Source organism: Neobacillus drentensis, from assembly GCF_036965425.1.
In the GTDB taxonomy this organism is placed as follows: domain Bacteria; phylum Bacillota; class Bacilli; order Bacillales; family Cytobacillaceae; genus Neobacillus; species Neobacillus drentensis_F.
Map to the genome: position 1 here is coordinate 1 of NZ_JBALPP010000015.1, position 47,849 is coordinate 47,849.

Here is a 47,849-nt window from a genome sequence, read left to right on the forward strand (position 1 = left end):
GACACTCATTTTTTTGTGGTTGAATCGTTTATTCAATCAAGATTTCCTTTTAATATTTCTTTGGCAATGGTATATCCAATTAGGAAGGCTGAAGCAGATGTGTTGCCATCCACAGTAAAGGGAATAGTTTGGGCATCTGCAACAATTAAATTATTGACTCCATGTACTCGACCCAAACGATCTACTACTCCGCCCATATTAATTGGTGCCATTCTTAGTGAGCTTTGTTGATGGTGATTATGACCGAAATTTTCTTTAATGAAGTTTTCAAGTTGTTCATCATCGTTAATGGTTTCCGGTGTTGGATTTATTAGTTGGTATGTTGAATCAATTTTCGAAAGGTTTTCGGCAATATTTTTTATATAAGTCCTATAAATCGCTTTGATCGCATTTAGATCATCTTCGTTTTCAAGGAATCCTTCATCTGCAAGGACAATTTTCAAAGGATCATTATTCTGTATTTTAATGGAACCGTGGCTTTTTGGCTTCAGAAATAGAATTGCAATATTTAATTGCCCCTCTGCCACAATTCCAATTAATTGGACACCCCTGCTGCGTTTGTTCCTTGAAAGTGGGGAAGGCAAAAAGGCTCCGCCTGTATAGAGGGCAAACGGATCATTTTGAATCTCAGGAAGATCCTTTTGATTCATGGAAAAAGTAGCTGTGTTTAACGTATGATTCGTTAAAAATTGACCTACATTGGGATTTTCAAAAACAATTGGTATGCCGGCCTGTTTTAATTGATTGGAAGGGCCGATTCCCGATAGCATTAGAAGCTGAGCACTGTTGATCCCTGCAGAGATTATCACTTGTTTGCGGGCAAATGCTTGTACCTTTTGCCCCTCTTTGAGAAATTCAATTCCAACTGCCTTTTTTCCTTCGAACAGAATACGGAGGGCAGTTGATTTATAATAAACCCTTAATTTTCGGCCATTTACTCCAATTCCATCTGGAGTCATAATATCTGAAGATAAGAATGCTGTGGATGCACTTTCACGCTCACCATTCGGTTTTTGATATAATTGCCAGCGAAAAAACGGACCAATTGGGGTTCGGGGATCATTATAATCAAGAATTTTAGGAAAGCCTGTGACGTCTTCTATTGCTGAAACCAATTTTTTTGTCACGCTTGGCGGTTTTGCAGGGGCTTGCCTGATATTTAAACGGCCATTAAAGCCATGAATTTCAGGGTTTTTCGTTTTCCCATGATAATCTTCCAGCTGTTTAAAGCTTTGGATAGCTTGTTCTGGTGACCATAATGAACCTAAAAGCTTTTCCCATTTTCTTAAAACGAAAGAAGTAGGTCTGACATACTGTTCTCCATTGATAGATGATCCTCCGCCAGAAAGCCGGCCGGTTGTCCATTCAAAAGTTCTATCATCCACGCCTTCTTGTGGTACTCCTTCGCCTTGCCAAAAATACTGCGGGGAAAATTCCTCTTCTAGTACAGGAGCAAACCTGGAATCTCTAATGGGTTTATCCCTATCATTATTTTCTCCTGCGTCTATTATTAAAACGGAAGTTTTTTTATCATCCGAAAGTGTCTTAGCAATCACTGCACCAGCAGGCCCAGTACCGACAACAACATAATCAAAAGTTAATTTTGATTGATTCGAAGCCATATTTTATTCTCCTTTTTTCGTTTATTTATCTTATGAATAATTGATGGGGAAGAAGTAGGTGAAGATAATCTCTTTAGTCAAAATATTTAAATATATATTACGAGTCTATTTAACAGTGAAGCCTATAAATGATTAGGTCATTCTAATTGAATTTCATCACCTTAGATTGTTTTCTAATAGAAAACTTTATTTCGTATTAATAAAAAATACATTGACATTCCATGTACATGTTTGGTATTTTATAAAAGAACAAAGGTTCATATAGGAAAACTAAATGTAGAAACATTTTTTTATCTATTTATCTCGAATTGATAATAATCAAATTTGAGATTTGATTTATAATAAATTCATAAATGAGGAGGGAAATAAGTAAAACTTAGGAAATTCTATTATTGGACCAAACTATCTTGAATTCAAAATTCATAAATTTTAACCAAATAATTAAAATTCAAAAACAATATCAGGGAGGACTTACACAATGTTGTTAAAAAACGAAGTAGGAGCACTTATTTTACGAGTAACATTAGGCGCAATATTTTTAATTCATGGGATTGTGAAGTTTCAGGGGGGAATTGAAAACATTGTAGGTTGGTTCAGTAGTATTGGATTGCCAGGATTTATGGCATATGCTGTTGCATTGATTGAAATTATTGGGGGCATCGCTTTAATTATTGGATTGGGAACAAGAATTGTTTCTGCCTTATTTTCTTTATTAATGATTGGGGCAATACTAAAGGTAAAACTTTCAGTTGGATTATTAGGAAATGGTCAAATGGCAGGATATGAATTAGATCTAGGATTTTTAGCAATGGCAGTTTTTCTAGTAATCAGTGGCAGTAAATTAATATCAATCGATCAATTATTTTCTAAAAAGGATTCAAATGAAATAAAAAAAGCTGCATAAGAAAAAAATTTAAAGCCATTTGTGATTTTTTTATTTTCACAAATGGCTTCCGCTTAGAACAGACCTGCTTCTCTTGCAGCAGCAATGCTATTTCTAGCAAAATCTTCTGCAGACATGCCAACATTCTCCCAATGAATATACATTAAACGTGGATTTTCAAACAGCCAATGGTTATGAAAGGCTGTTACGATAAGACCTCTTTTCCGTAATGCTGCAATAAATCGATTAAGTTCTCTTTGGAGAACAACCGATTCACCAAGATTTAGACCATTATTTTCAAAGGATAACATAAACGGAAGTGCAAGCGGAGAACGCGTGCGGCGACCTAAAATCGTTGCTTTAATATCTCGCAGGCGCATTACAGTACACACAGGTGCTGCTGAAATAACCTCGCCGCCGATAATATCAGCCAATCGTTGGCATGTTGAAGCAGTTATCTCCCTAACATTACCACGAGAAGTACTTCTCATTCGTTTGCTCGATTGATGCCCCGTAAGATTTGAACTGGATTCAAATTCCATATCCATCTGATTACTGACTCTTCTAGTTGAATGATGCCCAGTTGTTCTGGAGCTGGATTCTAGTTCTCTGTCCATCTGATTTCTATCAGAAGAGCTTTCATCGAAATCGCGATTAATAAATCCGAACCAATTTTCAAACATGTCTCTTCTTTCCATTAAAACCACCTCCTTGTCCTATTCTAAAAAGCCATTATTTTAGAAAAAACCTGCCTCTTTTGCAGCTTCAAAACTATTTATAGCGAACTCAAACGGATCTCCAACGTTCTCCCAATGCATATACATTAACCGTGGTTCTTCAAAAAGCCAGTGGTTATGGAAAGCAGTTACGATAAGGCCTCTTCTTTGTAATGCATCCATCAAAGCATTAGCTTCTCTTTGAAAGAGTACAGTTTCCCCGAGGTTAAGGGTTCTTCCTCTTACATTGTTTTCAAAAGAAAGTGCAAATGGAAGGGCTAATGGGGATTGAGTGCGGCGGCCTAAAATTGTAGCATTTATATTACGAAGGCGCTGAACCACACATGCTGGCGTTGATGCGATGACCATACCTCCAATAATATCGGCTAATTGTTGGCATGTTGAAGTACTGATGCCTGCAACAGAATTACGGTTACTATTTCTTTGTGCAGGACGCCATACTGAACTTGATCCCATTTCATTATTGGAATTTATTCCCAACTTTATCACCTCCTTGTCCAACCAATCTCACTTAACAGTTTATTCAGGGATTTTGGACAAGAATGGACTAGTGACAGGGGACAAATATATTTTAAGAATATTTTTGAGTAAATGCTTTTTTGTGGTGTATTTGCATTGTTTAGTGGATTCAGCTTTAGTAGGCATAAAATCAGATTGATAAAAAATAAATTTTACACTACAATTTGTAATGGAAGGGTGGTCGTAAAATGACAATTAATAATTTCCGTTTTGACCAAGAAGGACTAAATCGCTTTTTCGGTCCACTCGAGGCCAAGATCATGAACATTCTTTGGAACGGCAATGAGATGAGTATAAAAGAAGTCCAGCATCAATTAGAAAACGAGAAACCTTTAAATTTTAATACAGTTATGACGGTAATGAATCGTCTTGTTGATAAAAAAATCCTTACGAAAAGATTGGAGGGAAGAACGTCTCTCTTTAAACCTTTAAAATCTAAAGAAGATTTTATTAACCGCCAATCTAAGAAACTAACGGAAAATCTATTGGATGAATTTGGGGGACTAGTTGTCAATCATATGCTGGATTCCTTAAAAGATGTTGATGATCATTTATTGCAAAAACTCGAGTATAAACTGGAACAATTAAAAAAGGACAGAAAATGAAATGGCCTGGAAACATAAATCAACTGCAGTATTAGGATTAGCCCTTTTCTTTGCCATTATTTTGTTTGTCCAAATGGTTATGTACATGATAAATATCCTATTTGGACCTATAGAGTTGTTTAATATTTTTAATTTTTGCGTAAGTTTATTTGAAAGAGGAACGATTGCCTATTATGCGATCTTGCTAATGGTAAACTTTTATATTTTTTATTCCATATTCCTTATTGGTAAAAAGGTTGTTACTCAAATTTTCCTTTTTAGTTCATTTCGAAAAAAATTGCGCCATCATATTCATATTGATAAATCACAGGAATTGAATCAAATTTTTAATAGAAAATATGAAGATATTGTTGTTGTTGATAATAAGGAGTTACTGGCATTTACTTTTGGATTTTGGAAACCAATAATAGTGCTTTCTACTACCTTAATTGAAATATTGGATTCGAAGGAATTAGAAGCTGTAATATACCACGAAACTTCACACCAGAAATGTTTTGATGGTATTAAAGTATTTATTTTACAAATAATTTCTGAAGTAATGTGGTATATCCCTCTTACAAAATGGTCGTATCAAAATTATAGAATTTTGATTGAACTGGCTGCAGATGAATTTGCGATTAATCACATGGGATCTGAAATTGGTTTAGGAAGTGCGCTATTAAAGTTAATCAAGAAGCAATTGAATGTTAATTCAAATCATACTTCATCACTTGTCCATTTTGCTGATGAAACAGTCGATTACAGGCTTCAACAACTGATTGATCCTCAACAAACCATCCCTGTTAAAGTTGACTCAGGTTCGATTATCATTTCGTTTAATGTTTTTATATTAATCTTATTTATCTTAGTTCTTGCATGAGAAAGGGTTGGAGCCAAATCCCATCCCTTTCTTAATTTAATGGGTTATAATCTAGCTATTAAGGATTCATAATTCTTGACCATTAATCACCGTTTGCACTACAATGAGTAGTGTGTCAAGGGAGTTATTTTCTTGGATTAGAAAGTAACTGTCGGCAAAAACACTACATAATGTAGTGCTTGTTAAGTTTCTACCAAAAAAGATGTATAGGAAAGGAGCAACAAAATTGAAAAAAACAGAAGTTGGGGTATTTATATTGAGAGTATTTTTAGGATTATCATTCTTTATCCATGGTGTTTCAAAGTTTCAAAGTGGTATAAGCAATACGGCCGGCTGGTTTGACAGTATTGGAATACCAGGCTTTATGGCATATGCAGTAGCGATTATTGAATTAATTGGCGGACTGTTGTTAATAATCGGATTTGGTATTCGATACATAGCAGCACTCTTTTTATTTATCATGATTGGAGCCATTTTAAAAGTAAAATTAGCAGCAGGTTTTATGGGAAATGGACAAGGTGCGGGTTATGAATTAGATCTTGCTTTTGCAGTTATGGCAGTCTTTTTATTCCTGAATTCTAATTCAACTTTTTCTCTAGATTCAAAATTGTTTGCTAAAAATCAACAATAAAATGTTGAATTCATTGAGTGATTACAATACTAAGAAAGAGGGAAAATAGATGGCTTCAGTTAACAAAAAAACAATACAATCGAAAAAACAATCAAAATTTATTTTCTGGGTGATTGGTTTAATAGCTGTATGTCTCTTCGGTTTAATATTTTTATCAAATACAGCAAAACAAGAAGCAATGGACTACGAAGGACAGCCAGTTTTAGGGGAAAAGTCTGCTCCTGTTAAGATAGTTGAATTTGGTGATTACAAATGTCCCTATTGTAAAAATTTTAATGATTCGCTTCTTCCGAATATCGAAAAGGATTTTATCGATACTGGGAAGGCTTCGTTATATTTTATGAATTATTCGTTTATCAATGTTGATTCTACTCGGTCTGCAAAATTTGCGGAAGCAGTATTTAAAGAGTTAGGAAACGAAAAGTTTTGGCAGTTCCATGAGCTATTATATAAAAAACAACCAGATGATTCTAAAGCGGAGCAAATGGACATATATACAGAATCTTTCCTAAAGGAAATATTAAGAGAAATTACCTCTAACGCAGAAGTGAAAAAAGTGGTTACTTCATATAAAAATGATCAAACAAAAGCGGCATGGGAAAAAGATATGAACGCTGCAAATAAGTTAAGTATTACTAGTACGCCTACCATTTTTATTAATGGTGTGAAATTTGAAGGAAATACCTACGATGATTTCAAGGAAAGGGTAAACGAAGCAGCAAAAGAATAATGTAATTTGGAATCACAGCAAAAACCTTACCGACATTTTGTGTAAGGTTTTTTTGTTGTAAAAATCATTAGGTAATGATCGTACTCCGTAAGTTGTTTATTTGGATAGAAAAATCCCATATATCAATAAAAATAAGGTACTTTTAATTTTGGAGGGAAAATTCTATGAAAAAATTATTGTTGATGGGATTTATTTTTTTATTTCCTTTAAACATGGTTGCTGGAGCAGACCATGCCTTCGCTAAACCGCAGGGAAAATGCATTAGCCAATCTGAAGTAAAGTTCGAAAATAAATTCAGGAGGCTTTGGATTGATCATGTATTGTGGACAAGTAATTATATTACAAGTGCAACAACAGCTGGATCGGAGGATCAAAAACAGGTTCTGACCAGGCTTCTGAAAAATCAGGAGGATATTGGAAATGCTGTAAAGCCAGTATACGGAGTGAAAGCTGGGAACAAACTTACGGATTTGCTTAAGGAGCATATTGTTATTGCGGGAAAGATTGTAGATGCCGCTAAAAGCGGAAATAAAGCCTTGGTGAATCAGTTGAACAAAGAATGGTATAGAAATGCTGATGATATTGCCGCTTTCCTTAGTGGTGCAAATCCCCATTTAAAAAATGAAGATCTAAAAAAATTGTTGTATACGCATCTGAAATTTGTGACAAGCGATTTAACTGCGAGCTTAGCAAAGGATTGGAACGCAAGAATAGTTTCAATTGACGGAGGGGTCTCACATATAATCTTAATGGCAGATACGATCTCTGCGGGAGTTGTAAAGCAGTTTCCGGATAAGTTTAAAAAATAATCTTAAGAATCTTCCAGCTTTTTGTTGGAGATTCATTCATTAGGGGCATTTGCTAACGTGCTTGAAATTAGTGAATACATGCAATAACAGACGAGAGGGAACTTAATTTCATTCAAGTTCCCTCTTTTACTGTATTCGGCGGAGATTATTTTAATGTTTTCAGCCATGCTGCCATTCCTGGCGCATCCTCTTTGGACACCAAGCCAGACGGCATATTGCCTCGGCCGTGTTGTACGATGTTCTCGATTTCCTTTTCCGATAAACGGGAACCGACACCTTTTAAGGAAGGTCCGACTCCGCCTTGGTATTGATCTCCGTGACAACCTACACATGTGCTTTTATAGATGGATTCTCCGTCCACCTTGGATACTGCTCCTCCTTCTTGTTGACCTTCATTTTGAGCAGGTGGTTCTTTGGCCTCATTCTGACCAGGCGTTTCTTTGGCCTGTTCTCTTTGGTCTTGCACATTGCTTAGTACAAAAAATCCGCCAATTCCTATCACAAGGATGGCCAAGGTAATCAAAGCAGTTTTCATAAAATCGCCTCCTAATTATCTTGCTTTGGTACAAGAAATGAAAAAATAATTTGCAAACTTATTTTAACCTTACAAACAAGTAAGCCGAAATACCCTATGATATAAGTATGGGCAGTTAAAAGGAAACTACGCATGAAAGAGGAAACTTCGATTTTTTGATGGCTTTTTTGTTATAAAGTAAAAGAAGAAGGAAATTAGAGTAAAGATACCTTATGATTTAATATATAATCTCAAACAATAGGAGTGGTTTAAATTTAATGGGCATAGATAAGAAAAACCCTGATTTCCACGCCATTAAAAGTTATGATTAACAAATTACATACAAATAACTGTAAAAATCACAGACTATTTCGTAGTACATAATAATCTTATTTTAAAATTTATCTATTGACATTATACCTATAGGGGTATAATATAAAGCTTGTCAGTGCATTGTTCATTGAAGGTGGTTTATAATCACCAATAGCTATTTTAAAGGAAAATTCCTTGAATATAGAAACTATAGTAAAGGGAAGCTTTTTACTAGCAAAAAGCCAATAAAAAGGGTTGACACCCTCTTTTATTTTTACTAATATAAATACCCATAGGGGTAATGGTGAATAACTATAGGGAGGAATAAATAATGAATGTTACAAAAGTAGTTGATGCTAAAGGTTTAGCTTGCCCAATGCCAATTGTTAAAACTAAGAAGGCGATGAATGAACTTGAATCCGGTCAAGTATTGGAAATCCATACTACGGATAAAGGAGCTAAGAATGATCTTACCGCTTGGGCTAAATCTGGCGGTCATGAATTATTGAAACATGAAGAAGAAGACAAAGTATTAAAATTTTGGATTAAAAAAGGATAATTTTTTTAAATCGTATTATACCCATACCGGTATATGTTTATAAATAACTATCAGGAGGTCACAAAATGACTGAAAAGAAAAAGACAACAATCGTTTTATTTAGCGGAGATTATGACAAAGCAATGGCTGCTTATATTATCGCAAATGGCGCAGCTGCTTATGATCACGAAGTAACCATTTTTCATACGTTTTGGGGATTAAATGCCTTACGTAAAGATGAAAATATTCCGGTACAAAAAGGATTCATGGAGAAAATGTTTGGGAAAATGATGCCAAGAGGTGCTGATAAAATGGGTCTTTCCAAAATGAATTTTGCTGGGTTTGGTCCCAAAATGATTAAAGATATTATGAAAAAGCACAACGCGATGTCTTTACCTCAATTAATCGAAATGGCACAAGAGCAGGATATAAAACTTGTAGCATGTACCATGACAATGGATTTATTAGGTCTTAAACAGGAAGAGCTATTAGAAAACATTGAATATGCAGGAGTCGCTGCTTACTTAGCGGATGCAGAGGAAGGTAATGTAAACCTGTTTATTTAACGAATGTTTTAGGCGGCATTAGTGCTTGGTCTTTAAAAATAATATTAGGAGGAACGTAAAAAATGAAACAAATGACTCCAATAGAAGTAGAAACATTACTAAATGAAGGAAAGAAATTAAACATTATAGATGTGCGCGAAGTGGATGAAGTTGCTGCTGGCAAAATCCCAGGGACCGTAAACATTCCATTAGGATTAGTTGAGTATCGTATGCACGAGTTGGATAAATCCAAAGAGTATATTATAGTATGCCGTTCGGGAGCCAGAAGTGGTCGTGCTACGCAATTCCTTAAAAGCTATGGATTCAACGTGATTAATATGACTGGCGGAATGCTGGCTTGGGAAGGTAAAGTTGAATAAATTTTTTTAACAAGAATAATACCCTTATAGGTATAAAAACCGGAGGTCTATCATGATTAACATAAAAGCAAACGTAACTTTAGATGCAAAAGGATTAGCTTGTCCGATGCCGATAGTACGAACAAAAAAGGCAATGAATAACCTGGTGGCAGGACAAGTATTAGAAGTCCAGGCAACTGATAAAGGGTCCAAAGCGGATATGAAAGCATGGAGTGAAAGTTCGGGGCATCAATATTTGGGAACTATCGAGGAAGGCGAAGTATTGAAGCATTACCTTCGCAAATCTTCTATTGATGAATTCAATGAAAAAAATCACCCAAATGTTATCAATAATGAAGAACTAGAGAAGAAGCTTAATGCAAATGAAAATATCGTAGTGGTCGATGTAAGAGAAGCTGCAGAATTTGCATTTAACCATATTCCAAACGCAATCTCTATTCCATTAGGTGAACTGGAAGACAGATTAAATGAATTAAACAAGCAAGATCCTATCTTTGTAGTTTGCCGGTCAGGAAATCGCAGCGATCTTGCGGCACAAAAATTAACGGAAAATGGTTTTACTAATGTAATCAATGTTGTTCCAGGAATGTATCAATGGACTGGTGAAACTACAGGCATTAATCGATAAGTCAATTTTTTTTAATCAATACAATACCATAGGGGGTAATTTAGAAATGGCTGTCAATGTAATGACTTCAAAAGAGGTAACCAAAAAGGTTTTTAATAGAGAAGAGTTATTTATTCTTGATGTACGTAATGAAACTGATTTCAATGATTGGAAAATTGAAGGCGAAAACTTTGAGTATTTAAATATTCCATATTTTGAATTACTTGATGGTATAGAAGAAATCATTGATAAAATTCCTACTAAAAAAGAGGTATTAGTGGTTTGTGCTAAGGAAGGATCATCAGTAATGGTAGCAGAAATGCTTTCTGATGCAGGGTTAACCGTGTCATACCTTAAAGGTGGAATGAAGACATGGAGTGAACATTTAGAACCCGTTAAAGTGGGGGACCTAAATGATGGCGGCGAAATGTATCAGTTTGTTCGAATCGGTAAAGGCTGCTTATCTTACATGGTGGTTTCAAACGGTGAAGCAGCACTGATTGATGCAACACGTATGACGGATATCTACCTTGATTTTGCTGAAAGTATCAGTGCAAAAATTACTCACGTATTTGATACCCATCTTCATGCGGACCATATTTCTGGCGGGCGTACAATTGCAGAGAAAACTGGAGCAACCTATTGGCTTCCACCAAAGGATGCAACAGAAGTTTCCTTTGATTACCAACCATTAAAAGACGGTAATAACGTCAAAATCGGATCCGTGAAAATCAATATCCATGCTTTATATACACCTGGTCATACCATTGGTTCAACTTCCTTCATTGTCGATGAAAAGTTCTTACTTTCAGGTGATATTTTGTTTATTGACTCTATTGGAAGACCAGATTTAGCCGGCTTGGCACAGGATTGGGTTGGGGATTTAAGAGAGAGTCTATACAAACGTTATCGAGGTTTAGCTGAGGATTTAATCGTCTTACCCGCTCATTTTATGATTATCGATGAATTAAATGATGATGGCAGTGTTGCTGAAAAATTAGGAACTCTATTTTCCAACAATCATGGTTTAAATATTGAAGATGAAAATGAATTTAGAAAATTGGTGACTGAAAACTTACCGCCACAACCAAATGCGTATCAAGAAATTCGTGAAACGAATATGGGAAAAATCAATCCTGACATTGAGCAGCAACGAGAAATGGAAATCGGTCCAAACCGTTGTGCGGTCCGTTAATCATGAAATAAGAGGCAATATAAAGAAATGACGTTTAAAAATTCTGGATTAAAAAAAGGTTAATAATGAAGGGGAACCAATCAGGGTTCCCTTTTCTAAAGAGGAGGACATCATGGGTATTAGCTTAATGATTACAATCTTCCTAATGGGGGTTGTAGGCTCTTTTATTTCTGGGATGTTAGGGATAGGTGGAGCAATCATCAACTATCCGATGTTGTTATATATTCCAGTCATGCTTGGTGTAGGTCATTTTTCTGCTCATGAGGTTTCAGGTATTACAGCCATCCAAGTGCTTTTTGCAACATTGGGTGGTGTTTTGGCTTATCGTAAAGGTGGTTATTTAAATAAATCACTTATTGTATACATGGGTATAAGTATTTTAATTGGAAGTTTTATTGGGGGATTTGGGTCCACTCACATGCCGGAAAGAGGAATCAACATTGTATATGGTATATTAGCATTGATAGCTGTTATCATGATGTTTGTCCCAAAGAGAGGAATTGATCATATTCCGTTGGACCAAGTCAAGTTTAACAAATGGCTTGCAGCGCTGCTATCCTTCATAGTGGGGATTGGGGCCGGTATTGTAGGAGCGGGAGGAGCATTTTTGTTAGTGCCAATCATGCTTGCTGTGTTAAAGATTCCAACAAGGATGACCATTGCCTCTTCCTTAGCCATTACACTTATTTCATCGATTGGGGCTGTTTCAGGTAAAATCGCAACAGGCCAAATGCCAATTTTACCTTCAATTATCATGGTTGTTGCCAGTTTAATTGCATCACCAATAGGAGCAAACGCAGGGAAAAGAGTTAATACCAAAGTGTTGCAAGTCATTATGGGGATTTTAATTTTGGCGACTGCAGTGAAGACGTGGATAGGAATTTTATAATCTTGGGGTATTATTTATAGATATTTAATAATTAATATTTTTAAATGATCGTAATTATTTTTAATTTAATAATCTTTAAAGCACTTTCATGAAGAAAGTGCTTTTTTATTTTATCCATTATCCTTTTTGTTCCCTTAATAAAACATTAAGAATCCATTAAAATGGAAAAATCAATCTAAAACGGTGGTACATTATGGATGAAGGTGACAATAATTGTTCACATTAGTTGTTTTTTCTTTTCATAAACTATGGAGCATAGATATGTTATATTTAATAAATTTATTTGAACAACACAGTTATCTGATATTATTTTTAGGGATTTTCCTAGAGTTTATGGCCCTACCTATTTCTGGTGAATTCCTAATGAGTTATGCAGGGTACTTTGTTTATCAGGGAAAGATGAATTATATTTTGGCACTTCTGACGGTCTTTGCATCAGGGGGTGCAGGTATTACCGTAACGTATTGGATTGGTAAAGCAGGGGGATTTAAACTTATCGAAAAGTTCGGGAAATATATCCACCTTGGACCTGAAAGGTATAATATTGCTGAATACTTAGTGAAATCAGTGGGTTATATGAACTGGACGAAAGGATTTGTCGTAGTATTTCAATCCCCCATTGCACTGGACTCCATCTTAGCAATAACGATGATTCGTATTTGGAGTAAGAAAAGAAACAGGGGGTGGATATGTATTTGGCGGTGTCTGGATATTCTTTAACTTCTTCTTGTTTGAAATGTTGAGATTGGTTTTGGAAAAATATTACGAAGGGACGAGTGAGAATTGAAAACACATATCCTTGTTGTCGAGGATTATACTCAAATCGCACATGTTTTAAAGATGGTGCTTGAGTATGAAGGTTATCAAGTAACGGTAGAACAGGATTAAAACGAGACAAAAGTCCATAAAAAATATTTTTATAAGTTCAGGAGGAAAAATGTTTTTATCTTATCCTATTTTAGCTGCTATATTGGGTATGTTAATTGCCCAATTTGTAAAAATTCCAATTCATTTTTTAACATCAAGGGAAATAAAGTGGAATTTGATGTTAAGTACAGGTGGTATGCCTAGTTCTCATACTTCGACAATCATCTCTTTAACTACTGCAATTGGGTTAATTTCAGGAATTTATTCAAACGAATTTGCCATAGCTGCGGTGGTATCCTTAATCGTCATGCACGATGCTACTGGTGTAAGAAGACATGCTGGTTATCATGCTGAAGTTCTAAATAAGCTATTAGTTGATTTCAATCACCTAATCGATACTTTGAAAGATCCCAATTTAAAAAAAGCCGAGTATAGAGAAAAATTAAAAGAATTGTTAGGACATAAACCAGTTGAAGTGTTTTTTGGAGCTATTACAGGCATCATAGTAGCCGTTGCAACTTATTATTTTTATCCCTTTAAGTAACAAGGAAAAAATAAAAATGACCTAATCATTTACTGGATTAGGTCATTTAATTTCAACAATTCCCTTTCTTTTATTAAAATTAATTTTTGATTATTAAAAGGGATGAACAACTATATATGAACATTTCAAATCTTAATATATAAATTGCAATAAAGACAAGAGGATGTTTAGTATATGAGACATCTAGTAATTGGACTAATTATTTTAGATAGTTTAATCTTAATAGCCGTGATCTGTGGTGAAAATTTGGGGTAGGAAATCGTTTTGCTAGTAAGAATAAAATTTAAGTAATATCATACGTTTTTGGAAACGGATTAAATGAGAAGTGGTGAATTATGGAATCTGAGAGCGAATCTAAAAAACGATTTTTCGGGTTAAGTTCGGTGATTTTTGTCCTCGGAATGGTAAGTCTATTGATGGACCTTTCTAGTCAGATGATTGTTCCCATTCTTCTATTATATTTAACATCTGTATTACATGTACAAGTCGGGGCTGTAGGTATTATCGAAGGCATTGCTGAAACACGGCAAGTGTTTTAAAGTTTTTCTCAGGGTGGATTTCGGACCGATTTGGAAAAAGAAAATGGTTAATGGTTGGCGGTTAGGGTTTATCCAATTTGATTAAACCCTTTTTCGCATTATCATCAACATTGGGGCAAGTCCTCTTTATTCGCTTTGCAGACCGTGTTGGAAAAGGGATTCGTACTTCCCTGCGAGATGCGATCCTTGCGGATACCACTACAAAAGAAGAACGTGGAAAAGCATTTGGATTTAGAAGGTCAATGGATACACTGGGTGCTGCACTTGGACCTTTTGTCGCCTACCTAATTCTTACTTTATGGAATGGGAGTTATCAGTCGGTATTTTGGTTATCTGCAATCCCTGGATTAATTGCAACTTTGCTCCTCATTATCATCTTAAAAGATAAAAGGAATCCTACAAAAACGCAAAGCAAAGTAAAAACATTACCCAAGATTAGCTTTAAGGGGCTGGGTTCACGTTTTTTCCTGTTCACACTTATTACTTTGCTCTTCACCATAGGGAACTTCTCAGATGCATTCCTTATCTTAAGGGCGAAAGACGTTGGTATGGCTGCAGAATATATACCGTTGACTTATTTTGCATACAACATTGTTACAATTATCTTCTCAATTCCATTTGGGATGATTTCTGACCGTATCGGTCGCCGTCCAGTTTTAATAACAGGTTATGTGATTTTTGCACTCATTTACCTCGGCTTTGGTCTGGTACATACTGTCCGTGGGATTTGGATTTTATTCATTTTTTATGGGTTGTACTACGCTACTACGGAAGGTATTCAAAAGTCTTATGTGGCAGATATGGTAGCAGAAGGACAACGAGGTACGGCAATGGGAACATTTAATGTTTTACCGGGGATTGCTGCGTTGCCTGCAAGCGTATTGGCAGGGTTTTTGTGGCAATTCTTTGGAGCTTTTACAGCTTTTGGTGTAAGTAGTCTACTCGCAATTATTTCTGCATTGCTTATGTTCATTCTTCGGATATAACTGAATACTTTCATAATATTTGTTAACCCTGGAGCTTCAAAACCTTGCACATAATAAATGATGATTTTGTCGAAAGTAATAACTCTATGTTTGTTTACAAGGAGAGCCAAATTGAGGTCTGTTTATGAATTTAAAAAAAGAACTTTTCATTGCATTTCTAATAAGTTTTGTTTCACTTTTAGGCTTTTCATATTAAATCGGCAACTGTGATCCACTAATAGTTCAATTTATAATTATAACTCCATTCATAAATATTTCCTTCATAGGTGGGATAAAGAAATGGAACAGCATATAGATTATCTAATTTCACATTTTGGTTACTTTGGAATCATCATTGTTCTAATTGGGGGAATTGTTGGCCTTCCAGTACCTGACGAGGTTCTTCTAACCTATGTTGGTTATAAAGTGTTTCAAGGCACATTATCGTACATACCTTCTTTACTAAGTGCATTTGTGGGGGCAATGGGAGGAATTTCTCTCAGCTACTTTATTGGATATAAATTCGGATTACCTTTAATAAAAAAGTTTGGTCCAAAAATTCATATAACGGAAAAAAAAATCAATCGTACTCAAAAATTATTTCTCAAAATTGGACCTGTTCTAATATTGGTTGGCTATTTTATTCCTGGAATTCGCCATCTTTCTGCCTTTGTTGCTGCATTAAATAGTTTCCCGTTTAGAAAATTCGCTGCTTATGCTTATATTGGAGCCTTCCTATGGAGTTTGTCTTTTATCACTTTAGGAAGAAAACTAGGAGAAAATTGGGGTATAGTTGATTTCTATGTGTCAAAATACAGTATGTATCTTATTTTGTTTTTCCTTTTCCTTTCTTTAATGGTTTACCTTTTTTGGAGAAGAAAAAAGCAATTGGGAAAAATGTGAGTTACTCCTTGAAGTAAAGTGGAGATAAGGAATTGGAAATGCCTCTTTTAAGTTAGATAAATAAAGATTGTGAAACATAAGGAAGCCAAAGAAGAGAAGTGCCAATCATGACACTTCTCTTCCTTTTATGAAATAACAAAAACTGACATTTAAATGGGTGATTCTTATTTATTATTGAATAGCATGCTTTTTGGACTCCGTTGGCCAGAAATAGCCGATAAGTGCACCAACTACTGCTGGTAATATCCATCCAAGACCAATACTGTAAAGCGGTAAATATTCAATATACGCAGCTTTAATAGATTCCAAAAAAGAAATGGCCGCCCCCGGCATGCTTCCCACTAACGTGCTGTAACCATCAAAAAAACTTACACAAAAAGTAAGGAGCATAGAAGCTGCATATACACTTTGCTTATGATTAAAAAATGATGAACAGAGCGTCAACAAAATTAGAACAATCGCCAAAGGATATAATAACATTAATACCGGAACAGCGTATTGAATAATATTGTTTAAGCCAAAATTAGCGATGATAAATGACATAAGGCTTAGGATAAGCACGAACATTTTATAGCTTACTTTTGGAAATATACTATTGAAAAATTCACTACAAGAGGTAATGAGTCCAATGCTCGTTTTTAAACATGCCAGTACAATTATAATGGCAAGAAGGATCGCACCAAATTCTCCAAAGTAATGCTGGGCGACCTTAGCAAAGATTAATCCGCCATTATCGAACGTACCGATAATAGAAACGCTTGATGCCCCCATATAAGTAATGAGGCCATAGATCAACATCATTAGTGCCATAGCGAAAATGCCTGATTGCCATGTTGCTTTTGCAATGGTCCTCTTATCGGTAATCCCTTGTCCCTTAATAGCATTGATGACAACAATACCAAATGCTAATGAAGCAAGGGCATCCATCGTGTTATACCCCTCTTTAAAACCAGTTATAAATGCCAATTGGCTGTAATCACCTGTTGGCTTTCCGAAGTGTCCCATAGGTTTGACAATCGCGATAATAATTAAAAAGAATAAAAATACTAAAAATGCAGGTGTTAGATATTTTCCGATATAGTCAATAATTTTCGCAGGATTTAATGAGAAATAATAGACGATGGCGAAAAATACAAAGCTAAAGAGCCCAAGATATAAACTGACGTGCTCTGGATTAATAAATGGTTCAAAACCGACTACGAAAGGTACGGTTGCCGTACGTGGAATCGCGAAAAACGGTCCAATGGTTAAGTAAAGGGCCATGGCAAAGACGACTCCAAATTTCGGATGGACCCTTTCTCCTAATTCACGAAGTCCATTACTTGCAGATAGTCCGAATGCTAAGATCCCCATAAATGGCAAACCAATTGCTGTTACTAGGAAACCAATTAAAGCGGGCCAAAAGTGAGTTCCGGCGACCTGTCCCATCTGAATAGGGAAAATCAAATTTCCAGCCCCAAAGAACATACCAAACAACATCGTACCGATGACTGCGTATGTTGAGAATGATATTTTTTGATGCATACATGTTGCTCCTTCTAGATGAATTTCATATATTTTACCACCATTTAGAATTGTTGGCTATCATATAATGACTCCTTTTTTGTAAATCAGTTTAAATTTCCATATTACCCACAATAGTCAATTCAATGTTGTTAATATTTTATTAATATTTTTGTGATAAAATCATTTTTAACTGAAATTTCATCTAATTACTTAACGATCGGAAAATGAATGTTTCTAAATATGGAAAGGTGACCTCCCAAAAATGACAGTGTTTGTTTTCTTAAAGATAATAGGAATTGTCCTTATTTTGAAGGGGATTAAAGATTCATTTACAACATTTATGGAAAGTTTTAAAAAGAAGGTTCATTTTAAATTATGTATCAATTCTATTTTAAAAAGTGGCTATTACTTTTTAACAGGGTGCTTCTTAATGTACTTTCAAAACCTAGAAATGCAATTACATCAACTGTATTTATTGGGGGCAATCTATTTTGGAATGTCCACAATTTTTTGGCTTATCCTTAATCGATTAGAAAAAGAGGAATAATCGAGTATCCTTTATTACCAAAACCATAACGTTGACTGTACGGTTTGGATTGTGATATAGTTAACATATCTATAGAAAGGGGTGAGTAAGTTGGGAAGTTGTATCGGATTGGTGAAATAGCCAGTTTAATGAGCATTTCAAAAAGAACGATTGATTATTACACCCAAATAGGCTTACTGAACCCTGTTAGGTCGGATTCTAATTATCGAATGTATGGAGAAGAGTCTATTCAGATATTGGAATTGGTTGAACATTATAAAACTCTTAATATGCCGCTTGAGGAAATCAAATCTTCTATTAAATTGATCAATTCAAATAATTCCATAGATAAAGAGAAAGTAGAAAAACATTGTGAGCAGATGGCTGTTCTTATGGAGCATCTTAAAGAGGAAATAAAGGTAATGGAGCCAATTCTTCAAAAATTAAACAATGATGAAAAAGAAATGCTCGTTAATAAACTATCCTTACAGGGAGTTTCATTAGCTCAAACATTGTTATTATTATTTGGTTAAAGGCGTGAAAGTAGGGATGTTTTTCCATCCAATGAATATATTAATCTTCATTGCTTTTGGACTATACATCTGGGCGCAGTTTAAAGTAAAAGGTAATTTCAGTAAATGGTCTGAGGTCGGGACAGACTAACTTTGTTTACAAACTAGGAGGTGTATTCCTTACTTAACTATTAAGTAAGGAGGCTATTGATAATTATTAATTTAATTACAATTGCAATGTTAATTGCTTTTACGGCATTTTTCGTATCTTTTGAATTTGCCATTGTTAAAATCCGAGGTACACGAATCGATCAACTTGTTGGAGAAGGTAACAAAAATGCTATTGCAGCTAAAAAAATTATTTCAAATCTAGATGAATATTTATCCGCATGTCAGTTAGGGATTACAGTTACAGCATTAGGTTTAGGTTGGCTGGGTGAACCAACGGTGGAACATATCCTTCACCCATTGTTGGTAGGCCTTAACTTGCCTGAATCCGTTTCATCCATTGCATCATTTGTTATCGCCTTTGCTTCTGTAACATTTATTCACGTCGTAGTAGGGGAACTTGCTCCCAAAACGGCAGCAATTCAAAAAGCGGAAGCTGTGACATTAATTTTTGCACGGCCAATGATTCTATTTTATAAAATCATGTATCCTTTTATTAAAGCATTAAATGGATCTGCTCGTTCGATTTTAGGCATCTTTGGAATGAAACCAGCTTCAGAACACGAAGCTGCTCACTCGGAGGAAGAACTTCAATTGATTATTTCCGAAAGCTATAAAAGCGGAGAAATTAATCAGTCTGAGTATAAATATGTGAACAATATTTTTGAATTTAATGATCGAATTGCAAAAGAAATTATGGTGCCACGAACTGAGATTGTTGCTTTTGATAAATCACAAACGTTAGCGGAATGCCTTGAAACTGTTAAGAGTGAAAAGTATACAAGATACCCAGTTATCGATGGGGATAAAGATAATATCGTGGGTATGCTGAATTTGAAAGAAGTCTTAACGGATTATATCGTCGGCAAGAATCTAGAAACTCCAATTGAACATTATGTACGTCCTGTGATCCAGGTAATTGAATCGATCGCCATACACGATTTGTTACTTAAAATGCAAAAAGACCGTATTCATATGGCTATCCTAATGGATGAGTATGGTGGAACAGCTGGATTAGTAACAGTTGAAGATATTCTAGAGGAAATTGTGGGTGACATCCGCGATGAATTTGATGCGGATGAGGTACCTGAAATCAATAAAATAAACGATAATAAAACAATCGTCGATGGAAAAGTTCTTATAGAAGAAATAAATGATTTATTCGGAATAGATTTAGATGATGAGGATATTGATACCATTGGTGGTTGGATATTATCCAAAAAGATGGATGTCTTCGAAGGCGAGATAATTAATTATGGTGATTTTGATTTTAAAGTCCTTGAAGTTGATGGATATCACATCAAATCTTTAGAAATAGTAAAAACATTCAAGCAAGAAGCTCTTGCTTGAACAATGAATCCCTCTTGAATATAAGAGGGATTTTTTTAGCATTATCTTAACCTTTCTAATAGACAAAGATAGTACAAATACCGTTGACTTTTTATCAACGATTTCCTGGGATAAGGCAGTTTTTGTTTAAACCATAATGACTTCTGTTGATTAAATTGTTGACAAGTTGTCAACGCATATGTATATTCTAATAGTCTTTTGTTTTATTATTTTGTAGATATGGCAATGTTTCTATTTATTTTTTAATAATTATCTATAATTGTTAAAGTGAGAATACATAGAGAGGAAAGCTAAGATGTCGGATGTAAAAAAAGATAATAAACTCGGTTTGTTATTAAAGAAATTGTTAAAAGAACGTTCTATATCTATGCGTAAGCTTAGTCAGCATACCGAAATTGACACAGCCACGATTTCACGGATCATAAATGGTAAACGAAAAGCAAATCCTGACCATTTACAAAAATTTGCTGATTATTTACAAGTCCCAATTTCAGAGTTATTTATAGCTGCAGGCTTTACAATTGAAGATAAAAATACAACAACACAATCTAACATTTTAATGTCTGTTGAAAGTATTCAAAATTTACTTGAATCCTCTAATCTAATAGATAATAAGTTTAGTATTGCTAGTGTAGAACAGCAATTATCGAATTATGAACAATATGTACAAACAGAAGAGGGAAAAGAAAATATTCTTAATAGCTTTGGCGAAAAGCTTAAGAAAATAGGCAGTATAGGTCCGTTTATTAGTCAACTTAAGGAAATGTATGAGAAATTCCGCTTAAATAAGGGAACACCGCGGGAGCTTGCCATAGTTGGAAGTGCACTGATCTATTTTATTGTCTCAGTGGATGTTATTCCAGATTACATTTTTCCACTCGGTTTTATCGATGATGCTATGGCAATTCAAATTGTAGCAAATCTACTAAGATCTGAGTAGCATTTACCTTTATACCTCGAAATAGTCGTTCAAGAGCTACATTGATTATAGGCGCAATAATTCATTAAACTAAAGAAAATCGGGAAGGTGTACTATGGAAAGAATGCTTCGTAGGAAAAAGCGTGTTAGATGGAAAAGGGTAATGTTGTTTATTTTTATTTTAATGATTGGTAGTGTAAGTGCTTATGCAGCTTATCAATATAAACAAGGAGTTTCACTTGGTAAGGATGGGAAATTTAATGATGATGAGAAAGTAGCGAAAGCTTTCCAGGGAGAAGATGTGAAGTTTGGTAGAATTAATGTGCTTCTATTGGGAAGCGATTCACGTGGTGAAGAACATTCAAGAACGGATTCCATCATGATTGCCCATTACGACCAAAACACTCATCAATCTAAGTTGATTTCTATAATGAGAGATACCTATGTTAATATACCTGGTCATGGAAAGCAAAAAATAAATGCAGCATATGCATATGGTGGACCTGAGCTTCTTAGACAAACAATTAAAGAAAACTTTGATATTGATGTAAATTATTACGCTGTTGTTGATTTTGAAGGATTCTCAAAGATTGCAGATATTATTGCACCTGATGGAATTGAAGTTGATGTTCCTCATGAAATGAAGTATGGAATCGGAACGACAATAAGCCCTGGAAAACAAACCTTACATGGGGAAAAGTTATTAGGATATGTACGTTTTAGGCATGACAAATTAAGTGACTTTGGCCGAGTTCAAAGACAACAGGAAGTCATTAGCAAGTTGAAGAACCAAGCTTTGAGTATTGGAAGTATCATAAAGCTTCCTAAAATATTGGGTGTTATAGACCCATATGTTGATACCAATTTGGATACATCTACCCTATTTTCTTTAGGAAAAGATTTGCTTACTAATCAATCCAATGAATTAAATACAATGCGTATTCCCGTGGATGGGTCTTTTACTAATGAGCAATTCAAAAATGCTGGTGCAGTGTTAAGTATCAATCTTGAACAAAATAAATCTGCCCTCAATGAATTTTTATCTTCGTAATAAAGACATAAATTCGGCAGAAGGCTTAACAGATGATATTAGGGAAGAAATTAAAGAAGTCAAATCAGATAAATTTGATCTAAATAAATAAGGGCCAGAAATGCAAGATGGAATGGAAGTATCTTCATTATTTTATTGTGTTAACAAATAAAGCATGCTTGTTAAAGGAACTCAGTGAGGGGTTCCTTTTAATTTTATCTATAATGCGTATTTCGAAATAACATAAACTCGACGATTTGAATATATAAATACACATAAGAATTTTTCCTAAATACCACTGGACGAACTCACACACAGAGGAGGAATTATGCATTATTTGTCTATATTGTTTATCGGCATTGCCGCGAATCTAGATAATTTAGGCATAAGCGTATCTTATGGATTAAGGTCCACAAGGATTCCATTAGTTTCTAATTTAATTATAGCAATCGTGTCCATGATATGTGCGTATCTTTCCATTATTGCAGGGAAATTCATCTCACAGTTCATTTCTATTGGTTTGGCCAATTTTGCAGGCGGCCTGATTATTATAGGCATTGGGATTAAATGTATTGTAGATTCCTTTTCTGTTCATGAATCTCCAAGGGAAGTTAAGGCAGATTCTAATTATTCTCATGTTATTACTCATCCAGATTCAGCAGATGTAAACCATGATAAGATGATTTCTGTAAAAGAGTCGATTTTCTTAGGATTTGCGTTAGCGATCAATTGCCTTGTAATGGGATTGGGGGCTGGTATTACAGGTGTTTCGCCTGTTTTAACCACCTTGTCTATTGGATTGTTTTCCGTTGTATCCATTTGGAGTGGAATAAAACTTGGCAATAAGATTTGTGGTATGAGCATTGGCAAATACTCTAACATTGTTTCAGGAATCCTGTTAATAATAATTGGGGTTTATGAAATGATTGTGTAAAAAGGATAAAAAAAGAGAGTTGGAAAATCCAACTCTCTTTACGTTATAATCTTAATTCAATCAATGGGCGTGTGTATTTTTGAATCAAATAATTTCCTAATAATAAGCATAACCCAAGTGAAAAAATCATCAATATAAAGTAATGATCAGAAACATCTTCCAACAAATCCTCAGAGACGATGGTTTGAATCGTTTTTATGATAAATCCGTGCAGTAGATATACATACAAAGTCCTTTGGCCAATCACCGTCATTTTAAATCCATTAGTCGGAACAATGGCCAAAAAGCCATAAATAACGATTAACGTTACTAAATATTGTGAAGAACGTAACAAACCACTGCTTAGTACCTTCAAGCCCATATTAGCGTATGAAGTATCACCTAGCAGCCACGGTATACCATCCTTTGGAAAGAAAATTCCCACTAACAGCATCGTACATAAAAGAATTACAAATCCAATGACAGTTGAATATTTAACTTTTTTAACTACTTTTAAATGCTTCGGTTCCAATAAAAAACCTAAAAGAAAATAAGGGAAAAACACAAAAGTTCTTGATAACGATAGATAACTTCCGACATTATCAATATAACCAATACCTATACCGATTGTTACTGCTATAATAAACCCAATCCATTTCAATCTTGCAAAAACATAAAGGAGTAGATTCCAACTGAATAAACTTAGTAAAAACCACAATGTCCAATGCGGCTTGAGGAGATCGAAATTAAGCGTGGATTCATGCCCATTCATATAATAAAAAATAGAATAAATCACTTGGAAAATTAAATATGGTAATAAGATCTTCTTTACCGTTTTTAAGAAATAACCTTTCTTATTGAATCCTTTAGAAAAATATCCAGAAATAAGGATGAACGCGGGCATATGAAAAAGAAATATGACCGAGTATAAAGAAAATAAAAAATCGTCATTACCTTTTAATGGGCTAATCACATGACCGAATACCACTAAAAAAATTAAGATAAATTTTGCGTTGTCGAAGTAAAGACTTCTCCTAGAAGAGGAAGCCATTTGAATGAACACCCCCTGAGTTCTTATGGTAATCCATTAAATTTTGTAAAAATCCTCTTATAATATACCTCTGGTAATTCCCTTTTCAAGAGTGTTTTAAACTAGTAAATATGTACCATTCCGCCAAATAATGGGATTAAGTAGGTTACAATCTTAAACAGTAAGTCGAATTAGGACCCTCGTTGTTTACAAAAAGAATGTTACAACACGATGAATAAAACATGAAAAAAGTATATGAAATGATCAATAGTTAAAATAAACATCCCACTTGTATTAAAGGTTTGGTCTTTATACAAGTGGGATGTTTTATTTTTATACATGTATTTTGACTTTTTCAACTCTTAAAAAGTTAACAAAAAATTTGTCTTATCAATATTTCCCATTTTTATGGGGACATTATAATAACAAAGAGTGGGGGAGTTAAGCATATGAAAATTAAGCTGTTGTTTGAGTCAGTAAAAAAAGGTAACAAATCATCTGCATTAGCCATGACGGGTAATACACTTATTGCTGTTACTGAATTTATAGCTGGAAGCATTAGTGGGAGCGGAGCCATGTTTGCCGCAGCTATGCACTCTTTAGGAGATGCAGTTAACCAAGGTTTCATTTTTATAGGAAGTGTTTTATCTCAAAAAAAACCGTCAAAACGGTTTCCAAATGGTTTCGAACGTTTGAACCATATTTTTAGCATGATTGCTGCATTGGTTGTCTTCACTATGGCAGTTGAAACCATCCGTGAGGGATGTCATTTAATTTATCATCCTGTTGAACCAAGTACAGGTCTATTGATGAATATATTTATTTTAATTCTAAACCTGGTTATTGATGGAGCTGTTTTAATTAAAGCGATGAAAGAAATAAATCATGATTCTGGGATAACAGTAAAAGGGCTCAGAATTGTCCTTGAATCATTTAAAAATGTAGGCAGAGCCACTCCTCCAACAAGATTTGTCTTCTATGAAGATCTTGTGTCTGTCACAAGTGCGTTATTGGCCTTAATTGCAGTAGTAATAACCTCGATTACAAATTTACATCTTTTAGATGGAGTTTTCACCGTCATCATTGGATTGTTAATGCTAGGTGTTTCTATTCGATTGGCCTACGATAATATTGTAGATCTAATTGGCAGCTCGCCAATCGTGAGATTAAAGAACGGATGGCAAAAATAATATGAATAGTAGACGTAAAAATTTTTAAGTAGATTTTATTATTTAATGATAACTATGACGACATTATTTCGGCCCATGATAATAGGGAGTGATGAGACAATGTATATCCTTAAGAAAATGTGTGTCATTTTGCTTGGCAGTATTTTGTTGTCAATTGGCATTAATTTCTTTTTAGTGCCATTTGAATTACTTGATGGCGGAATAATCGGTATAGGGCTGATTATCAAGTATTTAACAGGAATTAAACCTGGACTAGCTATTATTTTTTTAAGTGTACCTATATTTGCACTAGCGTGGTTTCATAATAAAAGATATTTTTATAATAGTTTACATGGGATGTTGTTTTCTTCGTTTGTGATTGACCTATTGGCACCTTCACGATTCATTTTACCGGAATTTCAAATCCCTGCTGTCTTTAGTTCTATTTTTGGGGGAATATTCGTGGGATTAGGTATTGGGATTATGCTCCGTCATGAAACTAGTACAGGAGGAACAGATCTATTAGCTCAATTTTTATCGAAGATTTGTAAAATTAATGTAGGGATTTTGATATTCATTATCGATGCATTAGTCATTTGTCTGGGCGGTTTATTAATATCTAAAGAAACCTTTTACTTATCCTGTGTTACGATAACAGTAGTAGGTTTATTTACCAGCCTATGCACATGGAATATTAAAGGGAGTAATATAAAGACGAGTTGAAGGAAAAACCTCATTAAAACGAAAATTGGATAAAAAACCATTGACAAAAAGAAATATAAGTATTATTATTATCTCAGATTCAAGATAATTTAATTCAAGATTTTATGAGGGGGTGAAATTAATGGAGAGGAAATGCAATAATCTTCCCTTTCTGATATTAATGCAAACATCTAAGGCAATTCATGAACGAATAAAAGAAGAAATGGCCCAAAATAAGTTAAGTATTACGGAATTCTCTGTTTTAGAGGTACTTTACCAAAAAGGGAAACAAACGATTCAACAAATTGGAAATTGCATATTGATCTCAAGTGGTTCAATGACCTATGTTATAGATAAGCTGGAGCAAAGAGGGCTATTAAGCCGAAATGCCTGTTCAGATGACCGCCGAGTGATCCATGTGACATTAACGGCTGATGGAAATGAGTTAATGAATGTAATCATGCCAAAATATCATGATTTTGTTAATCAGATGTTCGAATCTTTAGATGATGATGAGGCCGAGACATTTGTGCAGCTTTTGAAAAAAGTAAGGAATATAGTTTAAATATCATTTTTTTTATAAATATATCTCGAATTCGAGATAAAAACATTTAGGAGGAATTTAAGATGATGAATATCGGATTATTAATCATTCGTTTGGTAATTGGTTTATTATTCGTGGGACATGGAGCTCAAAAATTATTTGGTTGGTTTGGCGGCTATGGATTGAAAGGAACTGGAGGATGGTTTGAATCCATTGGCATGAAACCGGGAGTAACCATGGCTCTTATTGCAGGGTTAGCAGAATTTGCTGGCGGAATATTGTTTGCATTAGGGCTTTTAACCCCAGTAGCAGGAATTTTGATCGCTGGAACTATGGCTATGGCAATCATAAAAGTTCATGCGCCGAACGGATTATGGAATACATCAAATGGATATGAATTTAACTTAACATTACTTGCAGTGGCAATTGGTGTTGCCTTAATCGGTCCTGGTAAATATGCTCTAGATGCTTTTTTATTCTAAAATATCTCAATTTAGAGATTCTAGAACTAAGATAAATAATTGAGTTGTATTTCCGTTTAAGGAACAAAATATAGTATCTCGTTTAGTTAAATACTGGATTTTAATTTATAATTTTAAATTATAAAGGAGTGTTAAAAAAATGAGTAAGAAAACAATGGGTATTCACCATATCACAGCAATCGTAGGGCATCCGCAAGAAAATGTGGATTTTTACGCAGGTGTTTTGGGATTACGTTTGGTTAAGCAAACGGTCAATTTTGATGATCCAGGCACCTATCACCTTTATTTCGGTAATGAGGGTGGAAAACCAGGAACCATTATTACATTCTTTCCATGGGCAGGAGCCCGTCAAGGAGTCATTGGAGATGGTCAAGTAGGGGTTACTTCTTATGTAGTTCCGAAAGGTGCCATGGAATTCTGGGAAAAAAGGTTAGAAAAATTTAATGTCCCTTTCACTAGAATGGAACGATTTGGAGAGCAATATTTGGAATTTGATGATCCACACGGTCTTCACTTGGAAATTGTGGAAAGAGAAGATGGAGAAATAAATACTTGGACTTTCGGTGAGGTTGCGCCTGAAGTTGCTATCAAAGGTTTTGGCGGAGCAACTCTTTTATCGACCCAGCCTAACAAAACGGCTGAATTATTAGAAAAAGTAATGGGACTTGAATTAGTAGGTAAAGAAGGAGATTTCGCACGTTATCGTTCCACTGCAGATATTGGAAATATTATCGATGTTAAATTAACTCCAATCGGACGAGGACAAATGGGTGTAGGAACGGTCCATCACATTGCATGGCGGGCTATTGATGACGAAGATCAATTAGATTGGCAAAAGTATGTGGCAGCGAATGGATATGGCGTTACTGCTGTAAAGGACAGAAACTACTTTAATGCCATTTATTTCAGAGAGCATGGAGAGATTCTATTTGAAATTGCCACTGATCCTCCAGGTTTTGCTCATGATGAATCGCAAAAAACAATGGGAGAAAAATTGATGCTGCCATCGCAATATGAGCCTCAAAGAGAAAAAATTGAAAGAGTATTATTACCGTTTGAAGTAAGAGAACTAGACTGATTTTTAAGAAAAGGGATGATTTCTTTGCTTTCAATTGATCCGGCCTCATTGTCCGAAAGAGAAAATTATAAATTTCTAATAGGCAGCATCATACCTAGACCGATTGCTTTCGTCACCACCATTTCAAAAGACGGCGTTTTAAATGGGGCACCATTCAGTTATTTTAATATCGTGTCATCCAATCCCCCAATGATTTCTTTATCAATCCAACGGTCATCGGGGAGACAAAAAGATACAGCGAGGAACATCATGGAGTCAAAAGAGTTTGTAATTCATATCGTGGATGATCTTAATGTTGAAAAAATAAATAAAACAGCTGCAAACCTTCCTCCTGACGAGAGTGAGATTGAGTTAGCTAACTTAACTCCAGTCAAAAGTGAGAGGATTTCAGTTCCTGGAGTAAAGGAAGCAAAAATTCGAATGGAATGTTCGATGGAGCATTCCTTCGAACTTGGTGGCTCAAATACTCCTGGATGTGATTTTATTATAGGAAAAGTGGTTCAATTTCATATCGAAAACGACATTTATGAAAAAGGGAGAATCGATCCAAGGGGATTAGGTGCTGTAAGTCGATTGGCTGGAAATTACTACGCCAAAATTGGTGAGATTTTTGAAATCGAAAGGCCTAAATAATTGGAAAGAGAAAAATTAGAAGAAACCTTGCCTCCAGTGGAGGTTCGTGTTTTGGAGGGAGATAAATAATGAAACATATATTCAATAAGGGCCAAGATCCAACAAAATCAACATTATTATTGCTTCATGGTACTGGTGGTAATGAATTAGACCTGCTTCCTCTTGCGGGAAGAATCGATGAAGAGGCTTCAGTCTTAAGCGTCCGAGGAAATGTATTAGAAAATGGAATGCCTAGATTCTTCCGAAGATTGGCTGAGGGAGTATTTGATATAGAAGACCTTATTTTCCGAACAAAAGAATTAAATGAGTTTTTAGATGGGGCAGCTGATAAATATGGGTTCGACCGCGATAATATTATGGCCATTGGATACTCAAATGGAGCCAATATAGCTGCAAGTTTATTATTCCACTATCAAAATGCTTTAAAGGGTGCTATTCTTCATCACCCTATGGTACCGAGAAAAGGAATTGAACTTCCCGATTTATCGGGGAAAAAAGTGTTTATTGCTGCCGGATCAAATGATCCGATTTGCTCACCAATGGAATCAGCTGAATTACAATCGTTATTAGAAAATGCTAATGCGAACGTAGAACTACATTGGGAAAATAGAGGTCATCAATTAACAATGCAAGAAGTCGAGGCTGCGGCTGACTGGTATCGCAAGGTGATGATCCAATAAACGTGCGAAACAATAAAAAGAAAAACTAATCGGGAGTACTACCGATTAGTTTTTTTGTGGATAAAAATGCCAAAGAAAGACGAAAAGGAGGGGGATGGTTCTGGTGGCACAAAAAGCCATTAGAACCGTCCCCCCGACATCTCGTAGTTCCAACACTGCATTAATTGGTGTATGCCATTTTCAATTTGGTCTAATGGAATGCCGCCGAAGCCTAATAGAAAAGTTGGATATGGATAGTCAATGGGACTTAACAGATAATCGCTTACTGGATAGATGGCCATATGGTCTTTTGCCGCCATTTGTTTTAATTGATTTTCCCCTTTTGACAGGGGGACGGATATTAATATGTGCATTCCTGCTAGGTCCCCTGTGATCATGACATCCGGATAATACGTTTCTAATATCCGGGTTAATTTTTCATGTTTTTTGCGATAAATTTTCCGCATCCTGTTTAAGTGCTTGGAAAAATAGCCATCTCTCATAAAGTCAGCTAAAATATGCTGATCGAATCTCGGTACTGTTGATGAGTAAAAACTGAATGTCTCCTTATATTTTTGCAGTAAGGTTGAAGGTAAGACACAATAAGCAACACGTAAGGAAGGCATTAATGATTTGGTAAACGTGCTCAAATAAATAACTTTTTCGTTTTGGTCTAATCCTTGTAAGGCGGGAATAGGTTTTCCAATATAACGAAACTCACTATCGTAATCGTCTTCTATGATGTAGCGTTTTTCATCTTTTGATGCCCAGTTTAATAGCTGCGTTCTTCTTGTTGCTGAAAGAACCGCACCCGTCGGGAATTGGTGTGAAGGTGTAATGTAAACAACATTAGCATTTGTTTTTTCAAGTTCATCCACTATTAAACCATCTTCATCTACCGGAATGGGGATGGCCTTATTTTGCAAGTGTATTTTTGGGATGGCTGAATAGCCGGGATTTTCAAGGGCGAATTTTGAATCATTTCCAAGTAACCTTAGAATCATTGGGAGCAGCTGTTCCGTTCCCGAACCAATGACAATTTGTTCAGGCTTACAAACAATCCCCCTCGATTGATAAAGATATTTAGAAATTTCAGCTCTTAATGCGTATTCTCCTTGAGGGTCTCCAATTTGTAACAACTCTTTTGAACTATGATCATATAAATTTTTTGCATATTTTCGCCAAAGTGAAAATGGGAATGAGTCTGAATCAATTTTTCCTGGATGAAAGTCGAATTGATATATTTTTTTCTCAACTTTTTCTACAGGCATGTTTAATAGTTCTTTTTCAATATAGGGCAATTCATCAATCTCTTCTACAAAAAAACCAATGCGGGGTTTAGATCCCACATAGCCTTCTGCGATAAGTTGGGCATAGGCAATTTCAATGGTTGTTTGACTGATATTTAAAAATTCAGCTAATTTTTTTTTGGATGGCAATTTGGTTCCAACTTCAATTTGTTTTTGGATAATGGCGTCTTTGATACCGATATAAAGCTGTTCATATAAAGGTTTTGCTGTACTTTTATCCAATTTAAACATGAGCATATCCATCTGTAATCTCCCCAACTGACCATATTGATTTTTAAAAAATTGAACCTTTTCTTAAAGTCAATTTCTATTATACTAGTAATCATCAAATGTATGGAGGTTTTTTTTATGAAACAAGTTGGAACTGAAAGAGTAAAACGTGGTATGGCAGAAATGCAAAAAGGCGGCGTGATTATGGACGTCATTAATGCCGAGCAAGCAAAAATTGCAGAGGCTGCAGGTGCAGTTGCTGTTATGGCTTTAGAACGGGTACCATCCGATATCCGAAAAGCTGGCGGCGTAGCTCGTATGGCAGATCCTCGGATTGTAGAGGAAGTATTGAACGCTGTCACCATTCCAGTTATGGCAAAAGCACGTATTGGTCATATTGTCGAAGCACGTGTATTAGAATCAATGGGCGTTGATTACATAGATGAAAGTGAAGTATTAACACCTGCTGATGAGGAATTCCATTTATTAAAAAGCGACTACACTGTACCTTTTGTATGTGGATGCCGCGATTTAGGGGAAGCTGCTCGTCGTATTGGAGAAGGAGCTTCCATGTTACGTACGAAAGGTGAACCGGGAACAGGAAATATTGTTGAAGCTGTTCGTCATATTCGTAAAGTTAATTCACAGGTAAGACGCGTTGTTGGTATGAGCACAGATGAATTAATGACAGAAGCAAAAATTTTAGGTGCACCATTTGAATTATTATTAGAAATCAAAAAATTAGGGCGCTTACCAGTTGTAAATTTTGCTGCTGGTGGGGTGGCAACACCTGCCGATGCCGCTTTAATGATGGAACTTGGAGCAGATGGTGTATTTGTTGGATCAGGTATTTTCAAATCTGATAACCCAGAAAAGTTCGCACGTGCCATTGTAGAAGCAACGACACACTATCAGGACTATAAACTAATTGCTGAAATTTCAAAAGAGCTGGGGACACCAATGAAAGGTATTGATATTGCCACTCTAAATGCAAGTGAACGTATGCAGGAACGTGGTTGGTAATATGCTGAAAATTGGGATACTTGCATTACAAGGTGCAGTCAGAGAGCATATAAGACAAATTGAAGAGCTTGGCTGTAAGGCCATTTCAGTTAAAACGGCTGAAGATCTAAAAGAATTGAATGGTCTTGTACTGCCTGGCGGAGAAAGTACAACAATGCGGAAACTGCTGGACCGATACGAGTTGCTTGAACCCATTCGTGCTTTAGCCGCCGAGGGGGTTCCGATGTTTGGAACATGTGCAGGCCTGATTTTATTGGCAAAAGAAATCGTTGGCTTTGATACGCCTCATCTGGGGGTGATGGACGTCGTGGTCGAACGGAATTCATTTGGTCGCCAAGTGGATAGTTTTGAAGTCGAGATGTCCATCAGAGGAGTAGGGAAGGACATTCCTGCTGTTTTTATCCGGGCGCCACATATCGTTGCGGCAGGCGAAAATGTTGAAATTCTCGCAAAACATGAAGAGCGAATTGTTTTAGCGCGAGATGGCCAATTTTTAGGATGCTCCTTTCATCCGGAATTAACAGAGGATATTAGAATTATGAAGTATTTTATTGAAATGGTGCGAGAGAACACAAATGTTTTAACTCATTAGGTGCCACTGTATAAAGACAAGAAAGTCCTAAATTGAAAATCCCTTTAAATCAACATTTTGGGGGTTTATTTAGGACTTTCTTGTCGTTAATAAGCAACATGAAAGTCCTATATTTCCAGCCTTTTTTCATTCACCAGCATATATATATTTCACTATTAAGCAGATTGCTTTTTGTTTCGTTTAGTGCGTTCTTCTTCATTTTTATTTGATTTTGGCACTCTAAATAATAATATCAATCCGGCATTAAACATAAGAGTCCATACAAGTCCGAATTTAGTACCACTAAAATATATTCCTAAAACAGGTATTACCATTAACGTGATGTTTTTCACATAATAATTTATTTTAGGATTGATAACCATTAAAACTGAAATAATGACAAGCACCGAAGCTATGATGTTATCTCCCAAAAAGGATTGATTCGGATAATTTACATAGCCGTAGTACCCAAATGATCCGACTATTGCAACTAGTGAGATATAAAACCTTATCATTGAATTTTTATAAAACAGGATCCAAACGGCAAGTAAATTTATTCCTGCACAAATTCCAACTACAATTAGGGTATCCGTAAAATTACTAATCGGATTTTTCATATAGTTCAGAAGGTATTTGAAGTTGAAGTAAATTGCTGCTACGATCAAAATCTTAAAGACGATTTTTAACCAAAACATCTCCAGCTTCTTTTTCTTTATTGACGAAGGGAACCTGAATTTCGGGAATACTTTTGCGAAGCCGCCATCAACGGCTTTTTTCTTGTTCCTCCCCATCGACAATTTATTATCTTCTCTTTTTTCTCGTTCCCTTTTTACGTCTTGCCTCGTCGGGTAATCTCTTTCTATATATTCTTCGTCATAAACATTTTTTAATTGTTGATCTGATTCTGAATTAAAATCCAATGCGTATTCACCTCAAGTATTTTAATTATGTAATAATATCATATTTCTTTAGATTAAGTTATTCTAAGCATTTCTATTCCATTTCGGTGTACGTGTCTGCTCCTTGAACTAGACATGACTGATTTGAAAAGCGGAATGAATATGACTGCCTCTAAAATATTTACAAATACAGATTAGTACTTTTTTCATAGCATATTTAACGAAAGTACTAACATAATTTAAACAGGGACTTATTGAGAAAATATTCCAATAGGAGTAATTATTTACATAAACTAATCTCATCGTCCCAATATTGCAATATATTAAACCATCAATTTACTTAAAATCAAGGGGGAAAACAGTATGCCAACTTTAACAGGGTTCCGTCCCAGTTCAGCCGGATTTAAATTTAGCAACAATAACTTTCCACGTGTTGCTTTAAAGACCATTACTGTTTTGGGTAAACAGATTCCGATTGGTGATGCATCTAACGGCCTATGTGGCGGGATGGTTTTTGCTGTTAGAGATTACTTTGAAGCAAAAATGCCAATTCCACCCAATGTGGCAAATCCTTCTTCTGGTCCATTGTACGATTATATTGTGAACCGGTTGATTGATAGCTTCAATTTGCCAGGAGGTCCACTTAAATATATGGATTTGATGAATCCTACACTACCCGACCATGAAACAGCAGCTAGTAAAATAGGTCTTGCCCCCCACGGAAGGGCGTGGAGAATGATCAAAGAGGAATGGCCAAGAATAAAAAGTGATCTTGACAGCGGAAAGCTTTCACCGCTTGGTTTAGTCAAAGTCAAATCCCTTGATCCATTTCAGCTTGGAAAAAATCATGTAGTCCTTGCCTACGGTTATAACTTGAATCAAAACGATCTGTCTATCAACATCTATGACCCTAATTTTCCAAACGATGATAATGTGACGATATCCTTAAATATAGGAAAGCCCGAGTCCACTACAAGTGTTGTTCATTCCAAGTCCTCTACACCTATCTATAGTTTCTTCCGAACAGATTACACATTTAAAAAGCCAGTGGATTATAATTGGATTTTAAGCGGTCCGTTTGCTGCAGGAGACGATATGCAGCCTGGCGAGAAACTGCAGATTGATCAGGCCATTCATTCTAGCAGCGGTACCTATGCGTTTGTTTTCCAAGGTGATGGAAATCTCGTACTCTATAAAAACATCCCCAATAGTACAAGAAAAGCGATATGGGCTTCTGGCACCAACGGCAAGGGGCAGGTGGGAATCTGTATCATACAGGGCGACGGGAACCTCGTCATTTACGACGCTTATCAAAAACCGATTTGGTCATCTGATACGTGGACACACCTTGGCAGCAGGCTTGTCGTTCAAAACGATGGGAACGTGGTTATATACCGGCCTGATGGAAGGGCAGTCTGGGCGACGAATACGGTTCAAAGGTAAAGGTATTCTTATTGAATTCTACCTATAAAAAATGGTGCAGCCAAATATACTTATTAAACTAGCAAAAAGATTTGTCTAATAATTTGTCACCTGCTTTTGCTGGTGTTTTTTTACGACAACGTGTACTAACTTTTTAGTTACGTTTTTATTTTTGTAAATTAGGAGCAGTGCCAATTAATTACTGTTCGTTTTTTCCTGCATTTCAAGTATAATGAACCATATTCAGATTATGCATATAAAATTTCTTTGATAGAAATCCTATAGATAAGCCGGATAATACAAAAAAACGAGGTTAATACATGAGTGAAACAAGTTTTGAAGGTTATAATTTAAGCGATGAAATAAGAAGATCATTAGAGGTATTAAAATATGAAGCTCCGACGGAGGTTCAAAGTAAAGTCATTCCATTAGCATTGGCTAATCAAGATCTTGTCGTAAAATCTCAAACAGGCAGCGGCAAGACTGCGTCCTTTGGAATTCCTATTTGCGAAATGATTGAATGGGAAGAAAAATTGCCACAAGTCTTAATCCTTACACCAACCAGAGAGCTGGCTGTTCAAGTTCGTGAAGACATTACGAATATTGGAAGGTTTAAACGGATTAAAGCAATGGCCGTTTACGGAAAAGAACCATTTACGAAACAAAAAGAAGAATTGAAACAAAAAACTCATGTAGTTGTTGGTACCCCAGGACGTGTTAAGGATCATATTGAAAGAGAAACCCTGGTTTTAGATAAAATAAAGTATCTAATTATAGATGAAGCTGATGAAATGCTTAATATGGGTTTTATCGATGAAGTAGAAGCGATTATTAATGAACTCCCATTAAACAGAGTAACAATGGTATTTTCGGCAACATTACCTAAAGATGTTGAAAATCTCTGCTTTAAGTATATGGAAGATCCTATTAATGTTGAGATTGAGGCTGGCGGGATCACGACAGATGCAATCGAACATCGTCTAATCGAAGTGAAGGAAGATGAAAAAATTTCACTCTTAAAAGACGTGACCGTCGTTGAAAATCCAGACAGCTGCCTTATTTTTTGCCGAACAAAAGAACACGTCGATACAGTCTATACCGAATTGGAAGAATCCAATTATTCTTGTGAAAGACTCCATGGAGGATTAGAACAACAAGATCGGTTTGCTGTAATGGATGGTTTCAAAATGGGAAATTTCCGATATTTAGTTGCCACCGACGTAGCTGCACGAGGAATTGATATTGATAATGTGACACTTGTTATCAACTATGATGTTCCAATGGAAAAAGAGAGTTATGTCCACCGCACAGGCCGAACCGGCCGCGCAGGAAATGAAGGAAAAGCGATTACGTTTGCAACACCTTATGAAGGAAAATTCATTAAAAATATTGAACGGTATATTGGCTTTGAAATTCCAAAAATGGATGCACCAAAGCCGCATGAAGTTGCTGATAAGAAGGCTGCTTTCGAAGAAAAAATCAGCGGCCGACGAGTCGTAAGAAATAATAAAACCGCCAGAATTAACCAAGATATCATGAAACTATATTTTAGCGGTGGAAAAAAGAAGAAGCTTCGAGCGGTAGATTTTGTTGGAACGATTGCGAAAATTCCGGGAGTAACTGCAGATGATATTGGGATTATAACGATCCAGGATCAAATGTCCTATGTTGATATTCTGAATGGAAAAGGCTCGCTCGTTTTACAAGCTATGGAGAATGCAACTATAAAAGGAAAGAAGCTAAAAGTTAGTAAAGCCCTAAAAAAATAAAACCCAGCAAGGACGATTATGCCACACATAATCGTCCTTTAAGTTATTTTGGGGATGTGTAGGTGCATGAAAACCATACATCATGTGTCTCATATGCTCGAAAATTGAAATCGTTTCCATGGAAATTAATTGTTTACCCTTGAGCAAGTTTCAGGGTATAATAACATTTATTATTTAGGATATCGAAACAAATACTTCTTTCATAGAAAGGCGATGGACATTGAATAAACCTAGTGGAAAAAAACGAATACAGCTTGCCATACTCCTTGGATCACTTGGACTGTTAGGACCTTTTACAATCGATACGTACTTACCGTCCTTTCCAACGATTGTAAACGATTTTCATACGACTGCTTCACTCGTACAAATTAGTTTAACTTCCTGTTTATTAGGATTGGGATTAGGGCAATTGTTTATTGGTCCTTTTAGTGATGTGAAAGGCCGCCGGCAACCCTTGCTCATCTTTATCACATTGTACTTACTTGCTTCTATAACATGTGCGTTGGCGCCCAATATCTATTTTCTTATTGTTGCTCGATTGGTCCAGGGCTTTGCTGCTGCCGGTGGACTTGTGATCTCTAGAGCGATTGTCCGAGATCTTTTTAGTGGAAGGGAACTGACCAAGTTTTTTACGATGATGGTGTTAGTTGGTAACCTCGGGCCGATCGTGGCACCGATTGCTGGAGGGGGCATTCTTGCTTTTTCCAATTGGCATGGGGTTTTCCTAGCTTTGGCTATTATCGGTGCGGTGTTGCTCTTTACTGTTGCTTTAAAATTAGAAGAATCGCTTCCAGAAGAAAAACGTGTCCCAAGTAATTTACCACAAATCATGAAAAACTTTGGTTCATTATTCAAAGATCGAACGTTCATGGGGTACGCACTAACGCAAGGTTTTACTACGGCTGGAATCTTTGCCTATGTATCTGGGATTCCGTTTGTCTATCAAAATATTTACGATGTCACACCGCAGCAATTTAGTTTATTATTTGGAACAAATGGATTAGCCTTAATTATTGGAAGTCAGCTGGTCGGCCGCTTGGCAGACATTATCCCGGAGCGGAATTTCTTAAAGATTGGATTAGCCATCTCTAGCATATCGGGTTTATTGTTACTCATTGCACTGTTATTAAAAGCTCCGCTTTTCGCCGTCGCAGTCCCAATTTTCTTTTTTGTAGGTTCAATCAGTATTATTGGAACCACATGTTTTGCTTTAGCGATTGAAACGCAAGGACATATTGCGGGAAGTGCCTCTGCATTACTTGGTTTATTGCCATTTGTCCTTGGCTCGTTATCGGCTCCACTTGTGGGAATAGCAGGGGCGTATACAGGCGTTCCAATGGGCTTGGTAATCTTTTGTTCCAGTTTTCTAGCTTTTCTTTCCTATTTTGTATTGGTACGAAAAGCTTCAATTCGAATACAAATTTCCAATGATCAGTGCTCAGTCAAAAAACCTAGTATTTAAACATATAAATTTAAAGGAGATCACATTTCGTTAACCCGAAAATGTGGTCTCCTTTCTTTGTCTGCTATTAATCTAAATAAGAAAATTTAGTTAGATTTTCAGAAGATAATCCATATCTTGAAGAAAAATAGGAAATAATGGAGAATATTATACAAGCCCCAATTAATTAGACAACTCAGCTAGCTGAAACTCACAATTAATAATTCAAGTCTTTGGGAGAATTCTTCGTTAGAATATTCAATTGGATATCATCCATTGAACGTAACGATAAAAAGGAGGAGAATAGTTGAAATCAATATCTATTTTAATAGCGGATGATGAACAGGAGATTGCTGATCTGATTGCCTTCCATTTAGAGAAAGAGGGTTACCAGGTTATTAAAGTATCTGATGGACTAGAAGCGCTACATGTTATCCAGTCACAATTAATTGATTTACTTATCTTAGATATTATGATGCCTAGAATGGATGGATTTGAACTAACTAGCCTTGTTCGAAAACAACATAATATGCCTATCATATTTTTAAGTGCCAAAACTTCTGATTTCGATAAGGTTCAAGGACTAGTGATTGGTGCAGATGATTATATGACTAAACCATTTACCCCAATTGAATTGGTAGCTCGTGTAAATGCTCAATTAAGACGCTTTATGAAGCTGAATCAACCCCAAAATGATCATAATTCTACACTAGAATTTGGCGGCTTGGTTATTTCACCTGAGCAGCGTACAGTTACTTTATATGGGAATAATATTGAGTTAACTCCTAAAGAGTTTGATATCTTGTATTTACTGTCCAGTCACCCTAAGAAGGTATACAGTGTAGAAAATATCTTCCAGCAAGTTTGGGGAGATAAATTTTATGAAAGTGGAAATACCGTAATGGTGCATATACGTACGTTACGTAAAAAATTGAAAGATGATGTACGAAATAATAAATGGATCAAAACTGTGTGGGGCGTCGGGTATGCATTTAATGGTTAAGGCAGTACGTAGTTTTCGGTCCATGATGGTGCTATTATTTGGCTTAAGTATGTTGCTGGCTGGAATCATCACCTATTTAATCTTTAAGGTATTCCAATATTATTATCATACATATGTCCGATTCGGTGAAACACTGTTTTTTTATCGTCAAATATTGAAACAGATTGGCGATATTAATTTCTTTTTACTGATATTTATTCCACTTTCTATCTTGTTTTTTTATTTACTTACTAAGCGTTATTCGATGTATTTCAAGGAGATTTCCACTGGTATTCATAATCTTGCTCATGGGGATTTCTCCTATCGAGTTCAAATAAAATCGAATGATGAATTTGAAAAAATTGCTCAAGATATTAATATAGCAAGTGAAAAATTGCAACGAGCCATCGAAAGAGGAGATTTCACGGAAAGTAGTAAAGATCAGCTAGTCGTAAATTTAGCTCATGATCTCCGTACACCGCTCACCTCTGTTTTAGGTTATTTAGATTTAATCCTTAAGGATGAGAATTTGACGCAAGAACAAGTTAGACATTTTTTAACGATTGCCTTTACCAAATCTCAGCGTTTAGAAAAGCTTATTGATGAATTATTTGAAATAACTAGAATGAATTATGGCATATTGCCGATTAAAAAAAATCATTTAAATTTAAGTGACCTCCTTCATCAATTAAATGAAGAATTGTATCCTGCCTTCGAGAAGAATGATTTGATCACTAGAATGAATGTGACTTCGCATTTACCTATTTTGGGTGATGGAGAGCTATTAGCACGTGTGTTTGAAAATCTTCTTACCAATTCGAATCGCTATGGTAACGATGGCAAGTTTGTGGATATTAATGGCTTTATTGATTCTGGGATAGTGGTTGTTCAGGTTGTGAATTATGGAGATCCCATTCCTCAGAATGAGCTGCCCCATCTCTTTGATATGTTTTATACCGGTGACAAATCACGAACACATCAAGGTGGCGGCACTGGGATTGGCTTGTTCATTGCCAAGAATATTGTGGAGCAGCATAATGGAACCATTACTGCCGAAAGTAGTATAATACGTACCATTTTTGAAGTTCGCTTACCGCAGGATAGTGGAAAAAAAGATCATGTTTAAAATCCGAGTAAAGAATTTAAGAAAAATTTAAAATTTACCCCACTTTTTTTTTAAATAGTTTTCCCTACACTTATAAGCACATAAGAGTAAGGAGGAAAACTGTTAAATGAAGAAGTGGGTCTTTTTATTATTATTATTGTGCTTAGGGTTAATTTTCGTGAATATGAACCCTTTTTCTGAACCAAAAGTTAAAATTCAAAACTATAATCAATCTGAAAATGAAATAGAAGGGGCTGGAAGAATTTTTGAAAATAACCAAAAAATTGAAATTTCAGAAGACCAAATCTATCAGGGAGCTCTGCTTTTGGTCAACAGTGAAAACCCTGTTCACCAAGAGAGTATTAAATCGGATATTGTCAATTTATCTGCAAACCATGAATTGGCACAAGGTTACATGTTGTTAGACAATAACATTTATTTGTCAGAGGATATTGCCCATAAATTCTCCAAGATGGTTACTGCTGCCGAAAAAGAAGGCCTTCAACATTTCGCCATCACAAGCGGCTTTCGAGATTTTGATGAGCAAAGTGTATTGTATCATGATATGGGATCTGCCTATGCCTTGCCACCTGGCTATAGCGAACACAATCTGGGCTTATCGCTTGATGTAGGATCTACTCAAATGAAGATGGCTGTTGCACCAGAAGGAAAGTGGATAAAAGAAAACGCTTGGAAATACGGGTTCATTTTACGTTATCCAAAGGACAAAACGGCAATTACAGGCATTCAGTATGAGCCTTGGCATATTCGGTATGTTGGATTGCCGCACAGTGTGATTATGGAGGAAAAGAATTTTTCTTTAGAAGAATATTTGGATTTCCTAAAAGAACAAAAGTTCATATCAACTACTATACATGGTGAAAAATATGAGATTTCATATTACCCTGTAACCAAAGATACGAACATTCATATTCCTTCCAATGGTCGTTGGGAGATATCAGGTAACAATATGGATGGTGTAATTGTGACAATGTTTCCCAATACAACAAATACTAATACCCAGGAGGGAAGGATGGCGGAATGAAAAAAACGAAATTAATAAACAGAATTATTGTACTAGCACTATTTGTCTTTTATATGTACGCATTACTTAGAGTCATTCTATTTAAGTTCCGCTGGAGAGATATGACCTTTCTCATGCATCAAATTCAGAGGAATCTTGGAAACCCTGATATTCTCATGTACCAATTGCAAAGAGGGAATTTGATCCCGTTAAAAACAATATTCATTAATATTCAGAGTCTATCGTGGTGGCATGATTTTAGTAATTTGGTTGGGAATATCGCAGCGTTCATACCATTTGGAATGTTTCTTGTATTATTGTCTAAAAATAAAGGGATGTCCTTCATTGGCGTATTAGCTCGATCTTTGAGTTTAAGTTTATGCTTGGAATGCCTGCAGGTTGTTTTTTCTCTCGGAATTTTTGATGTGGATGATCTAATATTAAACACCTCTGGAGGATTGCTCGGCTATTGTGCAATCAAGCTTTATAGTAAATTTATAGTAAATACACCAAGCATTGTCCAAGATAGAGATATTGTTGAAAAACAGGAATTTAAAAATATCGAGGAAGGTGGAATGAACAATAAAGGTTTAAAATCATAAAAATGAAAAAAGCATAGATTTCAAGAATCATAGGGAAAACCCCTCCGCATTAGGAAAGTGGGGGAGGGGCGTACCTATCAATCAATGTTAAAAGATGTTAATGTATTGGCTATGCCACCACAAGTTTAAGCGGCCACATCTCTAAGTGTAAAAATAAGCCAGGAAATCAGATTAAACACTAGGAAATAGACAGCGAGCACTACGATGGAAAAGGACAATGTCATTCCTTCTTGAAAAGGATGTCCGGCTAGGTACTGAGTGAGATCAGTATTAGCAAACAACAGATACTTGCTCCAATCGAACCGATGCAGTGCCCCCATAACAATATTGCCTGCAAACAAGGCGCCGATGGAAAACCCGATAGCCATCGCGCTGCTTCGGAAGGCGGATGAGATCATAAAGGCCATGGTTATGTACATGACCGTGGATACACCATTAAGCATATACGTTTTCCACAAATTGAGAATCATATTCTTTTCAACGATTTGCCCATCCGCATTCATGCTGACCATCGGCAGATCCATGTATCCAAAGCCGTATAAGATTCCGTTCACTAGGACGGATATGACAAACAGAGTGAGGAGCAGCAGCATACCGAACAACAGAAAAGAGATATACTTGGAGAGGAGGATCTTAACCCGGCTAGCCGGCCTGATGAGCAGCAGCTTGATGGTACAGGACGAAAATTCACCCGCTACACTGTCTCCGACAATGATGATGGTGAAAATGGTAATTAAAATCATCATATTGGCCGAACTGTTCACGCCATCCCACATCGTACCATCCGTCGAGCGAATATTCTGCTCCAAGTGATAGTCGTTGAGGGCAATTTGCTCCTGATAGAACTTTCGGTCATCATCGCCAAGATTGGGCTGCTTCAGAATTTCCCTCCATTGCTTATTCTTCAGTTGCAGTTCTTGCCGCCATCCTTCGCCTTGCGCCTTTTTTCCATCGGAGTGCCATTCAATGATGTTGACGAAAAGCACAAAAGCGGCCATAAGTCCGACCAGGATCCATGTTCGTACCCGTCGGTAAATCTTCATATTTTCATTGAGTACTAGATTAACCAATTTGTTCAACCCCCGTTATTTCTAAGAAGCGATCTTCTAAAGACTGGCAAACCATTTCGACGCCATAGATGCGAATATGGTTCTGTATCAACTCTGCCAGAATGTCCGGGATACGTTCCCGCTCAGTTGTGACCTCGACGGTTCCTTCCTTAGCGAGCTTGACCTCGTGGACGCTGTCCATATGCCTCACGGCTGCCAATGCCTGTTCCGTTGGCTGTGCTTGGATTCGATACGTTTGAACATGTTCGTTTTCCCGGGTAAAATGCTGAACCGGCATTATATTGACCAACTTGCCCCTCTGGAGGATGGCAACGCGGTCGCACATGAGTTCCATCTCGGACAACAGATGACTGGAGACGATCACCGTGATTCCTTCTGTTCGTGTCAAATGCCGCAAATAATCGCGCAGCTCACGAATCCCCGCCGGATCAAGACCGTTTGTCGGTTCATCGAGAATCAACAGGGAAGGGCGATGCAGCAGTGCCTGTGCAACTCCCAGCCTCTGTCGCATGCCGAGCGAGTACTTTTTGACTTTGTCGTGGATGCGGTTTTCCAGCTTGACTAGTGACACCACTTCGTCAATTCGTTCCTTTGTTACCCCTGGCACCATGCGGGCATAATGAACAAGGTTGTGATAACCACTCAGATATTTGTACATTTCCGGACTTTCCACGATGGCGCCGACATTGCGGATCGCTTGCTCGAATTCGGTTTTGATATTTTTCCCCTTTATCAGGATCTGTCCTTTGGTTATCGACATCAGTCCAACGATCATTCGGATTGTGGTTGTTTTACCGGCACCATTTGGACCAAGGAAACCGAAAATTTCGCCTTGGGGTACCTCAAAGGTAAGATCGTCAATGAGGGTAGTCCGGCCAATACGTTTCGTTACATGACTTAAGGTGATGATTGGTTCTTTGTTCATATTTGTTCTCCTTTAATAGTGGATTTGGAACTAAATTGTATCTAGTGTTTCTCTTAAAGAAATGATTTCAATGTCTGAACAATAAAAGTGTAAGCTATCATCCTCATAGTCTATTACTTCAAAAAACTTACCTTCCCAACCTCGATCCCTTATATCATAAATCCCGATAGACAATTGATGATAAATACCCTCGCTTTCAAAATCGATATTATTGGGGTTGTAGAAGCGAAAGCAGGCAAGATATTGTTTTTCTTTATCCTTCATAATGAAATCTATGTCGAGAAAACAATCACCTTCAAACGTCTTATTTTGAAAGTTCAATAGGAACCTATAAATGCGCTTTATGTTTTGTAATGAAAAATCGTTTATTTGATCAGTTATGAGGCTGATATTTTTTATCAATATGAATCACTCCTTGGTGAATCGTTGTTGTATTAAGTCATTAAGCTTGGGTGTCCTCATCACTACGGTATTCTAAAATATCACCAGGTTGACATTCTAAAGCCTTACAAATCGCGTCTAAAGTTGTTAAGCGAATCGCTTTTGCCTTGCCGTTTTTTAAAATAGAAAGATTAGCCATCGTGATCCCGACCCTCTCTGAAAGTTCTGTTACGCTCATTTTCCTTTTGGCCAACATCACATCAATATTAATTATCATTGCCATGGTTATCACCTCAGACGATTAAGTCATTTTCCGATTTTATATCAATTGCTTCTTGTAAAAGCCTTTGAAGAACAGCAGCGAATACTGCGATTACGATTGAAGCAAAGATAGGGACCATGCCGATGATGATGAGATCAGGGGCATCGTCTAGATCGGCTACGAGATAAACAAATGGCAAAATGACCACAAACAAACTACTGATTGTAATGGCACAGAATTTGATATTCTGTAGGGCTTTAAGAGACAATTCCGAGAAAGCTTGATTCTTGTCAATATAGTTTAAAAGTTTAAAAGCCTGATACAATGCAACGAAATACGGTATGACTGAAACATACACACCGATTAAAATGGGAATATAGCATATGGTCATAATCTGGATTGACTGGATTTTTAGCTAACCAAGGCAATCCAAATTATACCCAAAGCGAGAACCGGTATTCCCATTAAAATAACAGCCGTCTTTAAAAAGAATGTTGATCCTCGTTTCATAAATAGCACCTCACTAAATTTGAATAAATTGATTATAAGTAATTATTTATTGAATATCAATAAATTTTTTCTCTTTCTTAATATTTTATTATCGAATTATTAATCCGATCAAGTTGTTGAAAATAAAAAAAGCACTCCTCGTTTTAAAAGGAATGCTCTATGTTTCTGAAAGTAATTACGCCTAAAGAGGTATTTGACTAAAATTTAGAGTATAATCAGTGGGATGCACCTTAAGATTAATGAATCGGAGAGAAACAAATGTTTTTTCGTCTAATGTATCATATCGTCTTACCTATTTATGTCGTATTTGTTATTTTTTCCTCGATAACATTGAATAGATCCCAAAACGATTTTTTACTCATCTTATTTGGGATGCTTTTTATAGCATGTATTTATTTGGAAAGAATTTTTCCGCGCTGTTTTAAATATATATCATCTATTGAAATCATTTTGTTACTATTGTTTCATTTTACAAGCCAGATGAATTGGTGTTTTTCCATTTATATCATTTTGCTGAGTAAATTCTTATTTCACATCCGGGGAGTACTCAAGGGGATTTTTCTTGGTTTTATTATGATTGCGTTTTATACTGTTATACGAATTTCGTATACTCCTGTCAATTCCTATAATATCCTTGCGATTGGATCCGACTTTCTAACCTCGCTGGCTGTAGTGCTGATCATTCAATACATCATTGAAATGGAAAGACAAAAAAATATCCTAAAAGAAGAGAAGAAACGTGAAGAATTGCGCTCTCAAGAGGAAAAAATGAATCTTTTAGGTGAAATGGCTGCTGGACTCGCACATGAAATTAAAAACCCTTTGACAATTATTCAAGGGTTAATTCAACATTCCAAAGATAATAATTTTAATATACAACCTTGGTATGATTTAATCCTGAGTGAAGTCAAAAGGATGAATAAATTAACGGCTGAGTTTCTTCAATTTTCTAAGCCAAATGTTTCTTTATATCAATCTCATTCCATTCATGAATGTCTAACGAGAGTAATCTCCTTAACTGAATCCAGAGCCCGCAATTTAGGACATCAAATCGTTTACATGGAGTACAATCCGCATCTTTCTATACAAATGGATTTCGATAAAATGGTACAAGTGTTTTTCAATTTAATAAACAACTCCATTCAATCCATGATTGAAAGTGGCACGATTACGATTAGATTGTTAAGAGTGGACAACAATGCGGTTGTAGAGGTTATGGACACGGGTATAGGTATTAATAAGGCCGATCTGAAAAAAATCTTTCATCCATTCTATACCACGAAACCTGACGGAACAGGGCTGGGGCTTTCCATTTGTCAGAAAATCATTCAGGACCATGGTGGAACCATTGAGGCCGCTAGCACTCTGAATCATGGAACTTTGTTTACCATTTGTTTTCCTATGAATAATGCCTAAAGAAAAGTATAAATAAGGAATTCCGAGTAAAGCTGCCAGGTTTCCTATTCCTGGTAGTTTTTCATTTTTTCGGTTGAGCATGCTCATTTACTATTTGTGAGTACAATAGTAAATGAGTGAGTTGAAAGTCAGGGAAAAATCTCTGCCTTCTTTCTACTGGGAGCATGAAAACGAAAATAATCATTTTTTTACAGTAACATTTAAAAAAAGATATTGACATCAAACAAATAGTGGTGGTAAAATTAAAAATTTGATAAAAAATTGATATTGTGCTATTCTTAAGAGGGTTCAAAATTTGGAGGTGATTTCTTTGTTTCAAGTTGGTGATTACATTTTTTATCCTCTGCAGGGTGCTGGGGTTATTGAGGCTATAGAAGAAAAGGAAATCTTAGGTGAGAAACAGCAGTATTATGTAATTAAAATGCCAATCAGTAAAATGCAGGTATTGATTCCAATTGGGAAAGTAAAAAAATCACGGATTCGCTTAATATCAGATTTACTTACACTTGAAAACGTATTGCACATTTTTCATCATGGGCAAACCGATACAAATCTTTCCATGAAAGAAAGGTTCAAAATTAACACTGAAAAATTGAAAACGGGTAATATCAAAGAAGGAGCTGAAGTTGTACGTGATTTAATGCGCATTAACAAAAATAAAGCACTAAATTCAACTGAAAAGCAAATGCTTGAGAGTGCAAGGAAGATATTCATCAGTGAACTTGGTTTAATTAAAGGGATCACAGAAAATCAGGCAACGGATTTGTTAAACAACAAGGTCAGTTAAGTCTCTACATCATTAACTTCTTTATTTCCTCAACTTTATTACAACATTTCTACTATATTTCTGACCATTCGATTTTTTACCAAATGTTTTTATTTAGCCTTAATATGTTTTTAAAAACCTGATTCAAACTGAACGTTCATGGAGCCATATGGATGAAAAAGGTGAAAATAAATCATATGATGGGAGGCAAAAAAATGTACGAGGCAAAAGGTTTTCAAAATATAGACTTCGTTGAACTTATTCGGGAAGTCAATGATTTTCTTGGCTCATTGGAGGAAGGTAAGCTAATTGATGTAAAATACAATACTATTCCTCTTCTTGCAAGCAGTCATACCGAATATGGTGTTTACCCAGATTCAAAATATACTGCAATGGTAATAATAAAGAAATAAACATAATCGTATTTTTAGTGTCCTTGTATATTTTTTCAAAAAGTGTTATTATAAAAAGGAATTATTTTTGTTCGGTGTAAAGGATAGTGAAACTCTTAACTTTCGCCTTGATGATCACTGAGTGCAAGGATAGTAATACAATGTGTGTCATTACACACTAGGAGGCAACAATTATGGAAAATGGTAAGGTAAAATGGTTTAACGCAGAAAAAGGATTCGGATTCATCGAACGTGAAGGTGGAGACGATGTATTCGTTCATTTCTCAGCTATCCAAGGCGAAGGTTTCAAGTCTCTTGAAGAAGGACAATCAGTAACTTTTGACGTTGAGCAAGG

At 35.9% G+C, this 47,849-nt stretch carries 54 protein-coding genes and 3 pseudogenes; 43 read left to right on the forward strand and 14 right to left on the reverse strand.

What is annotated here, in order from left to right; genetic code table 11:
* Positions 1-32 precede the first annotated feature (32 nt).
* Positions 33-1,622 (reverse strand): GMC family oxidoreductase, encoded by a 1,590-nt coding sequence (locus V7161_RS03895; protein ID WP_335442423.1) that lies wholly within the window; start codon positions 1,620-1,622, stop codon positions 33-35.
* Between the two features lie 478 nt (positions 1,623-2,100).
* On the opposite strand from V7161_RS03895, the gene V7161_RS03900 reads away from it, so the two are divergent.
* On the forward strand, positions 2,101-2,526 hold the full coding sequence (locus V7161_RS03900; protein WP_335442425.1) for a DoxX family protein: 426 nt from the start codon (positions 2,101-2,103) through the stop codon (positions 2,524-2,526).
* Between the two features lie 53 nt (positions 2,527-2,579).
* On the opposite strand, the gene V7161_RS03905 is transcribed toward V7161_RS03900, so the two are convergent.
* Together V7161_RS03905 and V7161_RS03910 are read right to left on the reverse strand one after the other, a co-directional pair.
* Positions 2,580-3,203, reverse strand: coding sequence for a DUF1259 domain-containing protein (locus tag V7161_RS03905; protein WP_335442427.1), 624 nt, complete (start codon positions 3,201-3,203; stop codon positions 2,580-2,582).
* 39 nt (positions 3,204-3,242) lie between these two features.
* Positions 3,243-3,722, reverse strand: a complete 480-nt coding sequence (locus tag V7161_RS03910) for a DUF1259 domain-containing protein (RefSeq protein ID WP_335442429.1) — start codon at positions 3,720-3,722, stop codon at positions 3,243-3,245.
* 227 nt (positions 3,723-3,949) lie between these two features.
* Here V7161_RS03910 and V7161_RS03915 point away from each other — a divergent pair, with 227 nt between their 5' ends.
* The 5 genes from V7161_RS03915 to V7161_RS03935 all read left to right on the forward strand — a co-directional run bounded on the left by V7161_RS03915 (position 3,950) and on the right by V7161_RS03935 (position 7,395).
* Positions 3,950-4,366, forward strand: coding sequence for a BlaI/MecI/CopY family transcriptional regulator (locus V7161_RS03915; protein WP_335442431.1), 417 nt, complete (start codon positions 3,950-3,952; stop codon positions 4,364-4,366).
* A 1-nt stretch (position 4,367) separates the two neighbouring features.
* Entirely contained in the window at positions 4,368-5,225 is an 858-nt protein-coding gene (locus V7161_RS03920; RefSeq protein ID WP_335442433.1) for a M56 family metallopeptidase, read from the forward strand.
* A 226-nt stretch (positions 5,226-5,451) separates the two neighbouring features.
* On the forward strand, positions 5,452-5,856 hold the full coding sequence (locus V7161_RS03925; protein WP_335442435.1) for a DoxX family protein: 405 nt from the start codon (positions 5,452-5,454) through the stop codon (positions 5,854-5,856).
* Positions 5,857-5,905: 49 nt separating this feature from the next.
* Positions 5,906-6,586 (forward strand): DsbA family protein, encoded by a 681-nt coding sequence (locus V7161_RS03930; protein WP_335442436.1) that lies wholly within the window; start codon positions 5,906-5,908, stop codon positions 6,584-6,586.
* Positions 6,587-6,750: 164 nt separating this feature from the next.
* Positions 6,751-7,395: a glycosyltransferase gene (locus V7161_RS03935; RefSeq protein WP_335442438.1), complete on the forward strand. Its 645-nt coding sequence runs from the start codon at positions 6,751-6,753 to the stop codon at positions 7,393-7,395.
* 145 nt (positions 7,396-7,540) lie between these two features.
* Here V7161_RS03935 and V7161_RS03940 read toward each other — a convergent pair whose 3' ends face one another.
* Positions 7,541-7,930, reverse strand: a complete 390-nt coding sequence (locus tag V7161_RS03940; protein ID WP_335442440.1) for a c-type cytochrome — start codon at positions 7,928-7,930, stop codon at positions 7,541-7,543.
* Positions 7,931-8,552: 622 nt separating this feature from the next.
* Here V7161_RS03940 and V7161_RS03945 point away from each other — a divergent pair.
* The 11 genes from V7161_RS03945 (at position 8,553) to V7161_RS03995 (ending at position 16,193) form a co-directional block, all read left to right on the forward strand.
* On the forward strand, positions 8,553-8,780 hold the full coding sequence (locus V7161_RS03945) for a sulfurtransferase TusA family protein (protein ID WP_289984600.1): 228 nt from the start codon (positions 8,553-8,555) through the stop codon (positions 8,778-8,780).
* A gap of 65 nt (positions 8,781-8,845) precedes the next feature.
* On the forward strand, positions 8,846-9,325 hold the full coding sequence (locus V7161_RS03950; protein WP_335442442.1) for a DsrE/DsrF/DrsH-like family protein: 480 nt from the start codon (positions 8,846-8,848) through the stop codon (positions 9,323-9,325).
* Between the two features lie 62 nt (positions 9,326-9,387).
* On the forward strand, positions 9,388-9,684 hold the full coding sequence (locus V7161_RS03955; protein ID WP_335442443.1) for a rhodanese-like domain-containing protein: 297 nt from the start codon (positions 9,388-9,390) through the stop codon (positions 9,682-9,684).
* A gap of 52 nt (positions 9,685-9,736) precedes the next feature.
* Positions 9,737-10,312, forward strand: a complete 576-nt coding sequence (locus tag V7161_RS03960; RefSeq protein WP_335442444.1) for a sulfurtransferase TusA family protein — start codon at positions 9,737-9,739, stop codon at positions 10,310-10,312.
* A gap of 46 nt (positions 10,313-10,358) precedes the next feature.
* Positions 10,359-11,486, forward strand: coding sequence for an MBL fold metallo-hydrolase (locus V7161_RS03965; RefSeq protein WP_335442445.1), 1,128 nt, complete (start codon positions 10,359-10,361; stop codon positions 11,484-11,486).
* A 112-nt stretch (positions 11,487-11,598) separates the two neighbouring features.
* Positions 11,599-12,375 carry a sulfite exporter TauE/SafE family protein gene (locus tag V7161_RS03970; protein WP_335442446.1) on the forward strand — a complete coding sequence of 259 codons (777 nt, stop codon included), beginning with the start codon at positions 11,599-11,601 and terminating at the stop codon, positions 12,373-12,375.
* A 261-nt stretch (positions 12,376-12,636) separates the two neighbouring features.
* Complete coding sequence (locus tag V7161_RS03975; RefSeq protein ID WP_335442447.1) at positions 12,637-13,095, forward strand: DedA family protein; 459 nt, start codon at positions 12,637-12,639, stop codon at positions 13,093-13,095.
* A 217-nt stretch (positions 13,096-13,312) separates the two neighbouring features.
* On the forward strand, positions 13,313-13,786 hold the full coding sequence (locus V7161_RS03980; protein WP_335442449.1) for a divergent PAP2 family protein: 474 nt from the start codon (positions 13,313-13,315) through the stop codon (positions 13,784-13,786).
* A gap of 335 nt (positions 13,787-14,121) precedes the next feature.
* Positions 14,122-14,325, forward strand: coding sequence for a hypothetical protein (locus V7161_RS03985; RefSeq protein ID WP_335442451.1), 204 nt, complete (start codon positions 14,122-14,124; stop codon positions 14,323-14,325).
* A gap of 77 nt (positions 14,326-14,402) precedes the next feature.
* Positions 14,403-15,311, forward strand: a complete 909-nt coding sequence (locus V7161_RS03990; RefSeq protein WP_335442452.1) for an MFS transporter — start codon at positions 14,403-14,405, stop codon at positions 15,309-15,311.
* Between the two features lie 279 nt (positions 15,312-15,590).
* Entirely contained in the window at positions 15,591-16,193 is a 603-nt protein-coding gene (locus V7161_RS03995) for a DedA family protein (protein ID WP_335442454.1), read from the forward strand.
* Between the two features lie 171 nt (positions 16,194-16,364).
* Here the strand turns inward: V7161_RS03995 and brnQ are convergent, their stop codons facing one another.
* Positions 16,365-17,717, reverse strand: coding sequence for a branched-chain amino acid transport system II carrier protein (gene brnQ / locus V7161_RS04000; RefSeq protein ID WP_335442455.1), 1,353 nt, complete (start codon positions 17,715-17,717; stop codon positions 16,365-16,367).
* Between the two features lie 627 nt (positions 17,718-18,344).
* Between brnQ and V7161_RS04005 the strand changes: the two genes are divergently transcribed.
* The 6 genes and pseudogenes from V7161_RS04005 to ytaF all read left to right on the forward strand — a co-directional run bounded on the left by V7161_RS04005 (position 18,345) and on the right by ytaF (position 23,138).
* Entirely contained in the window at positions 18,345-18,758 is a 414-nt protein-coding gene (locus tag V7161_RS04005) for a MerR family transcriptional regulator (protein WP_335442457.1), read from the forward strand.
* 16 nt (positions 18,759-18,774) lie between these two features.
* Positions 18,775-18,876: pseudogene (locus V7161_RS04010) on the forward strand (zinc metallopeptidase); the annotation flags it as partial.
* Between the two features lie 68 nt (positions 18,877-18,944).
* A complete protein-coding gene (locus V7161_RS04015) occupies positions 18,945-20,255 on the forward strand; it encodes a hemolysin family protein (RefSeq protein WP_335442458.1) in 1,311 nt (436 codons plus the stop codon).
* A gap of 295 nt (positions 20,256-20,550) precedes the next feature.
* On the forward strand, positions 20,551-21,195 hold the full coding sequence (locus tag V7161_RS04020; protein ID WP_335442460.1) for a helix-turn-helix domain-containing protein: 645 nt from the start codon (positions 20,551-20,553) through the stop codon (positions 21,193-21,195).
* A gap of 94 nt (positions 21,196-21,289) precedes the next feature.
* Complete coding sequence (locus V7161_RS04025) at positions 21,290-22,225, forward strand: LCP family protein (protein ID WP_335442462.1); 936 nt, start codon at positions 21,290-21,292, stop codon at positions 22,223-22,225.
* 307 nt (positions 22,226-22,532) lie between these two features.
* Positions 22,533-23,138 (forward strand): sporulation membrane protein YtaF, encoded by a 606-nt coding sequence (ytaF, locus tag V7161_RS04030; protein ID WP_335442464.1) that lies wholly within the window; start codon positions 22,533-22,535, stop codon positions 23,136-23,138.
* Positions 23,139-23,181: 43 nt separating this feature from the next.
* Here the strand turns inward: ytaF and V7161_RS04035 are convergent, their stop codons facing one another.
* Positions 23,182-24,168 (reverse strand): acyltransferase family protein, encoded by a 987-nt coding sequence (locus tag V7161_RS04035; protein ID WP_335442465.1) that lies wholly within the window; start codon positions 24,166-24,168, stop codon positions 23,182-23,184.
* Between the two features lie 428 nt (positions 24,169-24,596).
* On the opposite strand from V7161_RS04035, the gene V7161_RS04040 reads away from it, so the two are divergent.
* From V7161_RS04040 to V7161_RS04070, 7 genes are all read left to right on the forward strand, one after another.
* Positions 24,597-25,337, forward strand: a complete 741-nt coding sequence (locus V7161_RS04040) for a cation diffusion facilitator family transporter (protein WP_335442467.1) — start codon at positions 24,597-24,599, stop codon at positions 25,335-25,337.
* Positions 25,338-25,436: 99 nt separating this feature from the next.
* A complete protein-coding gene (locus tag V7161_RS04045; RefSeq protein WP_335442469.1) occupies positions 25,437-26,039 on the forward strand; it encodes a YitT family protein in 603 nt (200 codons plus the stop codon).
* Between the two features lie 121 nt (positions 26,040-26,160).
* The gene (locus V7161_RS04050; RefSeq protein ID WP_335442470.1) at positions 26,161-26,583 is read left to right on the forward strand and encodes a MarR family winged helix-turn-helix transcriptional regulator; all 423 of its coding nucleotides are present in this window, start codon (positions 26,161-26,163) and stop codon (positions 26,581-26,583) included.
* Between the two features lie 62 nt (positions 26,584-26,645).
* On the forward strand, positions 26,646-27,044 hold the full coding sequence (locus V7161_RS04055) for a DoxX family protein (RefSeq protein WP_335442471.1): 399 nt from the start codon (positions 26,646-26,648) through the stop codon (positions 27,042-27,044).
* Between the two features lie 139 nt (positions 27,045-27,183).
* Positions 27,184-28,122, forward strand: a complete 939-nt coding sequence (locus V7161_RS04060; protein WP_335442472.1) for a ring-cleaving dioxygenase — start codon at positions 27,184-27,186, stop codon at positions 28,120-28,122.
* Positions 28,123-28,146: 24 nt separating this feature from the next.
* Positions 28,147-28,755, forward strand: coding sequence for a flavin reductase family protein (locus V7161_RS04065; RefSeq protein ID WP_335442474.1), 609 nt, complete (start codon positions 28,147-28,149; stop codon positions 28,753-28,755).
* A 68-nt stretch (positions 28,756-28,823) separates the two neighbouring features.
* Positions 28,824-29,435: an alpha/beta hydrolase gene (locus V7161_RS04070; protein ID WP_335442475.1), complete on the forward strand. Its 612-nt coding sequence runs from the start codon at positions 28,824-28,826 to the stop codon at positions 29,433-29,435.
* Between the two features lie 119 nt (positions 29,436-29,554).
* On the opposite strand, the gene V7161_RS04075 is transcribed toward V7161_RS04070, so the two are convergent.
* Positions 29,555-30,967, reverse strand: coding sequence for a PLP-dependent aminotransferase family protein (locus V7161_RS04075; RefSeq protein WP_335442476.1), 1,413 nt, complete (start codon positions 30,965-30,967; stop codon positions 29,555-29,557).
* A gap of 105 nt (positions 30,968-31,072) precedes the next feature.
* Here V7161_RS04075 and pdxS point away from each other — a divergent pair, with 105 nt between their 5' ends.
* Both pdxS and pdxT read left to right on the forward strand, forming a co-directional pair.
* Positions 31,073-31,957 (forward strand): pyridoxal 5'-phosphate synthase lyase subunit PdxS, encoded by an 885-nt coding sequence (gene pdxS / locus V7161_RS04080; RefSeq protein WP_335442477.1) that lies wholly within the window; start codon positions 31,073-31,075, stop codon positions 31,955-31,957.
* 1 nt (position 31,958) lies between these two features.
* Positions 31,959-32,549, forward strand: a complete 591-nt coding sequence (pdxT, locus tag V7161_RS04085) for a pyridoxal 5'-phosphate synthase glutaminase subunit PdxT (protein WP_335442479.1) — start codon at positions 31,959-31,961, stop codon at positions 32,547-32,549.
* A gap of 155 nt (positions 32,550-32,704) precedes the next feature.
* Here pdxT and V7161_RS04090 read toward each other — a convergent pair whose 3' ends face one another.
* The gene (locus V7161_RS04090) at positions 32,705-33,448 is read right to left on the reverse strand and encodes a hypothetical protein (RefSeq protein ID WP_335442480.1); all 744 of its coding nucleotides are present in this window, start codon (positions 33,446-33,448) and stop codon (positions 32,705-32,707) included.
* Positions 33,449-33,790: 342 nt separating this feature from the next.
* On the opposite strand from V7161_RS04090, the gene V7161_RS04095 reads away from it, so the two are divergent.
* From V7161_RS04095 to V7161_RS04125, 7 genes are all read left to right on the forward strand, one after another.
* Positions 33,791-34,870, forward strand: coding sequence for a hypothetical protein (locus V7161_RS04095; protein WP_335442481.1), 1,080 nt, complete (start codon positions 33,791-33,793; stop codon positions 34,868-34,870).
* 299 nt (positions 34,871-35,169) lie between these two features.
* Positions 35,170-36,618: a DEAD/DEAH box helicase gene (locus tag V7161_RS04100; RefSeq protein WP_335442482.1), complete on the forward strand. Its 1,449-nt coding sequence runs from the start codon at positions 35,170-35,172 to the stop codon at positions 36,616-36,618.
* A 220-nt stretch (positions 36,619-36,838) separates the two neighbouring features.
* Positions 36,839-38,080, forward strand: coding sequence for a Bcr/CflA family multidrug efflux MFS transporter (locus V7161_RS04105; protein ID WP_335442483.1), 1,242 nt, complete (start codon positions 36,839-36,841; stop codon positions 38,078-38,080).
* Positions 38,081-38,366: 286 nt separating this feature from the next.
* Positions 38,367-39,062 (forward strand): vancomycin resistance response regulator transcription factor, VanR-F/VanR-M family, encoded by a 696-nt coding sequence (gene vanR / locus V7161_RS04110; RefSeq protein ID WP_335442484.1) that lies wholly within the window; start codon positions 38,367-38,369, stop codon positions 39,060-39,062.
* Positions 39,055-40,167 carry a sensor histidine kinase gene (locus V7161_RS04115; protein WP_335442501.1) on the forward strand — a complete coding sequence of 371 codons (1,113 nt, stop codon included), beginning with the start codon at positions 39,055-39,057 and terminating at the stop codon, positions 40,165-40,167. The genes vanR and V7161_RS04115 overlap by 8 nt, the downstream gene beginning before the upstream one ends.
* A 106-nt stretch (positions 40,168-40,273) precedes the next feature.
* The gene (gene vanY, locus V7161_RS04120) at positions 40,274-41,191 is read left to right on the forward strand and encodes a VanY-A/VanY-F/VanY-M family D-Ala-D-Ala carboxypeptidase (RefSeq protein ID WP_335442486.1); all 918 of its coding nucleotides are present in this window, start codon (positions 40,274-40,276) and stop codon (positions 41,189-41,191) included.
* Positions 41,188-41,772, forward strand: a complete 585-nt coding sequence (locus V7161_RS04125) for a VanZ family protein (RefSeq protein WP_335442488.1) — start codon at positions 41,188-41,190, stop codon at positions 41,770-41,772. The genes vanY and V7161_RS04125 overlap by 4 nt, the downstream gene beginning before the upstream one ends.
* Positions 41,773-41,897: 125 nt before the next feature.
* On the opposite strand, the gene V7161_RS04130 is transcribed toward V7161_RS04125, so the two are convergent.
* The 6 genes and pseudogenes from V7161_RS04130 to V7161_RS30355 all read right to left on the reverse strand — a co-directional run.
* Positions 41,898-42,842 carry an ABC transporter permease gene (locus V7161_RS04130; RefSeq protein ID WP_335442490.1) on the reverse strand — a complete coding sequence of 315 codons (945 nt, stop codon included), beginning with the start codon at positions 42,840-42,842 and terminating at the stop codon, positions 41,898-41,900.
* Positions 42,835-43,767 carry an ABC transporter ATP-binding protein gene (locus tag V7161_RS04135; RefSeq protein WP_335442491.1) on the reverse strand — a complete coding sequence of 311 codons (933 nt, stop codon included), beginning with the start codon at positions 43,765-43,767 and terminating at the stop codon, positions 42,835-42,837. Before V7161_RS04135 ends, V7161_RS04130 begins: the two co-directional genes overlap by 8 nt.
* Before the next feature lie 30 nt (positions 43,768-43,797).
* On the reverse strand, positions 43,798-44,169 hold the full coding sequence (locus tag V7161_RS04140; RefSeq protein ID WP_335442492.1) for a hypothetical protein: 372 nt from the start codon (positions 44,167-44,169) through the stop codon (positions 43,798-43,800).
* Positions 44,170-44,209: 40 nt separating this feature from the next.
* Positions 44,210-44,431 carry a helix-turn-helix domain-containing protein gene (locus tag V7161_RS04145; protein ID WP_335442494.1) on the reverse strand — a complete coding sequence of 74 codons (222 nt, stop codon included), beginning with the start codon at positions 44,429-44,431 and terminating at the stop codon, positions 44,210-44,212.
* A gap of 10 nt (positions 44,432-44,441) precedes the next feature.
* Positions 44,442-44,869, reverse strand: a pseudogene (locus V7161_RS04150) (DUF2975 domain-containing protein).
* Positions 44,845-44,920: pseudogene (locus V7161_RS30355) on the reverse strand (DUF2975 domain-containing protein); the annotation flags it as partial. The pseudogenes V7161_RS04150 and V7161_RS30355, both read right to left, overlap by 25 nt.
* Positions 44,921-45,493: 573 nt before the next feature.
* Between V7161_RS30355 and V7161_RS04155 the strand changes: the two are divergent.
* The 4 genes from V7161_RS04155 to V7161_RS04170 all read left to right on the forward strand — a co-directional run.
* Positions 45,494-46,336 (forward strand): two-component system sensor histidine kinase NtrB, encoded by an 843-nt coding sequence (locus V7161_RS04155; protein ID WP_335442495.1) that lies wholly within the window; start codon positions 45,494-45,496, stop codon positions 46,334-46,336.
* Positions 46,337-46,631: 295 nt separating this feature from the next.
* Positions 46,632-47,123 carry a CarD family transcriptional regulator gene (locus tag V7161_RS04160; RefSeq protein ID WP_335442497.1) on the forward strand — a complete coding sequence of 164 codons (492 nt, stop codon included), beginning with the start codon at positions 46,632-46,634 and terminating at the stop codon, positions 47,121-47,123.
* A 152-nt stretch (positions 47,124-47,275) separates the two neighbouring features.
* The gene (locus V7161_RS04165; RefSeq protein WP_335442499.1) at positions 47,276-47,515 is read left to right on the forward strand and encodes a sporulation protein Cse60; all 240 of its coding nucleotides are present in this window, start codon (positions 47,276-47,278) and stop codon (positions 47,513-47,515) included.
* A 173-nt stretch (positions 47,516-47,688) separates the two neighbouring features.
* The coding region (locus tag V7161_RS04170) for a cold-shock protein (RefSeq protein ID WP_335442502.1) at positions 47,689-47,849 on the forward strand (161 nt) is incomplete at its 3' end.

Excerpts from the sequence above, each read along its gene's own strand:
- V7161_RS04155 (WP_335442495.1), top strand. The coding sequence starts at position 45,494 with ATGATTGCGTTTTATACTGTTATACGAATTTCGTATACTCCTGTCAAT.
- ytaF (WP_335442464.1), top strand. The coding sequence starts at position 22,533 with ATGCATTATTTGTCTATATTGTTTATCGGCATTGCCGCGAATCTAGAT.
- V7161_RS04055 (WP_335442471.1), top strand. The coding sequence starts at position 26,646 with ATGATGAATATCGGATTATTAATCATTCGTTTGGTAATTGGTTTATTA.
- V7161_RS03945 (WP_289984600.1), top strand. The coding sequence starts at position 8,553 with ATGAATGTTACAAAAGTAGTTGATGCTAAAGGTTTAGCTTGCCCAATG.
- V7161_RS03980 (WP_335442449.1), top strand. The coding sequence starts at position 13,313 with ATGTTTTTATCTTATCCTATTTTAGCTGCTATATTGGGTATGTTAATT.
- V7161_RS03960 (WP_335442444.1), top strand. The coding sequence starts at position 9,737 with ATGATTAACATAAAAGCAAACGTAACTTTAGATGCAAAAGGATTAGCT.
- V7161_RS04165 (WP_335442499.1), top strand. The coding sequence starts at position 47,276 with ATGAAAAAGGTGAAAATAAATCATATGATGGGAGGCAAAAAAATGTAC.
- V7161_RS03920 (WP_335442433.1), top strand. The coding sequence starts at position 4,368 with ATGGCCTGGAAACATAAATCAACTGCAGTATTAGGATTAGCCCTTTTC.
- V7161_RS03970 (WP_335442446.1), top strand. The coding sequence starts at position 11,599 with ATGGGTATTAGCTTAATGATTACAATCTTCCTAATGGGGGTTGTAGGC.
- V7161_RS04040 (WP_335442467.1), top strand. The coding sequence starts at position 24,597 with ATGAAAATTAAGCTGTTGTTTGAGTCAGTAAAAAAAGGTAACAAATCA.
- vanY (WP_335442486.1), top strand. The coding sequence starts at position 40,274 with ATGAAGAAGTGGGTCTTTTTATTATTATTATTGTGCTTAGGGTTAATT.
- pdxS (WP_335442477.1), top strand. The coding sequence starts at position 31,073 with ATGAAACAAGTTGGAACTGAAAGAGTAAAACGTGGTATGGCAGAAATG.
- V7161_RS03915 (WP_335442431.1), top strand. The coding sequence starts at position 3,950 with ATGACAATTAATAATTTCCGTTTTGACCAAGAAGGACTAAATCGCTTT.
- V7161_RS04115 (WP_335442501.1), top strand. The coding sequence starts at position 39,055 with ATGGTTAAGGCAGTACGTAGTTTTCGGTCCATGATGGTGCTATTATTT.
- V7161_RS03905 (WP_335442427.1), bottom strand. The coding sequence starts at position 3,203 with ATGGAAAGAAGAGACATGTTTGAAAATTGGTTCGGATTTATTAATCGC.
- V7161_RS03955 (WP_335442443.1), top strand. The coding sequence starts at position 9,388 with ATGAAACAAATGACTCCAATAGAAGTAGAAACATTACTAAATGAAGGA.
- V7161_RS03965 (WP_335442445.1), top strand. The coding sequence starts at position 10,359 with ATGGCTGTCAATGTAATGACTTCAAAAGAGGTAACCAAAAAGGTTTTT.
- V7161_RS03950 (WP_335442442.1), top strand. The coding sequence starts at position 8,846 with ATGACTGAAAAGAAAAAGACAACAATCGTTTTATTTAGCGGAGATTAT.
- V7161_RS04025 (WP_335442462.1), top strand. The coding sequence starts at position 21,290 with ATGGAAAGAATGCTTCGTAGGAAAAAGCGTGTTAGATGGAAAAGGGTA.
- V7161_RS04135 (WP_335442491.1), bottom strand. The coding sequence starts at position 43,767 with ATGAACAAAGAACCAATCATCACCTTAAGTCATGTAACGAAACGTATT.
- V7161_RS03985 (WP_335442451.1), top strand. The coding sequence starts at position 14,122 with ATGGAATCTGAGAGCGAATCTAAAAAACGATTTTTCGGGTTAAGTTCG.
- V7161_RS03930 (WP_335442436.1), top strand. The coding sequence starts at position 5,906 with ATGGCTTCAGTTAACAAAAAAACAATACAATCGAAAAAACAATCAAAA.
- V7161_RS04145 (WP_335442494.1), bottom strand. The coding sequence starts at position 44,431 with ATGGCAATGATAATTAATATTGATGTGATGTTGGCCAAAAGGAAAATG.
- V7161_RS03895 (WP_335442423.1), bottom strand. The coding sequence starts at position 1,622 with ATGGCTTCGAATCAATCAAAATTAACTTTTGATTATGTTGTTGTCGGT.
- V7161_RS04095 (WP_335442481.1), top strand. The coding sequence starts at position 33,791 with ATGCCAACTTTAACAGGGTTCCGTCCCAGTTCAGCCGGATTTAAATTT.
- V7161_RS04125 (WP_335442488.1), top strand. The coding sequence starts at position 41,188 with ATGAAAAAAACGAAATTAATAAACAGAATTATTGTACTAGCACTATTT.
- pdxT (WP_335442479.1), top strand. The coding sequence starts at position 31,959 with ATGCTGAAAATTGGGATACTTGCATTACAAGGTGCAGTCAGAGAGCAT.
- V7161_RS04060 (WP_335442472.1), top strand. The coding sequence starts at position 27,184 with ATGAGTAAGAAAACAATGGGTATTCACCATATCACAGCAATCGTAGGG.
- V7161_RS04070 (WP_335442475.1), top strand. The coding sequence starts at position 28,824 with ATGAAACATATATTCAATAAGGGCCAAGATCCAACAAAATCAACATTA.
- V7161_RS04075 (WP_335442476.1), bottom strand. The coding sequence starts at position 30,967 with ATGGATATGCTCATGTTTAAATTGGATAAAAGTACAGCAAAACCTTTA.
- V7161_RS04045 (WP_335442469.1), top strand. The coding sequence starts at position 25,437 with ATGTATATCCTTAAGAAAATGTGTGTCATTTTGCTTGGCAGTATTTTG.
- brnQ (WP_335442455.1), bottom strand. The coding sequence starts at position 17,717 with ATGCATCAAAAAATATCATTCTCAACATACGCAGTCATCGGTACGATG.
- V7161_RS03995 (WP_335442454.1), top strand. The coding sequence starts at position 15,591 with ATGGAACAGCATATAGATTATCTAATTTCACATTTTGGTTACTTTGGA.
- V7161_RS03975 (WP_335442447.1), top strand. The coding sequence starts at position 12,637 with ATGTTATATTTAATAAATTTATTTGAACAACACAGTTATCTGATATTA.
- V7161_RS03935 (WP_335442438.1), top strand. The coding sequence starts at position 6,751 with ATGAAAAAATTATTGTTGATGGGATTTATTTTTTTATTTCCTTTAAAC.
- V7161_RS04050 (WP_335442470.1), top strand. The coding sequence starts at position 26,161 with ATGGAGAGGAAATGCAATAATCTTCCCTTTCTGATATTAATGCAAACA.
- V7161_RS03900 (WP_335442425.1), top strand. The coding sequence starts at position 2,101 with ATGTTGTTAAAAAACGAAGTAGGAGCACTTATTTTACGAGTAACATTA.
- V7161_RS04035 (WP_335442465.1), bottom strand. The coding sequence starts at position 24,168 with ATGGCTTCCTCTTCTAGGAGAAGTCTTTACTTCGACAACGCAAAATTT.
- V7161_RS04020 (WP_335442460.1), top strand. The coding sequence starts at position 20,551 with ATGTCGGATGTAAAAAAAGATAATAAACTCGGTTTGTTATTAAAGAAA.
- V7161_RS04100 (WP_335442482.1), top strand. The coding sequence starts at position 35,170 with ATGAGTGAAACAAGTTTTGAAGGTTATAATTTAAGCGATGAAATAAGA.
- V7161_RS03940 (WP_335442440.1), bottom strand. The coding sequence starts at position 7,930 with ATGAAAACTGCTTTGATTACCTTGGCCATCCTTGTGATAGGAATTGGC.